Source organism: Rhodobacterales bacterium HKCCA1288 (genome assembly GCA_015693905.1).
Classification (GTDB): Bacteria; Pseudomonadota; Alphaproteobacteria; order Rhodobacterales; family Rhodobacteraceae; genus M30B80.
In genome coordinates, this window is the sequence record CP065161.1 from 739,018 (window position 1) to 795,241 (window position 56,224).

59 protein-coding genes, 1 tRNA gene and 1 pseudogene (2 of these 61 running past the window's edge) are annotated in these 56,224 nt (G+C 57.5%); 44 read left to right on the plus strand and 17 right to left on the minus strand.

Translation table 11 applies throughout. The annotated features are described in order from the left end of the window. On the minus strand, positions 1–186 hold the beginning of the coding sequence (locus I3V23_03620) for a DMT family transporter (protein QPI86082.1). 711 nt of this gene lie to the left of the window's left edge; the window shows 186 of its 897 coding nt (coding positions 1–186); its start codon is at positions 184–186; its stop codon lies off the left edge, out of view. Between the two features lie 104 nt (positions 187–290). Here I3V23_03620 and I3V23_03625 point away from each other — a divergent pair, with 104 nt between their 5' ends. The 4 genes from I3V23_03625 to I3V23_03640 all read left to right on the plus strand — a co-directional run bounded on the left by I3V23_03625 (position 291) and on the right by I3V23_03640 (position 3,464). After that, the gene (locus I3V23_03625) at positions 291–713 is read left to right on the plus strand and encodes a transcriptional repressor (GenBank protein ID QPI86083.1); all 423 of its coding nucleotides are present in this window, start codon (positions 291–293) and stop codon (positions 711–713) included. Positions 714–797: 84 nt separating this feature from the next. Then, positions 798–1,706 (plus strand): DMT family transporter, encoded by a 909-nt coding sequence (locus I3V23_03630; GenBank protein QPI86084.1) that lies wholly within the window; start codon positions 798–800, stop codon positions 1,704–1,706. A gap of 45 nt (positions 1,707–1,751) precedes the next feature. After that, entirely contained in the window at positions 1,752–3,026 is a 1,275-nt protein-coding gene (eno, locus tag I3V23_03635) for a phosphopyruvate hydratase (protein QPI86085.1), read from the plus strand. A gap of 6 nt (positions 3,027–3,032) precedes the next feature. Then, positions 3,033–3,464, plus strand: a complete 432-nt coding sequence (locus tag I3V23_03640) for a cupin domain-containing protein (protein ID QPI86672.1) — start codon at positions 3,033–3,035, stop codon at positions 3,462–3,464. On the opposite strand, the gene I3V23_03645 is transcribed toward I3V23_03640, so the two are convergent. Continuing rightward, a complete protein-coding gene (locus tag I3V23_03645) occupies positions 3,461–4,519 on the minus strand; it encodes an anhydro-N-acetylmuramic acid kinase (GenBank protein ID QPI86086.1) in 1,059 nt (352 codons plus the stop codon). The genes I3V23_03640 and I3V23_03645 overlap by 4 nt on opposite strands. A gap of 124 nt (positions 4,520–4,643) precedes the next feature. Between I3V23_03645 and I3V23_03650 the strand changes: the two genes are divergently transcribed. Together I3V23_03650 and I3V23_03655 are read left to right on the plus strand one after the other, a co-directional pair. Beyond that, positions 4,644–5,894 (plus strand): tyrosine--tRNA ligase, encoded by a 1,251-nt coding sequence (locus I3V23_03650; GenBank protein QPI86087.1) that lies wholly within the window; start codon positions 4,644–4,646, stop codon positions 5,892–5,894. A gap of 43 nt (positions 5,895–5,937) precedes the next feature. Beyond that, positions 5,938–6,843: a hypothetical protein gene (locus tag I3V23_03655; GenBank protein ID QPI86088.1), complete on the plus strand. Its 906-nt coding sequence runs from the start codon at positions 5,938–5,940 to the stop codon at positions 6,841–6,843. On the opposite strand, the gene I3V23_03660 is transcribed toward I3V23_03655, so the two are convergent. Both I3V23_03660 and I3V23_03665 read right to left on the minus strand, forming a co-directional pair. Continuing rightward, positions 6,787–7,524, minus strand: coding sequence for a GNAT family N-acetyltransferase (locus tag I3V23_03660; protein ID QPI86089.1), 738 nt, complete (start codon positions 7,522–7,524; stop codon positions 6,787–6,789). The genes I3V23_03655 and I3V23_03660 overlap by 57 nt on opposite strands. A gap of 28 nt (positions 7,525–7,552) precedes the next feature. After that, positions 7,553–8,047: an outer membrane protein assembly factor BamE gene (locus tag I3V23_03665; GenBank protein QPI86090.1), complete on the minus strand. Its 495-nt coding sequence runs from the start codon at positions 8,045–8,047 to the stop codon at positions 7,553–7,555. A 171-nt stretch (positions 8,048–8,218) separates the two neighbouring features. On the opposite strand from I3V23_03665, the gene I3V23_03670 reads away from it, so the two are divergent. The 8 genes and pseudogenes from I3V23_03670 to I3V23_03705 all read left to right on the plus strand — a co-directional run bounded on the left by I3V23_03670 (position 8,219) and on the right by I3V23_03705 (position 13,735). After that, entirely contained in the window at positions 8,219–8,869 is a 651-nt protein-coding gene (locus I3V23_03670) for a DUF177 domain-containing protein (GenBank protein QPI86091.1), read from the plus strand. 268 nt (positions 8,870–9,137) lie between these two features. Next, complete coding sequence (gene rpmF / locus I3V23_03675; GenBank protein ID QPI86092.1) at positions 9,138–9,344, plus strand: 50S ribosomal protein L32; 207 nt, start codon at positions 9,138–9,140, stop codon at positions 9,342–9,344. 39 nt (positions 9,345–9,383) lie between these two features. Next, positions 9,384–10,481, plus strand: a complete 1,098-nt coding sequence (plsX, locus tag I3V23_03680; GenBank protein ID QPI86093.1) for a phosphate acyltransferase PlsX — start codon at positions 9,384–9,386, stop codon at positions 10,479–10,481. Beyond that, positions 10,478–11,452, plus strand: a complete 975-nt coding sequence (locus I3V23_03685) for a ketoacyl-ACP synthase III (GenBank protein QPI86094.1) — start codon at positions 10,478–10,480, stop codon at positions 11,450–11,452. The genes plsX and I3V23_03685 overlap by 4 nt, the downstream gene beginning before the upstream one ends. A 118-nt stretch (positions 11,453–11,570) precedes the next feature. Next, on the plus strand, positions 11,571–11,876 hold the full coding sequence (gene ihfA, locus I3V23_03690) for an integration host factor subunit alpha (protein ID QPI86095.1): 306 nt from the start codon (positions 11,571–11,573) through the stop codon (positions 11,874–11,876). 12 nt (positions 11,877–11,888) lie between these two features. Continuing rightward, positions 11,889–12,164 (plus strand): annotated as a pseudogene (locus I3V23_03695) (MerR family transcriptional regulator). A 343-nt stretch (positions 12,165–12,507) separates the two neighbouring features. Further along, positions 12,508–12,584: transfer RNA gene (locus I3V23_03700), tRNA-Pro, on the plus strand. Between the two features lie 74 nt (positions 12,585–12,658). After that, positions 12,659–13,735, plus strand: a complete 1,077-nt coding sequence (locus tag I3V23_03705; protein QPI86096.1) for a 2'-deoxycytidine 5'-triphosphate deaminase — start codon at positions 12,659–12,661, stop codon at positions 13,733–13,735. Positions 13,736–13,738: 3 nt separating this feature from the next. Here I3V23_03705 and I3V23_03710 read toward each other — a convergent pair whose 3' ends face one another. Both I3V23_03710 and I3V23_03715 read right to left on the minus strand, forming a co-directional pair. Continuing rightward, entirely contained in the window at positions 13,739–14,500 is a 762-nt protein-coding gene (locus I3V23_03710; GenBank protein ID QPI86673.1) for a DUF3445 domain-containing protein, read from the minus strand. 59 nt (positions 14,501–14,559) lie between these two features. Beyond that, positions 14,560–15,039, minus strand: coding sequence for an Lrp/AsnC family transcriptional regulator (locus I3V23_03715; protein QPI86097.1), 480 nt, complete (start codon positions 15,037–15,039; stop codon positions 14,560–14,562). A gap of 138 nt (positions 15,040–15,177) precedes the next feature. Between I3V23_03715 and cobA the strand changes: the two genes are divergently transcribed. The 7 genes from cobA to I3V23_03750 all read left to right on the plus strand — a co-directional run bounded on the left by cobA (position 15,178) and on the right by I3V23_03750 (position 21,208). Continuing rightward, entirely contained in the window at positions 15,178–16,575 is a 1,398-nt protein-coding gene (cobA, locus tag I3V23_03720) for a uroporphyrinogen-III C-methyltransferase (protein ID QPI86098.1), read from the plus strand. After that, positions 16,572–16,874, plus strand: coding sequence for a DUF2849 domain-containing protein (locus I3V23_03725; protein QPI86099.1), 303 nt, complete (start codon positions 16,572–16,574; stop codon positions 16,872–16,874). The genes cobA and I3V23_03725 overlap by 4 nt, the downstream gene beginning before the upstream one ends. A 5-nt stretch (positions 16,875–16,879) precedes the next feature. Next, positions 16,880–18,538 (plus strand): nitrite/sulfite reductase, encoded by a 1,659-nt coding sequence (locus tag I3V23_03730; GenBank protein ID QPI86100.1) that lies wholly within the window; start codon positions 16,880–16,882, stop codon positions 18,536–18,538. Continuing rightward, the gene (locus I3V23_03735; protein ID QPI86101.1) at positions 18,525–19,265 is read left to right on the plus strand and encodes a phosphoadenylyl-sulfate reductase; all 741 of its coding nucleotides are present in this window, start codon (positions 18,525–18,527) and stop codon (positions 19,263–19,265) included. Before I3V23_03730 ends, I3V23_03735 begins: the two co-directional genes overlap by 14 nt. Positions 19,266–19,276: 11 nt before the next feature. After that, entirely contained in the window at positions 19,277–19,666 is a 390-nt protein-coding gene (locus I3V23_03740; protein QPI86102.1) for a DUF934 domain-containing protein, read from the plus strand. A gap of 66 nt (positions 19,667–19,732) precedes the next feature. Further along, on the plus strand, positions 19,733–20,572 hold the full coding sequence (locus tag I3V23_03745; protein QPI86103.1) for a ferredoxin--NADP reductase: 840 nt from the start codon (positions 19,733–19,735) through the stop codon (positions 20,570–20,572). 93 nt (positions 20,573–20,665) lie between these two features. Then, a complete protein-coding gene (locus I3V23_03750; GenBank protein ID QPI86674.1) occupies positions 20,666–21,208 on the plus strand; it encodes a translation initiation factor IF-3 in 543 nt (180 codons plus the stop codon). A gap of 85 nt (positions 21,209–21,293) precedes the next feature. Here I3V23_03750 and I3V23_03755 read toward each other — a convergent pair whose 3' ends face one another. The 7 genes from I3V23_03755 to I3V23_03785 form a co-directional block, all read right to left on the minus strand. Further along, positions 21,294–22,082 (minus strand): xanthine dehydrogenase family protein subunit M, encoded by a 789-nt coding sequence (locus I3V23_03755; GenBank protein QPI86104.1) that lies wholly within the window; start codon positions 22,080–22,082, stop codon positions 21,294–21,296. A gap of 87 nt (positions 22,083–22,169) precedes the next feature. After that, complete coding sequence (locus tag I3V23_03760; protein ID QPI86105.1) at positions 22,170–24,533, minus strand: xanthine dehydrogenase family protein molybdopterin-binding subunit; 2,364 nt, start codon at positions 24,531–24,533, stop codon at positions 22,170–22,172. Positions 24,534–24,636: 103 nt separating this feature from the next. Next, complete coding sequence (locus tag I3V23_03765; GenBank protein ID QPI86106.1) at positions 24,637–25,122, minus strand: (2Fe-2S)-binding protein; 486 nt, start codon at positions 25,120–25,122, stop codon at positions 24,637–24,639. A gap of 106 nt (positions 25,123–25,228) precedes the next feature. After that, on the minus strand, positions 25,229–26,236 hold the full coding sequence (locus tag I3V23_03770; GenBank protein ID QPI86107.1) for a molybdopterin-binding protein: 1,008 nt from the start codon (positions 26,234–26,236) through the stop codon (positions 25,229–25,231). Next, the gene (locus I3V23_03775; GenBank protein ID QPI86675.1) at positions 26,233–27,210 is read right to left on the minus strand and encodes an XdhC family protein; all 978 of its coding nucleotides are present in this window, start codon (positions 27,208–27,210) and stop codon (positions 26,233–26,235) included. The genes I3V23_03770 and I3V23_03775 overlap by 4 nt, the downstream gene beginning before the upstream one ends. A 21-nt stretch (positions 27,211–27,231) precedes the next feature. Then, on the minus strand, positions 27,232–28,500 hold the full coding sequence (locus tag I3V23_03780; GenBank protein QPI86108.1) for a VWA domain-containing protein: 1,269 nt from the start codon (positions 28,498–28,500) through the stop codon (positions 27,232–27,234). 6 nt (positions 28,501–28,506) lie between these two features. Then, a complete protein-coding gene (locus I3V23_03785; GenBank protein QPI86109.1) occupies positions 28,507–29,430 on the minus strand; it encodes a MoxR family ATPase in 924 nt (307 codons plus the stop codon). A gap of 169 nt (positions 29,431–29,599) precedes the next feature. Between I3V23_03785 and I3V23_03790 the strand changes: the two genes are divergently transcribed. The 10 genes from I3V23_03790 (at position 29,600) to I3V23_03835 (ending at position 40,453) form a co-directional block, all read left to right on the plus strand. Further along, positions 29,600–30,490, plus strand: coding sequence for a hypothetical protein (locus tag I3V23_03790; protein QPI86110.1), 891 nt, complete (start codon positions 29,600–29,602; stop codon positions 30,488–30,490). A gap of 48 nt (positions 30,491–30,538) precedes the next feature. Next, positions 30,539–31,585: a dihydroorotase gene (gene pyrC / locus I3V23_03795; protein ID QPI86111.1), complete on the plus strand. Its 1,047-nt coding sequence runs from the start codon at positions 30,539–30,541 to the stop codon at positions 31,583–31,585. 12 nt (positions 31,586–31,597) lie between these two features. Then, positions 31,598–32,278: an orotate phosphoribosyltransferase gene (locus tag I3V23_03800; protein QPI86112.1), complete on the plus strand. Its 681-nt coding sequence runs from the start codon at positions 31,598–31,600 to the stop codon at positions 32,276–32,278. A gap of 243 nt (positions 32,279–32,521) precedes the next feature. Continuing rightward, positions 32,522–34,048: a replicative DNA helicase gene (locus I3V23_03805; protein QPI86113.1), complete on the plus strand. Its 1,527-nt coding sequence runs from the start codon at positions 32,522–32,524 to the stop codon at positions 34,046–34,048. A 90-nt stretch (positions 34,049–34,138) separates the two neighbouring features. Then, positions 34,139–35,188, plus strand: a complete 1,050-nt coding sequence (gene alr, locus I3V23_03810) for an alanine racemase (GenBank protein ID QPI86114.1) — start codon at positions 34,139–34,141, stop codon at positions 35,186–35,188. Positions 35,189–35,190: 2 nt separating this feature from the next. Then, positions 35,191–35,979 carry an ABC transporter permease gene (locus I3V23_03815; protein ID QPI86115.1) on the plus strand — a complete coding sequence of 263 codons (789 nt, stop codon included), beginning with the start codon at positions 35,191–35,193 and terminating at the stop codon, positions 35,977–35,979. After that, complete coding sequence (locus tag I3V23_03820) at positions 35,976–36,722, plus strand: ABC transporter ATP-binding protein (protein QPI86116.1); 747 nt, start codon at positions 35,976–35,978, stop codon at positions 36,720–36,722. The genes I3V23_03815 and I3V23_03820 overlap by 4 nt, the downstream gene beginning before the upstream one ends. Positions 36,723–36,771: 49 nt before the next feature. After that, positions 36,772–38,139, plus strand: coding sequence for a DNA repair protein RadA (gene radA / locus I3V23_03825; protein QPI86117.1), 1,368 nt, complete (start codon positions 36,772–36,774; stop codon positions 38,137–38,139). 26 nt (positions 38,140–38,165) lie between these two features. Next, on the plus strand, positions 38,166–38,774 hold the full coding sequence (locus tag I3V23_03830) for a CvpA family protein (protein QPI86118.1): 609 nt from the start codon (positions 38,166–38,168) through the stop codon (positions 38,772–38,774). 173 nt (positions 38,775–38,947) lie between these two features. After that, positions 38,948–40,453: an amidophosphoribosyltransferase gene (locus I3V23_03835; GenBank protein ID QPI86119.1), complete on the plus strand. Its 1,506-nt coding sequence runs from the start codon at positions 38,948–38,950 to the stop codon at positions 40,451–40,453. Positions 40,454–40,523: 70 nt separating this feature from the next. Here I3V23_03835 and I3V23_03840 read toward each other — a convergent pair whose 3' ends face one another. Further along, positions 40,524–41,096, minus strand: coding sequence for a biotin transporter BioY (locus I3V23_03840; protein QPI86120.1), 573 nt, complete (start codon positions 41,094–41,096; stop codon positions 40,524–40,526). Between the two features lie 166 nt (positions 41,097–41,262). On the opposite strand from I3V23_03840, the gene I3V23_03845 reads away from it, so the two are divergent. Further along, a complete protein-coding gene (locus I3V23_03845) occupies positions 41,263–41,925 on the plus strand; it encodes an SDR family oxidoreductase (protein QPI86121.1) in 663 nt (220 codons plus the stop codon). A 14-nt stretch (positions 41,926–41,939) separates the two neighbouring features. On the opposite strand, the gene I3V23_03850 is transcribed toward I3V23_03845, so the two are convergent. Beyond that, the gene (locus tag I3V23_03850; protein QPI86122.1) at positions 41,940–42,443 is read right to left on the minus strand and encodes a cell division protein ZapA; all 504 of its coding nucleotides are present in this window, start codon (positions 42,441–42,443) and stop codon (positions 41,940–41,942) included. Beyond that, complete coding sequence (locus I3V23_03855) at positions 42,443–43,177, minus strand: hypothetical protein (GenBank protein ID QPI86123.1); 735 nt, start codon at positions 43,175–43,177, stop codon at positions 42,443–42,445. Before I3V23_03855 ends, I3V23_03850 begins: the two co-directional genes overlap by 1 nt. Positions 43,178–43,468: 291 nt before the next feature. Here I3V23_03855 and tkt point away from each other — a divergent pair, with 291 nt between their 5' ends. Next, positions 43,469–45,484, plus strand: coding sequence for a transketolase (gene tkt / locus I3V23_03860; protein ID QPI86124.1), 2,016 nt, complete (start codon positions 43,469–43,471; stop codon positions 45,482–45,484). Between the two features lie 41 nt (positions 45,485–45,525). Here tkt and I3V23_03865 read toward each other — a convergent pair whose 3' ends face one another. Further along, positions 45,526–46,470, minus strand: coding sequence for a DUF808 domain-containing protein (locus I3V23_03865; protein QPI86125.1), 945 nt, complete (start codon positions 46,468–46,470; stop codon positions 45,526–45,528). A 187-nt stretch (positions 46,471–46,657) separates the two neighbouring features. Between I3V23_03865 and gap (I3V23_03870) the strand changes: the two genes are divergently transcribed. The 11 genes from gap (I3V23_03870) to I3V23_03920 form a co-directional block, all read left to right on the plus strand. Further along, positions 46,658–47,662 carry a type I glyceraldehyde-3-phosphate dehydrogenase gene (gap, locus tag I3V23_03870; GenBank protein QPI86126.1) on the plus strand — a complete coding sequence of 335 codons (1,005 nt, stop codon included), beginning with the start codon at positions 46,658–46,660 and terminating at the stop codon, positions 47,660–47,662. Positions 47,663–47,897: 235 nt separating this feature from the next. Beyond that, the gene (locus tag I3V23_03875) at positions 47,898–48,164 is read left to right on the plus strand and encodes a PepSY domain-containing protein (GenBank protein QPI86127.1); all 267 of its coding nucleotides are present in this window, start codon (positions 47,898–47,900) and stop codon (positions 48,162–48,164) included. 86 nt (positions 48,165–48,250) lie between these two features. Beyond that, positions 48,251–48,796: a cytochrome b/b6 domain-containing protein gene (locus I3V23_03880; protein ID QPI86128.1), complete on the plus strand. Its 546-nt coding sequence runs from the start codon at positions 48,251–48,253 to the stop codon at positions 48,794–48,796. A gap of 11 nt (positions 48,797–48,807) precedes the next feature. Beyond that, entirely contained in the window at positions 48,808–49,296 is a 489-nt protein-coding gene (locus I3V23_03885) for a helix-turn-helix transcriptional regulator (GenBank protein ID QPI86129.1), read from the plus strand. Positions 49,297–49,596: 300 nt separating this feature from the next. Continuing rightward, positions 49,597–50,598, plus strand: a complete 1,002-nt coding sequence (gene gap / locus I3V23_03890) for a type I glyceraldehyde-3-phosphate dehydrogenase (protein QPI86130.1) — start codon at positions 49,597–49,599, stop codon at positions 50,596–50,598. Positions 50,599–50,709: 111 nt separating this feature from the next. Beyond that, positions 50,710–51,888, plus strand: a complete 1,179-nt coding sequence (locus I3V23_03895) for a phosphoglycerate kinase (GenBank protein QPI86131.1) — start codon at positions 50,710–50,712, stop codon at positions 51,886–51,888. A 147-nt stretch (positions 51,889–52,035) separates the two neighbouring features. Then, positions 52,036–52,335, plus strand: coding sequence for a septum formation initiator family protein (locus I3V23_03900; GenBank protein ID QPI86132.1), 300 nt, complete (start codon positions 52,036–52,038; stop codon positions 52,333–52,335). 99 nt (positions 52,336–52,434) lie between these two features. Next, entirely contained in the window at positions 52,435–53,565 is a 1,131-nt protein-coding gene (locus tag I3V23_03905) for an S-(hydroxymethyl)glutathione dehydrogenase/class III alcohol dehydrogenase (GenBank protein ID QPI86133.1), read from the plus strand. Further along, the gene (gene fghA, locus I3V23_03910; GenBank protein ID QPI86134.1) at positions 53,565–54,389 is read left to right on the plus strand and encodes an S-formylglutathione hydrolase; all 825 of its coding nucleotides are present in this window, start codon (positions 53,565–53,567) and stop codon (positions 54,387–54,389) included. The genes I3V23_03905 and fghA overlap by 1 nt, the downstream gene beginning before the upstream one ends. 120 nt (positions 54,390–54,509) lie before the next feature. Further along, positions 54,510–55,529 carry a pyruvate dehydrogenase (acetyl-transferring) E1 component subunit alpha gene (gene pdhA / locus I3V23_03915; protein QPI86135.1) on the plus strand — a complete coding sequence of 340 codons (1,020 nt, stop codon included), beginning with the start codon at positions 54,510–54,512 and terminating at the stop codon, positions 55,527–55,529. A gap of 21 nt (positions 55,530–55,550) precedes the next feature. Further along, on the plus strand, positions 55,551–56,224 hold the 5' end (the start) of the coding sequence (locus I3V23_03920) for a pyruvate dehydrogenase complex E1 component subunit beta (protein QPI86136.1). It continues 691 nt past the right edge of the window; 674 of the gene's 1,365 nt are visible here — the first part of the coding sequence; the start codon lies at positions 55,551–55,553; its stop codon lies beyond the right edge, outside the window.

Consider the following 56,224-nt stretch of genomic DNA (forward strand, 5'->3'; position numbering starts at 1 on the left):
GCGCATCCACAGCAGCAGCAAAAATGCGGCCCCCACAGATCGGATGCCTGCAAAAAACACGGGCTGAATCCCCTCATTCGTGACCCTGACCACGACCTGATTAAAAGCCAGAAGAATCGCAAACAGGATCATGCCCACAGTGCCGAATTGATCCATCTGCGCTTTGCGCTGTGGTTGATGCTCCATCACCCTGCCTATGTGTTTTGATATGCCATGACCCAAGCGGTCTTTTCGGGCGATGTCAAATCCCTTACAGAAGAAAAGGCAGAGGTGGAAAAAGGGCCAAATTGGTGACTGAGACGATCGAAATGAGATGCAATACGCAAGGGCTGCGCATGACGGAACAGCGCCGCGTCATTGCGCAGGTTCTAGACGCATCCGCCGATCACCCCGATGTCGAAGAACTTTACTCTCGGGCCTCCGCCGTTGATCCACGCATTTCCTTGGCCACGGTCTATCGCACCGTTAAATTATTCGAAGAAGCAGGCATCCTAGAAAAGGTAGAATTCGGCGATGGCCGCGCACGCTATGAGGATGCAGAGCGCGAACATCACGATCATCTCATTGATGTGACAACGGGCGATGTCATCGAATTCATCGATCCCGAGATCGAAGCCTTGCAAGAAAAAATCGCGGCTAAGTTGGGCTATAGGCTTCAGGGGCATAAGCTTGAGCTATACGGCGTGCCGATTACAGCGCCCAAGAAAAAATAGTCAGACCCGCCACAGGGCTAGCATCGCGCCACGGCACAGGCTAAGCCACGGGCAAGGCTATTTTGCACGGAAGCGACCCCCAGAATGGAAAATATACGCGGCATCGCCTTGATGACGGCAGCGATGTTTGGCTTTGCGATTGAGGATGCGCTGGTCAAAACCCTCAGCGTGACCATGCCTGTCGGACAAATTTTGATCCTTTTGGGCTTAGGGGGCGCGCTGATCTTTGGCGGGATCGCGTGGGCGCAAGGCACCAAATTGATCACCCGTGACTTGCTTGACCCGCTGATGCTGACCCGCAATTTGGGCGAGATGTTTGGCACGATGGCCTTCGTCTCTGCCCTCGCACTTTCGCCCATGTCTCTTGTCGCGGCCATTGTGCAGGCTATGCCCTTGATGGTGACGATGGGCGCGGCCCTGTTTTTAGGCGCGCCTGTTGGGTGGCGGCGGTGGAGTGCGATCATCATCGGCTTTATCGGGGTTCTCATCATCATCCGCCCTGGCACAGCCGAATTTGATATCGGCGCGGTTTTGGCGCTTTTTGGGGTCACGGGCCTGACGGCACGCGATTTGGCAACCCGTGTGATGCCCGCAAAATACAGCTCGATGCAGCTGTCTTGTTACGGTTTTTTTGCGGTCGTGCCCGCAGGCCTGTTACTCTGGGCCTTTTCAGAGGGGGCCTTTGCCCCGCAAAGCCCCGAGGTGATCCGCCTTGCTGCCGCCCTGCTTGCAGGGGTGATGGGCTATTACGCGCTGACCCTCTCCATGCGTATGGGGGATATCTCGGTCATTACACCGTTTCGCTACTCGCGACTCTTATTCGCCCTGATCTTGGGCGCGATTGTTTTTGGCGAGCGGCCCGATGCCTATATGCTGACAGGGTCGGCCATCGTGATCGCGGCGGGGCTTTACACGTTGATCCGCGAAGCGCGGCTTGCGCGTGCCGCACAACAGGCGCAATCGACCCTTTCTTCTGATCCCACATCGCGCTAAAGCATCGCGCAAATCTTTTTTCTTTCTTCACAGACAGGCCAAGCCATGACCACCATCATTGATATTCACGCCCGCGAAATTCTCGACAGCCGTGGCAACCCCACTGTTGAGGTGGATGTAATCCTCGAAGATGGCACCTTGGGCCGCGCGGCTGTGCCTTCGGGTGCATCCACAGGCGCCTATGAGGCGGTTGAGATGCGCGATGGCGATAAAGCGCGCTATATGGGCAAAGGTGTTCAAAAGGCGGTCGCGGGCGTCAATGGCGAATTGGCCGACACGTTGGTTGGGTTTGACGCCACCGAACAGGCCGCAATTGATGCAGTGATGATCGAAATGGACGGCACCGAGAATAAGGGCCGTCTGGGCGCGAACGCGATTTTGGGCGTCTCGATGGCCGTTGCCAAAGCCGCCGCCGAGGCCACAGGCCAACCGCTTTATCGCTATATCGGCGGCACGCAGGCGCGCGTTCTGCCTGTGCCGATGATGAACATCATCAATGGCGGTGAGCACGCAGATAACCCAATCGACATTCAAGAATTTATGGTTATGCCTGTTGCAGCCCCCACATTGTCTGAGGCTGTGCGGTGGGGGTCGGAAATTTTCCACACCCTGAAAAAAGAACTATCCGCCGCGGGTCTGGCAACGGGTGTTGGCGATGAGGGCGGCTTTGCCCCTGCGCTTTCGTCAAGCCGCGCGGCGCTTGATTTCATCATGCAGTCGATTGAAAAAGCAGGCTTCAAGCCTGGCTCTGATGTGATGTTGGCGCTTGATTGCGCGGCGACCGAATATTTCAAAGGCGGCAAATATGAGCTGACAGGCGAAGGCCTCAGCCTGACCCCTTCGGAAAATGTGGCCTATCTCAAGGCGCTTTGCGCTGATTACCCAATCTTGTCCATCGAGGATGGCATGTCCGAAGATGATTGGGCAGGTTGGAAAGAATTGACAGATGCGATTGGCGACAAGGTGCAATTGGTGGGTGATGATCTCTTTGTTACCAACCCTGCCCGTTTGGCCGAAGGTATCGAAAAAGGCTGCGCCAATGCGTTGCTGGTGAAAGTGAACCAGATCGGCACATTGACCGAAACCTTGGACGCGGTCGAACTGGCGCATCGCAACCGCATGGCCTGCGTGATGAGCCACCGCTCGGGCGAGACCGAGGATGCCACGATTGCCGATTTGGCCGTGGCCACCAATTGCGGCCAGATCAAAACAGGCAGCCTCGCGCGGTCAGATCGTTTGGCGAAATACAACCAATTGATCCGCATCGAGGAAGAATTGGGCGATGTCGCGCGCTATGCGGGCACATCCATCCTACGCTAAGGCATGATGACAGCCGCCGAGATTATCGCCCATCTGGGCCTGATGCCCCATCCTGAGGGTGGGCATTATCGGCAGACATGGGTCGGCGGCGGTGGGGGCGACCGCCCTGCAGGGTCTTGCATTTATTTCCTTTTGGCCGCAGGCGAGGTCAGCCATTGGCACCATGTCGATGCGACAGAGATTTGGCATTACCACGCGGGCGCGGAATTGATCCTGTCGCTCAGCGCGACCGATCAGGGGCCTGCGCGCGATCATATTCTTGGGCCAGACCTGACCCGCGCAGCGCCGCAGATCATCGTGCCAGAGGGGCATTGGCAATCGGCGCGCAGCACGGGGGATTACACGCTGGTGTCTTGCACTGTCAGCCCTGCCTTTTCTTTTGACGGCTTTACCCTTGCGCCCGCAGGGTTTGATATCCCGCGCGCCGCTGGTGGCTAAGGGCGGCTGATTTGCCCGCCCCCTATGGCCGCCGCCACGCCCGTGGTTGCAGGTGCAGAGGTGGGCAGCCCTGCCTGCACCCGCGCCGCAAGATAGGCAAAGGCCTGCGCCTCGAGGAAATCCCCATCAAAGCCCGCCACCTCAACCGCCACGACCTCTAGGCCCGTTAACGCGGCGAGGCGCGCCATAAGATGGCCATTCTTACGCCCGCCACCACAGACCAAAATCTGGGCAACAGGCTTGGGCAGATGTGCGAGACCTTCGGCGACAGCGCGCGCGCTGACCTCGGCCAAACTGGCCAGACCATCGGCCAAGGGCATCGTTTGCGCCTCGGTCAGAACCTGCGCAAACGTATCGCGATCAAGGGATTTTGGGGGCATTTTCAAGAAATATCCCTGCGCCATGACGCGTGCGACAAAGGCCTCGTTCACGCGGCCCGATGCGGCCAAGCCGCCGTCATTGTCATAGACCTGCCCTGTCCCTGACATCAGATCATCCATCGGCGCATTGGCAGGCCCCGTGTCAAAGGCCAAAAGCGCCCCTTCCTGTTCTGGGCGGTCATGGCTTGGATCAACATAGGTGATATTCCCCACGCCCCCCAAATTGAGAAAGGCCAAGGGCGCCGTGGCGCCCCTCTGTTTGGCAAGGGCAAAATGATAAAACGGGGCCAAAGGCGCGCCCTGCCCCCCCATCCGCATATCATTGCTGCGGAAATCCCAAATCACGGGGCAGTCAAAGGCCCGCGCCAAAACCGCGCCATCGCCCAATTGATGCGTGCGTCCCTGATCAGGATCATGCGCCAAGGTTTGTCCATGAAACCCTATAAGATCAAAGGGGGCGTTCAACGCCTGCAACGCCTCGATATGGGCGCGGTGAATGACCTCTTGGGCCTCTGCAAGGCCCGCATCATCGGGCCACTTGCCAAGGCAGCCCCGCAGCACGGCACGTTCCTGTGCGCTATAGGGGCGGAAGGCCGTTTGACCAAAACCAAGCACATGCACGCCATCGGTGTCCAAAATGGCAGCATCCACCCCATCTAGCGATGTGCCAGACATCAATCCCCCCACGCGTAGCCTTGGGTTGGCTTGACCCTTTCCCTTCATCCCCGCCCCCGTTATAGATCACCGCGCAGAGCATAAAACCGCTGCGCCTCGCTTGCCAAGAATGGATCACACCGCAATGACCTACCAGCCCAAATCCGACTTCCTTCAGATCATCCGTGCGCGCGGTTTTCTTGCGGATTGCACTGATCTGCAAGAGCTAGACGAAAAGCTGCGCGCGGGCGTGACCCCTGCCTATATCGGATATGATGCAACAGCAAAATCCCTGCATGTGGGTCATTTGCTGAATATTATGTTGCTGCGTTGGTATCAGAAAACGGGGCATAAGCCGATCACATTGATGGGCGGCGGCACCACAAAGGTTGGTGATCCCTCCTTCCGATCTGATGAACGCCCGCTTTTGGATGCGGCGGCGATTGATAACAATATCGCGGGCATGAGCCGCGTTTTCGCGCGTTATCTCAGCTATGATGACAGCCCGACAGGCGCGTTGATGCTGAACAATGCCGAATGGTTGGACGGGCTGAATTATCTGGAATTTTTGCGCGATATTGGGCGGCATTTTTCGGTCAATCGCATGTTGTCGTTTGAATCGGTCAAATCGCGTCTGGATCGCGAACAAAGCCTGAGCTTCCTCGAATTCAATTACATGATCCTTCAGGCCTATGATTTTCTTGAACTGAACCGCCGTTATGGCTGTGCGCTGCAGATGGGTGGGTCGGATCAATGGGGCAATATCATCAATGGTATCGACCTAACCCGCCGTGTTTTGGATCACGAGATTTTTGGCCTGACCACCCCGCTTTTGACCACATCAGATGGCAAGAAGATGGGCAAATCCCAAGGTGGCGCGATCTGGCTGGATGGCGAGATGCTGTCGCCTTACGAATTCTGGCAATTCTGGCGCAACACCACCGATGCGGATGTGGGGCGCTTCCTGAAACTTTACACCGAATTGCCGCTTGAAGAGTGCGAGCGGCTTGGCGCGCTTGCAGGTTCCGAAATCAACGAAGCTAAAATCGTTCTTGCCAATGAGGTGACAAGTCTGTTGCACGGGCGCGATGCCGCCGCCGCCGCAGAGGCCACCGCGCGCGAGGTGTTTGAAAAAGGGGGTATGGGCGATGACCTGCCCCGTCTCACGCTCAGCGCCGATGACATTGGCGAGGGCGTGTCGATTGTGCAGCTGATCACGCGTTCAGGCTTGGCAGGGTCGGGCAAAGAGGCCAAGCGCCTGATCGCAGAAGGCGGCGCACGGATGAATGACGCGGCCATCACCGATGCAGGCCTGATGATCACAGCCAGTGATCTGGCCACGCCCTTGAAACTGAGCGCAGGGAAAAAGCGCCACGCTTTGGTGGAATTGGGCTGATCCGTTAATCTTGGATTTACCTTGATCGGGCAGTCTTGCGGCTATGTTGCACAGCCTGCCCGATCTTGAGGATGCCCTACCCATTGCCACAGCGGGCTTTACCCAATCTGCGGGGTTTGAGCAGGCATTGCGCGCGCTCGGGCAGTCAGTTGCGCGCATTGACGGGCAGCTTTTCATAACGCGCCGATTTCCAATCCTAGGCCCCGTTGGCTATTGCGCAAAACCTGCTCATATTCCTGCCTCCATTCTTTCAGGCGCATCCCCGCGGGGCATGGCACATGTGCTCATCAACGCGGCCACCCCTGCCCAAGGGGCGGCCTTGGCCCGTGCGGGGTTTCTGCGCCTTGCCAAACCGCGCCACAGCTTGAGCGTGCCGCTGACACAAAACACCGCCGAGATGGTCGCGCGCCTGCATCCCAAATGGCGGGCCGCGCGCAAAACCGCGTTGCAGCGTGGCGCTGTGGCCCGCATTCGGCCCTTTTATACGCCGCGCGATGGGTGGCTTTTGGCCGCCGAAACTGCACAGCGCAAAAGAAACCACTATGACGGGATCGCGCTGGCCCTTTTGGCCGAAATTGGCCGCAGCAAGACCCAAAAACTGCTTTATATCTGCGAGGGGGTGTCGCGGCAGGCCGCGTTGCTATTCTCACTTTCAGGGCATGAAGCGGCCTATCACATTGGATGGCGCAGCGCCGATTGCCCCTATGGCAGCCACCAGATGCTGCTCTTTGCGGCCATGGAATACGCCGCCAAGCGGGCGCAGCATTTTGATCTGGGGCTGAGTGAGGCGGATAGCCCTGGGCTTGCGCGGTTCAAACGGGGAACGGGGGCAACACTTTTGCCGCTTGGGGGCACATGGGCGCTCAGCCGCGCTTTGGCCCCTTTGCACCGCTTAGCGCGCCAGACGCAACAGCCGCGCGCGGGCGGGCGGAACGGCGGCAATCTCTAGCCCTGTGAACACATGCAGCGTATTCAAATCTTGATCAATCACGGCATGATCGCTGACCCACCCCCCCAACATCAAATAACTGCGCAAAAGCGGCGGCAGCGTTGCCATTGCCCGTTTCAGATCGGGTTTGCGCCGCAGCTTTGCCGCGAATGGAAACACATGGGACGACTTGATCTGAGGCCGCCATTTGGCGGGTGCGATATGGCGATCACGCAACAGCGCAAAGGCATCATGATAGGGCAGCGCATCCGTGCCGCGAAAAGACGAGCAACCAAAGAGCAGCTTGACCCCGATCTCATCCACATAGGCGGTCAATGCCCCCCATGCGAGACGTAAGATGTCCGGGTCATGCACCTCTGGCGCAAGACAAAAGCGCCCCATCTCAACCATTGGCCCGTCAAAATCGGACAGGGGCGATAAATCGTAAAACTGCGCCGAATAACTGGTCTGCAAGGCTGCCCCATCGGGCAGGCACATCAGGCGAAAGCAGGCGACCAATTCCCCCGCTTCCTGCGTTTCAATGAGGATATGGTCACAAAGCGCATCATAAGGATCTGCATCTAGACCCGCCCCATCTGCCCCACCGCGAAAAGCGCGGTGCCGCAGGGTTTGCGCGGCGGTCACATCGGCGGCGGTTTGGGCCATGCGCAGCCGATATTTCCCCGCCACCTTCTCGCGCATGATGCACCTATGTTACGCAGACAAAGGATTAATTGTTGGCGTTGACCAACTCACCCACATTGATGCGGCCAAAATTACCCATAACCTGACGGAAAATCGACACCTCACGGATCGAGCTTTCCGTAACGCGGCGCGAAATATCGACAATCTGACCATCGGCAAGCGTGTAGGTTTCCACATTCGACACGGTGCCGTTATCGGCAAAGGACACGGCCACGATATCGCGGCTTACAATCTCGGGCGCCCGCCATGCATAGCTGCGCACACGATATTGCGAATAGAACCATGTGGTTTCGCCAATCACGCCCTCACCAGCAGGGCGGCCAAGGGTTTGCCCGAGGCTGTCGCGGGTATCTTGACCGATGGTGATGGCATCCAATTCTTCTTGCGGCGGGATAAAGCCGTGGTCACGGAAACTTTCGGTGCAGCCAGACAAAGCCAATCCAAAGGCCACTGCAATCACCGCTGCACGCACCCGCTTGCGCCCCATGCGTGCCTGCGTGCTGATCCGAAGTTCTGCCATGCCCATCTTCCTCACCCTAGCGCCAGCTTCCCTTCTGCGCTTGGGCGCAAACATTCAGGCATGGCGTCTGTCTTCATTTGGGCTTAACTTACAGCGACCAACAGAGCAAGCATTGCAATCGCGCGACCCTCATTTTCGAGGGGAAATTGATCAGAAACTTGAGGGGAGATCATGTCAAACGCCAGCCTACGCCCTGATCTTTTGGCTTTGGCCGAACTGCGCCGCGCAGGCGGCAAAACATTTGCCTTGACCCCCGATGCGGATGCGTTGCGCGAGATTGCAGATGGTCTAGAGCTGCGTGCGCTGCGCAAACTGCGCTTTACAGGCAAAATTATGCCCGAAGGCAAAAGCGATTGGCGCCTTGAGGGGCAACTGGGCGCCACTGTGACACAGGCCTGCAGCGTCAGTTTGGCGGATGTGGTGACGCGGATCGATACCGATGTGTTGCGCCGCTATATCGCCGATTTCACGGCGCCCGAGGCCGAAGAGGCCGAGATGCCCGAAGATGACAGCATCGAGCCATTGCCCGCAAAAATTGACCTATATGCCGTGATGACCGAAGCCTTGGCATTGGCCCTGCCCGATTATCCGCGCGCACCAGATGCCGCAACCGAGGATGACGCCGCCGATTTGGTGCATATTTACAGCGCAAGCCCCCCCAATGCGGGCCCAGTTGAGGCAGAGGATGAGCCCCCCCAAACCGCAAACCCACTTTCTGCTTTGCAAGAATTACGGGATAAATTGGCGCAATCCCCCGCAGACAGCAGCAGTGCGGGCGCAAGCAAAAACACAGGCAGCCCCGCCAAAAACAGCGATAAATAACCGCAAACAAACGCAAACGCGCGGAATTTACCCAAAGGTCTATTAGGGCTTGCATAGGTGCAGAATCTTTGTATGTTCCCGCCCTCATTCGCCAATTGGATTTTATCCCAATTTTGCGCGCGTTTTTCGGGCAAATCACCCCATGAGCCGCGCATCACAGGTTGCCCTTTGGTGAAAAAAATGTGACAGAGATTTGAAACGTGACGATGGGCTGCCCCTGTTTGGTCAATCTTGACCGCGAAGCCCCTAACAAAACCGAGGTTGAGACATGGCTGTCCCCCAGAACCGAGTGACCCGCTCGCGCCGCAACCAACGCCGTTCGCATGACGCGTTGACCGCTGGCAATCCAAATGAATGCCCCAGCTGTGGTGAGCTGAAGCGCCCCCACCACGTCTGCCCGTCTTGCGGCAGCTATAATGACCGCGAGGTTATTGCCCAAGCAGACGAGATTGATCTCGATGATGACGCGGCCTAAGGGCCGCGCGTTTTTCCGAGGCAAGCGGATTTAAAAGTCATGACAGAGACATCCGTTCTGACTGGGCGTCAAGTTCCTGGAACGGTGCTATCGATTGATGCAATGGGGGGCGATCTAGGCCCCTCTGCTGTTGTGTCTGGCATGGCCAAAGCTGCACGTAAGAACCCTGATTTGCGGTTCATCGTGCATGGCGATGGCAAAACCCTGAACAAGCTGATTGCCAAACGCGGTGACCTAAAGGGGCGCTGCGACATTCGTCATTGTGACGATGTGGTCACGATGGATGCCAAACCCTCGCAGGTGGTGCGCCACGCCAAAGGCAGCTCGATGTGGAGCGCGGTTCAGGCCGTGGAAAACGGCGAGGCGCGGGCCGCTGTGTCTTGTGGCAACACGGGCGCGCTGATGGCGCTGTCGATGTTGCGGTTGCGCAAAATCCCAGGGGTGAACCGTCCCGCGATTGGTGTTTTGTGGCCTTCGCGCAACCCATCTGGCTTTAACGTCATGTTGGATGTGGGTGCTGATATCCGGGCCGATGCGCAAGATTTGTTGCATTTCGCCCTGATGGGCAGCGCCTATGCGCGCAGCGGCTTAGACCAATCCCGCCCCCGTGTCGGAATCCTGAATGTAGGCACCGAGGAACATAAAGGCCGCACCGAATTACACGATGCCTATGACCTTGTCGCCCGCGCCGCACCTGCGGCAGATTTTGAATTCGTGGGCTTTGTCGAGGGGGGGGATATCCCCTCTGATAAGGTCGATGTGATCGTCTGTGACGGATTCACAGGCAATGCCGCGCTCAAAACGGGCGAAGGCACCGCGCGTCTTATCCGCGAATTTCTGCGCGAGGCATTTGAATATTCAATATTGTCGCGCTTGGCTGCGGTGATGGCCTATAGCTCGCTCAAGAGGTTGCAAAAACGTATAGACCCCCGCCGCGTCAATGGTGGTGTGTTCTTGGGCCTGAATGGCACAGTGGTCAAAAGCCACGGCTCGGCAGATGGAACAGGGGTTGCAGCCGCAATCAAATTGGCGGCACGATTGGCCGCAGCGGATTTTGCAGATCAGTTGACCAAACGGATCGCCGAGGCGGAAACCGCAGCAGATCAGATCGTCCATGGGGAAGGGAAACAGGCATGACACTTCGCGCGGTCGCAACTGGAATTGGCCATTACCTGCCTGAGCGGGTTGTGCCCAATTCGGAGTTCGAAGCGCAAATCGACACTTCGGATGAGTGGATTCGCGCCCGCACAGGGATTGAACGGCGCCATTTCGCCGCCGAGGGCGAGACGACCAGCCAAATGGCAATCAAGGCCTGTGAGGCCGCCTTGGCGGATGCGGGCCTGTCTGCGGTCGATGTTGATGGCGTCATCGTTGCCACCTCAACCCCAGATCTCACATTTCCCTCTACCGCCACGATGGTGCAGCATGGGCTTGGGATGACGCAGGGCTTTGCTTTTGATGTGCAGGCCGTCTGCGCGGGGTTTATCTATGCGCTGTCCACCGCCAATGCCTATATCCTCTCTGGTCAGGCCAAGCGGATTTTGGTGATTGGTGCGGAAACCTTTAGCCGCATTTTGGATTGGGAAGATCGCGGAACTTGCGTTTTGTTTGGGGATGGCGCAGGCGCCGTTCTGTTATGCGCCGAAGAAAGCGCAGGCGCGGCCACAGATCGGGGCGTTTTGGCCGTTGATCTGCATTCAGATGGTCAATTTCGGGATCTGCTTTATGTCGATGGCGGTGTCTCGCAGACACAAACCACGGGCCATCTGCGGATGGAAGGGCGCGAAGTGTTCCGCCATGCGGTCGAAAAACTAGCCGAAACCGCCCATGCCGCACTCGCGCGTTCGGGCAATGCGGCCCAAGATGTGGACTGGATCGTGCCGCATCAGGCCAATTTGCGCATCATCACCCGCACCGCCCAAAAAATGGGGGTCGATATGGATCGGGTGATTGTGACCGTGCAAGATCACGGCAACACGTCAGCCGCCTCTATCCCCTTGGCTTTGTCGGTCGGGGTCGCGCGCGGCCAGATCAAAAAAGGTGACCTATTGGTTACCGAAGCGATTGGCGGTGGCTTGGCTTGGGGTGCGGTGGTTTTGCGCTGGTAAGGCGCTAAAATCTTGCCCTTACGTCACGGCGATTGACTCGCGCCGCAGCTTTGCTCATTCTGTGGCGGTGCTAAAACAACCCTTATACCGCTGCGCCAATGTCGGGAGGACATGAGCAATGAGCAATAAGACACTGACGCGGATGGATTTATCCGAAGCCGTGTTTCGTGAAGTGGGTTTGTCGCGCAATGAAAGCAGCGACCTTGTTGAGCGTGTAATTGAGTTGATGTCAGACGCATTGGTCGATGGGGGACAGGTTAAAATCTCGTCTTTCGGCACATTTAGCGTGCGCGCCAAATCTGAACGCATTGGTCGCAACCCGAAAACGGGCGAAGAAGTGCCCATTACGCCCCGCCGTGTCCTCAGTTTTCGCCCCTCGCATCTGATGAAAGAGCGGGTCGCAGACGGCAATAAGAAACGCTAAGAGGCGGGCAGGATGGCCAAATCCCCCGATGCCTTTCGCACCATTCGCGAAGTCGCCGATTGGCTTGGTGTCGCGGCCCATGTGTTGCGGTTTTGGGAAAGCAAATTCACCCAGATCAAACCTGTGAAACGCGCAGGCGGGCGGCGTTATTATCGCCCTGCCGATATGCGCCTGATCGGCGGGATCAAGGTGTTGCTGCATGATGAAGGGATGACCATTCGGGGCGTTCAGCGCCTTTTGCGCGAAGACGGGGTTGCGGCAGTCGCTGCGCGCTCGCCTGAGCTTGACCCCGATATGATGGTGGCCGAGGCGCAACCTGCCCCAAGCATTGCAGAGGTGGCGCGTGAAGCGGCCAATGAAAATACGCCAAGCCCCACGCCGCACCCTGCCCCCGCTCAGCCTGTGATGCAAGGAACCCCCCTGCCCATCGCTGATGGTTTGGCCGCGCTAAAGGCGCGCAAGACTGTGCTGAAATCATTGCCAGAGGCGCAATCCGCCCCGATCCTTGCACGGCTGCGCAAACTACAGGCGGGGCTCATGGCTGCGGCGCATGGGTAAAGCCTGCGCTTTGTCGAAATTCCTGCGCCCTAGCCCTTGCGCCACGCCATAAAATCGGTAGAAGAGCCCCATTCGGGCTATAGCGCAGCCTGGTAGCGCGTCCGTCTGGGGGACGGAAGGTCGCAGGTTCAAGTCCTGCTAGCCCGACCAGATTTTTGAAAACCGCTCTTGCCCTTTGCGGCGGGGCGGTTTTTTCTTGGGTAAAGGTCAAGGGAGGGTTCGCAATGGCGACAGATCAGACACGTGGCGTGCTGCCAGATCATCGGATTGAGGCGATGATCGCAGAAGGTCAGATCACGCTCACTGCCCCACCTGCGGAAACCCAAGTGCAACCCGCAAGTCTTGACCTGCGCCTTGGCCCCGTGGCCTATCGGGTGCGCGCCTCGTTTCTTGCAGGCAAGGGTGCGCGTGTCGCAGATCGGCTGGCCGAATTTGAGATGCATAAAATCGACATCAGCGCAGGCGCCGTGTTGGAGAAGGGCTGCGTTTATGTTGTGCCCCTGATGGAGGGCTTAAACCTGCCCCAAGATATCAGCGCCGTTGCCAATGCCAAAAGCTCAACCGGGCGTCTTGACCTTTTGACGCGCACGATCACCGATAGCGGCACAGAATTTGACCGCATCGCACATGGCTATAACGGGCCGCTTTATGCCGAAATTTGCCCGCGCAGTTTCTCGGTTCTGGTGCGGGCGGGCGCGCGGCTTAATCAAATCCGCTTTCGCCAAGGGCAAGCGGTTCTCAGCGATGATGAATTGCGCAAACGCCACGCAGAAAGCCAGCTTGTCTCAGACGAGACAGCTGTGATTGACGAAGGATTGGGGTTCTCCGTTGACCTCAAGCGCGAGAATAGCACCCTTGTCGGCTATCGCGCCAAACCTCATACGGGCGTGATTGATCTTGATCGTATCGGGGCCTATGACGCGCGCGATTTTTGGGAAGAAATCCATACGGATCAGGGCCGTATCATCCTTGACCCCGGTGCGTTTTATATTCTGGTGAGCCGCGAGGAAGTCTCAATACCGCCCGATTGCGCAGCGGAAATGTCGCCCTATCTGGCGATGGTTGGAGAATTCCGCGTTCATTATGCAGGCTTCTTTGACCCAGGTTTTGGTCACGGCCAACCTGCGCGCGGGGTTCTTGAGGTGCGCTGCCACGAAGCCCCCTTTGTGCTCGAACATGGGCAGGTGGTTGGCCGCTTAGTTTATGAACGGATGGAAAGCCTCCCCAGCACGCTCTATGGCCGTGAGATTGCCTCAAACTATCAGGGCCAAGGGCTAAAACTGTCCAAGCATTTCAAATAGGCGTCAGACAGAGCGCCCTGCGTAATGCACAGGGTGAGCTGCCAAACCTTCGACCTGTTCAGGGCTTAATTGCCCAAAGGGCAAAACCCATGTGTGGATCGAAAACACCATCGTCCCTGTAAGGGGCAGACGCAGAATAACCTGCCGCTCTGAGCGCAAAAATTCTGGTCGCCGTTCAGGGGTTTTGCGTGGCTGAGCCTCTGAGGCAGGCTGAAACAGGGCGGGGTTTTGATAAAAAAGCGCATTCTGCCGCCACAGCGGGTGATCCACCCGCACCATATCAAACAGGCGCTGCACGCGCTTGGCCATAACATCATCGTATTTTTCAACGGGAATATGGATCGCGCTCAAAGGGCGCCCAATCTTTTCAGCCAATGTCCAACTGGCGGGGAAACACAAAACCGCCGCACTGAGCAGATGCTCGCCCTGCGGGGCATCATGGGTGAGGATGCACAAATCTTCCTGAACAAGACGGGCAGCGGCGATCAACGGGTGATCGGCATCAAGATCAATCGCCACCCCATCTGGTCGGGTGATCACGCGGCCTTGACGCAGAAAGCCATCAGGCAGATGCGCGACCACCAGATCGCGCAATTCGGCACAGGCGGCTTCTGCGCCTGTTTGGCATTCAAACACCCGCGCACGATGCGACGCCAATAAATGATCGCGCAAGGCCATTTGTTCGGCATATCGCTCGTCACGGATCAGCCAATCCGACATCGGCACAGGTTGCACCCCTGGCAGGCGGCGGGTCGCCTCGGCCATCCAAGGCGCGCTTGGCAAATGGTCGTGCAAAATAGGGTCGGATAAGATCCTGTCTGAGATCATTTCACCTCGGCCAATCCCAACGGCAACATGGAGGTGGATTTGATCTCCTCCATCGAAAGCAATGCGGTGACGTTGTAGATTTTCACCTCTGAAATCAAGGCCTGATAAAAGGCGTCATAGGCGCGTGCATTGCGCACCCGAACCTTCAAAATATAGTCAATCTCCCCTGCAAGGCGATGCGCCTCCAACACTTCGGGGCGAGATTTGAGGCTGCGCAAAAACGCCTTTTGCCATTCGGCATCATGTTCAGACGTGCGGATCAAAACGAAAAAACACGCCTCAAGGCCTAACGCATCGGCATCCAATTCCACAGTATGCCGTCCAATAATCCCCGCCTCTTTCATGCGGCGAATCCGCGTCCAAACCGGCGTCTTGGACGAGCCAACACGGCGCGCGATTTCATCTAAAGACAGGCTTGCATCCTCTTGCAGCACCGCAAGGATTTTTCGATCGGTCTCGTCTATTTGAACAGCCATCCGCAAAGCCTTTCATCCACAGAACAGCGAGGGGTTATGCGGCATTAATACCGAACATATGTCCCTATCTGCAAGGGGTATCTGCCAATTTTCAGGAAATTGTTCTATTTATTACGAAGTGAACGCGGAGTTTTGACCATGCAGCATTTTCCGATCTTCCTTAATCTCGCGGGACGGCGTGTAATCGTGTCGGGCGGCGGCGAATGCGCCTTGGCCAAGCTGCGCTTGCTGCTTAAGACCGAAGCCCGCATTTGGGTTTTTGCAGCTGACCCTGCCCCTGCGGTTTTGGATTTGGCCGCCACGGGCAAGATCACCTTGATCAAGCGTGCGCTTGCGGCGGGGGATGCGTTTTGTGCCGCCCTCTTTTACGCCGCGAATGATGATGATGCCGAGGATGCGCGCGTCATTCGTTTGGCCCGCGCGGATGGGGCATTGGTGAATTGGGTCGACAATCTCGAAGCATCCGAATTCATCACCCCCGCTATCGTTGATCGTGACCCCGTGACCATTGCCATCGGCACCGAGGGCGCGGCGCCCGTTTTGGCGCGGCGGATCAAGCGGGACTTGGAGGAGAGGTTAAGCCCTGCCCTTGGGATTTTTGCCCGTTTGGCGAAGTCCTTTCGCCCTCAGGTCGAGGCCTTGCCCGAAGGGGCCGCGCGGCGCGGGTTTTGGGCACGCTATTATGATCAACTCGCGCCACGGATCTTTGCAGCCGAGGGTGAAGCAGGTCTTGAGAGTGCGCTTGAAACCCTGCTGACGGAAAGCCTGACCGCCACCCCCCCTATGGGCGAGGTGCTTTTGGTCGGTGCAGGCCCAGGCGACCCCGAACTTCTTACACTCAAGGCGCGCAAAGCCCTTGATGAGGCCGAGGTGGTGATCCACGACCGCCTGATCTCGCCTCAAATCCTAGAGCTTGCGCGGCGCGAGGCGGTGCTGATTGATGCAGGAAAAACGGGCTTTGGCCCTGCGATGAAGCAAGAAGATATTTCTGCCCTTATGGTGGAACATGCGCGCGCCGGCGCAAAGGTGGTGCGCCTTAAGGCGGGCGATCCGTGCGTCTATGGCCGCTTGGATGATGAGATTGATGCGCTTTCTGATGCTGATATCCCATGGTCGATCATTCCAGGTATCACGGCGGCAAGCGCCGCCTCCGCGCAAATCGGGCAAAGCCTGACGAAACGGGGGCGCAATTCTGCGCTGCGATTTCTCACGGGCCATGATGTGGCAGGGTTTGCCGAACATGATTGGCGCGGCCTTGCGCGCAGTGGCGAGGTGGCGGCGATCTATATGGGCAAGCGTGGTGCGCGCTTTATCCAAGGGCGGCTTTTGATGCATGGCGCACGCCCCGACACACCCGTCACTGTGGTCGAACATGCAAGCCGCGCCGACACCCATGTCATTGATACCGATCTTGCACATCTTGCCCACGCCATTGAGGCCCAAGGCAAAGGTGCGCCTGCGGTGATCCTATATGGGCTTGCGCCGCGCGCCGCGCGCACGGCCCTCAACACTCTCAAAGCGGAGATTGCGTTATGAGCCGTGATTATTCCAAAATCCTGACCGCGAATGACCTGCGCCTTGGCGATGTCGTCTATTGGGCGGCCGACAAAAGATGGGCGCGGGACATCACGGATGCGGTGGTCTTTTCTGACAGCGCCACGGCCGAGGCTGCGCTTGCCGCAGCCTTCGCGCAAAGCGATCTGGTGGTTGGCCCCTATTTGGTCGATGCCATTACAACCGAAACAGGGCCCGCGCCTGCGCATTTTCGCGAGGCATTTCGGATGCGCGGCCCCTCAAACTATCCCCATGGCAAACAAGAACAAGCGCAAGGGTAAGGCAGATGTATCGCTACACTGAATTTGACGAAAATTTCCTGCGCGCCCGCAACGCGCAATTCCGCGCGCAAGTGGCCCGCCGCCTGTCTGGCGAATTAACCGAGGATGAGTTTAAACCTCTGCGCTTGATGAACGGGCTATATCTGCAGCTTCACGCCTATATGCTGCGCGTAGCAATCCCCTATGGCACGCTCAATTCAGCACAGATGCGCGCCTTGGCGCAGGTCGCGCGGCAATGGGACAAGGGCTATGGCCATTTCACCACGCGCCAAAACATCCAATTCAACTGGCCAAAATTAGAGGATGTGCCCGATATTCTGGACGCTTTGGCCGAAGTTGGCCTTCACGCCATCCAAACTTCGGGGAACACCGTGCGCAATGTCACCGCAGACCATTTTGCAGGGGCTGCTGCAGATGAGATTGCAGACCCCCGCCCCGTGGCGGAATTAATCCGCCAATGGTCAACCGATCATCCCGAATTTCAATTCCTACCGCGCAAGTTCAAAATTGCCGTAACAGGCAGCCCCAATGACCGTGCCGTCACCGCCGCCCATGATATCGGTCTGCGCATTGTCGCGCGCGAAGGCGAGATTGGCTATCAGGTCTTGGTCGGGGGCGGCTTGGGCCGCACGCCTATGATCGGCAAGGTTTTGGCAGAGTTTCTGCCCGAGGCTGATCTTCTGCCCTATATCGAGGCAATTGTGGCGGTTTATAACCTGATCGGGCGGCGAGATAATAAATATAAGGCCCGCATCAAGATCACCCTACACGAGACAGGCTTGGACGAAATCAAACGCCTTGTCGAAGAGGAATTCATCCCGCGCCGCGCGGCATTCAAAGGGGTTGATCAACGCCTCTTGGCAGAAATTCGCGGCCATTTTGCCCCCCCTGAGTTTATTAAAGGCGACAACGGCGCCCCAACCCTAAGCCCCGCTTTGCGCGCCTTTATCGACAGCAACGTAACGGCACACCGCCATGCAGATTACGCGATTGTGACGGTTTCGATGAAATCTCATGGCGCGACACCCGGTGATGCCACCACCGCGCAAATGGAGGTCTTGGCCGATCTTGCCGAAACCTATGGGCATGACGAGCTGCGCATCAGCCACGAGCAAAACGTGATCCTGCCCCATATCCCCCGCGCAGCGCTGCCTGATCTCTATCAGCGGCTGAAGGCTGTGGGTTTGGCCACGGCCAATATCGGGAAGATCTCGGATATTATCGCCTGCCCTGGCATGGATTACTGCGCCTTGGCCACGGCGCGCTCTATTCCTATTGCGCAGGAAATCGCCACGCATTTTCGCGATATCGGCCTAGAGGAGGAAATTGGCGCGCTGAAAATCAAAATCTCAGGCTGCATCAATGCCTGCGGGCATCACCATGTGGGCCATATCGGGATTTTGGGCTTGGATCGTGCAGGGGTCGAAAATTACCAAATCACCCTTGGGGGTGATCACACCGAGGCCGCCGCAATCGGCGAGCGCGCAGGCCCCGGTTTTTCTGCCGATGCGCTGATCCCCGCGCTTGAGCGTCTATTGCGCGCCTATTTGACCTTGCGCGATGGGGTGGATGAACCCTTCATCACGACCTATCGCCGCTTAGGGCTCGGCCCCTTTAAGGCCGCGCTTTACCCGCAGGAGGGCGCGCAAGATGTTGCAGCCTAGCCCCTTTGGCACAGTCGCCGAACGGGTGGCTATGCTGAACCGCCGCTATGACAAACATGGTGCCACAGCCGTGCTTGAGCATGCGTTGCGGGACGCAGATTGCGGGCGCGTGGCCTTGGTATCCTCCTTCGGGGCGGAGTCTGTGGTGTTGTTGCACATGGTGTCTGTGATTGATCGCACGACACCCGTTTTGTTCATCGACACCGAAATGCTCTTTCCCGAAACCTTAACCTATCAAAACGAATTGGCAGATCATCTGGGCCTTGAGGATGTGCGCCGCATTCATGCAAGCCGCACGATGATTGCGGCAAGCGACCCGCAGGGCGATTTGCATAAAACCAACCCCGATGCCTGCTGCGCCAAGCGCAAGACCGAACCGCTTGAACACGCCTTGGCCCCGTTTGACGCATGGATCACGGGGCGCAAACGCTTTCAGGCGCAAAGCCGCGCAGCGTTGGACTTCTTCGAGAATGAGGGCGAGATCAGGATCAAAATCAACCCACTGGCCCATTGGGCGCGCGAGGATGTGCAGGACTATATCACTAATAACCGCCTGCCCCGTCATCCGCTTGTGGCGCAGGGCTATCCGTCTATTGGCTGCGCCCCCTGCACGAGCCCCGTTGCCGCAGGCGAAGACCCGCGCGCAGGCCGTTGGCGCGGGCAAGACAAAGAGGAATGCGGCATCCATTTTGTGGATGGCAAAATCATCCGCCGCAACGTGGCGTGAAAGGATATATCATGAACACCACCCCCCATATTGTGGTCACCGATCAGGGCTTTACCCCAGAGGCGGCGCGGCCCGCAGAGATGGTTGAACTCAGCGATCCCGCCGCGTTTGACGCGGCCCTCCAGACACCGCAAGGCCATAGCGCGATCTGCATTCCCTTTGGCAGCTTTTCCGATGGCCGTGGCTTCACATGGGCCAAACGCCTGCGCATGGCGGGGTTCTCAGGGCGCTTGCGCGCTGCGGGTCATGTCATTGCGGATCAATACGCTATGGCGCGGCGCGCAGGGTTTGACGAGGTGGAAATCAGCCCTGATCTGGCCCGCAGACAACCGCAAGAGGCATGGGTGTTTCGGGCCGATTGGCGCGCGCATGATTACCAAAATCGCCTACGCGGCGAATAGCGCCTTTCCCTGACATAAATCAAAGTTTACAACTGCGGGCATATGCTAGGGCTGTGCCCATTCCGAATGATAGGCCAAAGTGACGTGACAGACGCAACATCGACCCTCCCCAAAGCCACCCCCACCCTGCCCGATGCGCAGCGCGTGACCTTTGTGAAACATTGGACGGATCGGCTGTTTTCCTTCCGCGTAACGCGGCCTGCAAGCCTGCGCTTTCGGTCGGGCGAATTTGTTATGATCGGATTGATGAGCGATAACGGCAAACCGCTATTGCGCGCCTATTCCATTGCCTCCCCCTCCTGGGATGAAGAATTGGAATTCTATTCTATCAAGGTGCAAGACGGCCCCCTGACCTCAAAGCTGCAACATATCCAAGTGGGTGATGAAATCATCCTGCGCCCCAAACCTGTGGGGACATTGGTGCATGATGCGCTGTTGCCTGGAAAGCGGATTTGGTTCTTTGCCACGGGCACGGGCTTTGCCCCTTTCGCAAGCCTCCTGCGCGAGCCGCAAACCTATGAAGATTATGACGAGGTCATCATCACCCATACCTGCCGCGAAGTGGCAGAATTGGATTATGGCCGCACCCTGATCGAAGAGATCAGGCAAGATGAGCTGTTGCGCGAATTGATCGGTGACGGGTTCGCGGATAAAATCCGATACTACCCCACCACCACCCGCGAACCGAGCCCCAAGATGGGCCGCATCACCGATTTGATGCGGGCAGGCACTGTGTTCGAAGATTTGGGTGTTCCGCCCCTCAGCCCCGAATGCGACCGCGCCATGGTCTGTGGCAACCTCGCCTTCAATCTTGAGATCAAAGATATGCTTGAGGGCTATGGTTTGGTCGAAGGGGCCAATTCCAACCCACAGCATTACGTTGTGGAAAAGGCCTTTCTTGACTGATTGCAGCAGCCAAGAACGTGCCCCCTTGAAAGCCCTTTGGTGGGCCTGTAGGTTAATGCATCATCACTGTAAAACCACAGAAGGACAAAACCCATAGCCCGCAGACCCCACAACGCGCCGCCCAGCCGTGACACTGGCCCGCGCGTCAACGACCGTATCCGCTGCCCCGAAGTTCGCCTGATTGGCGCAGAGGGCGAGAATATTGGGGTGGTCACCCCAGAACGCGCAATGGAATTGGCAGATGAGGCAGGATTGGATTTGGTGGAAATCTCCCCAAATGCTGAACCGCCCGTTTGTAAAATCATGGATTTCGGCAAGTTCAAATATGAACAGCAGAAACGTGAAGCCGAAGCCCGCAAAAAGCAAAAGGTGATCGAGGTCAAAGAGGTCAAAATGCGGCCTGGCACCGATGATCACGATTTCGACCGCAAGGTGCGCGATGCCATCAAATTCCTTGAGAATGGGGATAAGGTGAAGGTAACGCTGCGCTTCCGTGGCCGCGAAATGGCGCACCAACAATTGGGCCGTGAATTGCTAGAACGTGTAGCCGAAAAGATTGAAGGCGTGGGTAAGATCGAGAATATGCCCAAGCTGGAAGGTCGCCAAATGGTAATGATGATCGGCCCCGCAAAATAATCTGGACGAGGGCATGGGCCTCAGGCCCATGGCACGAAAAAAGCCCCGCTTTCGCGGGGCTTTCTTTTTTTGGATTGTGCTGACCTTAAGCTGCCGCGACAGCCCGCGCGGTCAACACTTTGACCAAATGAGCGCGATAGGCGCCTGTGCCGTGCAGATCAGAGATCATCCCATCCGCCGAAGGGGCCGCTACGCCGTCAAGCGCCGCTGCGGTGAAATCCTTGGACAGTGCCGCTTCGGCCTCCGTCCAACGGAACACGCCCTCGCCTGACGCGCCCGTGACCGCCACGCGCACACCATCTGCGAATTTCGCAACAAACACCCCGACAAGCGCAAAGCGCGAGGCGGGCTGCACGAATTTTTGATAATTCGCCTTTTGCGGCACGGGGAATTTCACCTCGGTGATAATCTCGCCTTCTTCAAGGGCCGTGGTGAACATGCCTTGAAAGAAATCATCCGCAGCGATTTCGCGGCTGTTGGTTTTCACAACGGCCCCTGAGCCTAGCACCGCAGACGGGTAGCAGGCAGAGGGGTCGTTATTGGCAAGGCTGCCGCCAATTGTGCCACGGTTACGCACGGCGGGATCCCCGATATGGCCTGCAAGATCAGACAGCGCCGGATAAGATTTGGCCACCTCGCGTGCGACCTCTGCATGGGTTGTTGCCGCGCCGATGCAAATCTGGCCTGCATCATTGGTGCAAATGCCCTTCATCTCTTGAATGCCTGTGAGGCTGACCAAGGTTTCAGGCATGGCAAGCCGCGCTTTCATCGTGGGGATGAGGGTCTGCCCGCCACTGAGCGCCTGACCGCCTACGCCAATGGCCGCAACCGCGTCTTTGATGCTGCTTGGGCGGGTAAAGTCGAAATTATACATATCCCGTTTCCTCTGGTTCCAAGGGGCATGGCCCCTCTTTGACGTTTATGGTGCGCGGGTCAGAGCACCGGCCCGCGCGTGTTTTCTTTAGCCCTGCATTGCTTGCCAGACGCGGTGCGGTGACAGGGGCATATCAATATGCGTCACGGCATGACCGCCGCGGTTCAACGCATCGACAACCGCATTCACCACCGCAGGGGGCGAGCCGATTGCCCCCGCCTCGCCGCAGCCTTTCACGCCCAACGGGTTATGGGTGCAAGGGGTCTGACAGGAATGATCGACCTTGTAGAAGGGCAGATCATCGGCGCGTGGCATCGCATAATCCATATAGCTCGCCGACAAGATTTGCCCGTTCTCGTCATAGCTGACCCCTTCAAGCAGGGCCTGACCAATCCCTTGACCGATCCCGCCATGTACTTGGCCATCCACGATCATCGGGTTGACGATGTTGCCAAAGTCATCGGCGGCTGCAAAGGCCATGATCTCGACCTTGCCCGTATCAGGATCAACCTCCACCTCACAGGCATAAGCGCCCGCAGGATAGGTGAAGTTGGACGGATCATAAAAGGCTGTCTCCTCAAGACCGGGTTCGATCTCATCCAGCGGATAGTTATGCGGCACATAGGCGGCCAAGGTTACATCGCCCCAAGCCACCGATTTATCCGTGCCTGCCACTGAGAATTGACCATCTTTCAATTCGATATCGGCCTCAGACGCCTCCATCAAATGAGCCGCGATTTTCTTGGCCTTAGCGATGATCTTTTCCGTTGCGCGCACCATGGCAGAGCCGCCCACCGCCAAAGAGCGCGAGCCATAAGTGCCCATGCCCATTGGCGTGTTGGCTGTATCGCCATGCACGATTTCAACCATGTTTTCATCAATACCAATCATATCGGCCACAACTTGGGCAAAGGATGTCTCATGACCCTGCCCATGGCTGTGGCTGCCTGTCATGACAACAAGCCCGCCGGTGGCATTCACGCGCACAGTGGCCGATTCATAGAGGCCCGCGCGCGCGCCCAACTGACCGACCAATTGCGAAGGCGCAATACCACACGCCTCGATATAGGAGTTGATCCCAAGACCACGCAGCTTGCCGCGCTTTTTCGCTTCGGCAGCACGGGCATCAAACCCTTTGCGGTCGATCATCTCCATCAGCTTGTCCATGGTGGCGTTATAATCGCCCGTGTCATATTGCACGGCGACAGGCGTCTGATAGGGGAATTCGGTGACGAAATTCTGCCGCCGCAATTCCACAGGATCCACGCCCAATTCGCGCGCCGCTTTGTCAATCACGCGCTCAAGCTGGAAGGTGGCCTCAGGCCGCCCCGCCCCGCGATAGGCGTCCACAGGCACGGTATTGGTAAAGACCGCCTTCACATTCACATAGATCAGCGGGGTTTTGTAATTGCCCGCCATCAATGTGCCATGCAGCCACGTTGGAACCGAGGGCGCGAAGGTGGACAGATACGCGCCCATATTCGCATAGGTTTCAGTGCGAATGGCGGTAAAGTTATTGTCCTTATCCAAGGCAAGTTCGATTTTGGTCACATGGTCACGGCCATGCGCGTCAGACATAAACGCCTCAGACCGCGAAGATGTCCATTTCACGGGCCGTTTAATCGCTTTGGCCGCGAAGGTGCAGAAGGCCTCTTCTGCGTAATGGAAAATCTTTGAGCCAAACCCACCCCCCACATCGGGGGCAATCACGCGCAGCTTATGCTCAGGGATGCCAAGCACGAATGCGCCCATCAAAAGGCGGATCACATGGGGGTTTTGCGAGGTGGTATAGAGGGTCGATTCATCGGTGCCCTTATTATAATCACCCACCGCAACGCGCGGCTCCATTGCATTGGGGGCAAGGCGTTGGTTCACAAGTTCCAGCGTAGTGACATGCGCCGCGTTCTTGATCGCCTCATCCACCGCTGCGCGGTTGTCTTCGACAAAGCCCCAATCATAGCAAAGATTGTCGGCCAAATCGTCATGCACTTTCGGCGCGCCCGCAGCGACCGCCTTTTTCATGTCGATGACGGCAGGCAATTCTTCGATATCAACCTCGATGGCCTCGGCCGCATCGCGCGCGGCGCTCAGGCTTTCGGCCACAACGGCGGCAATCGGGTCACCCACATGGCGCACTTTCCCTTGGGCAAGGATTGGGTGCGCGGGCTCCTTCATTGGGTTGCCCTCGCGGTCGGTCACCTGCCAGCCGCAGGGGATGGTGCCCACCCCTTCAAAATCTGCGCCGGTAAAGATCCGCACCACGCCTGGCATTGCAGAAGCCGCTTTGGTGTCGATGGATTTAATCCGACCATGCGCCACATCCGAGCGCAGGAAATAGACATAAGCCTGTCCATTGAGATTGATATCATCGGTGTAGCGACCGCCACCCGTCAGAAATCTAAGGTCTTCGCGCCGCTTTGACGCGGCCCCGATGCCACTATCTTTTGGCATGGTCATTCCTCCCTTGGGTTCTGTCACGCCCACCTGACGATGAGGCAGGCCAGTTTGTTTTGATTACCTACCCTCGGGCCTCCTCCGCCCGAAGGGGTGGCGTTTATTCTGCAGCCATCGCCGCGACATCTTGGCCCGAGGCCGCAAGGATCGCTTTGACGATGTTATGATAGCCCGTGCAGCGGCAGATATTGCCTTCAAGATAGGCGCGCACTTCGCCTTCGGTGGGCTTTGGGTTTTCTTTCAGCAAGGCAGCTGCCGTCATCACCATACCAGGTGTGCAGAACCCGCATTGCAGGCCATGATGCTCTTTGAAGGCTGCTTGGATCACCGAAAGCGAGCCATCAGGATTGGCCATGCCTTCGATTGTGGTCACCTCTGCGCCCGCGACATCCATCGCCAGAACCGAGCATGATTTCATAGATTTGCCGTCCACATGAACGGTGCAAGCCCCGCATTGGCTTGTATCACAGCCCACATGGGTGCCTGTCAGACCAAGTTTTTCGCGCAGCACCTCAACAAGAAGTGTGCGGCCTTCAACCTCGGCTGACATTTCCTTTCCATTTACTGATAGTTTGACCGTCGTCATTCGATCCTCCCTGAACGTTTGCTGTTATCCAAACATGGATTTTGCCAATGGCAAAACAAAAAAATGCATTCGCGCCAATTTGCCCCCTCAAACCCGCGTGAGGGGGCTATCGTCTGCGTCCATCACGGGGCTGTGGCCGCGTGGGAATTTCCTTTAACAAGCCCCCAACCCCCATCGCGCCAATTTCTTCGGCGCTTGGCGGATGGCCACAGATAACCCGCTCCAACACCCAATCTGCCCCATTCAAGGCGGGACTGCGCGCGCAACCGGGCAAGCCTATGACAGGGATGTCTGCCAATGCGCCCAAAACCAAAAGATTGCCTGGATCAACGGGCATTCCAAACCGCGTCACCTGCCCCCCCGCGCCCCGCAGCGCAGCAGGCATCACATCATCAATGTCAGATGTGGCAGAGGCGGTGAGAATTAAGATCAGGCTTGACTTTGCCTGCGCAATCTCAACCTCAAGTGCGGCTTTGTCATGCGGGCAGATGTGGGTGTCTTTGAGGTCAACATGCAACGCAGCCAGACGCGCCTCAACCGCAGCGATAGATTTCGCCTCAAGCGCGGCCGCCTTTTGCCCCTCATGGCTCGTGAGGATCAGGGTGGCCGAAGAGATCTGCGGCGCGATATGGGCCAAGGCCCCACCACGGGCCGCCTCTTCCGCGGCTAAGAGCGCGGCCTCTGGCACGGCATAGGGAATGATCTTGATTGTGGCGACCATCATCCCCTTTGAGACACGCTGCCATGGCGGCAGGGTGGCAACCGTGATGCGGGGATCAATCGCATTCACCGCCGCGATTTTTGCGGCATCCACCGACACAATGCCCGCGCCGCGACTGCGCAGATTGACCCGCCCTGTAAAGGCGGCTTCAATTTCAAGGTCTGCATCGGCACCGCATAACGCATGCGCCAATCGCGCGGCGGCGGTGTTTTCATCGACATCGCCCGTCTCCATCGCGGCCACTGTCACCTCGGCCACGCCCGCGGCCTGCAGCGCCGCGATATGATCTGCCCCAAGGCGCGTGCCCTTACGGATCACCCCCCCTTCAACGGGCACGGAATGGGCCAAGATCGCGCCCATCCCTTCGGTTATCGGACGCGGCCCAAACCTCATGATTTGCGCAACCTTTCAGTGATTTGCGCCATGATCGAAATTGCAATCTCTGCAGGGCCCATCGCCCCAATATTCAAACCAACAGGGGCATGGATGCGCGCAATAGCCTCGGCACCAAAGCCTGCCTCGGTCAGGCGATCCACCCGTTTTGCATGGGTGCGCGTTGAACCCAAGCAGCCCAGATAAAACACATCGGCCCGCAGCGCGGCCATGATTGCGGGATCATCAAGCTTGGGATCATGGGTCAAGGTCACAACGGCGGTGCGGGCATCAAGCCCGATGTCATCCAAGGCCTCATCTGGCCAAGCATCAAGCAGTCGCACCGCCTCAAAGCGGGCGGTCGAACCAAAGGCCGGGCGCGGATCAACCAGCGTCACATCATACCCTGCCATTTGCGCCATTGGGATCAGGCTTTGCGCAATATGCACCGCCCCCACAACAACCATGCGCAACGGCGGGTTGTGGATTGCAATATAGCGCAAGCCCTCCGCATCAAGGCCCGATTTATCCTTGGCGAAGGCCTCGCTCAGATCGGGCGCTTCTGCGCGTTCTACGACATGCGGCGGGGCTGCGCCCGTGACATCGCTGATCAAGGCCACCGCATGGCGCGCCGCACGCGCCGCAACGAGATGCTGCAAGATGGCCTCGGGCAAGGCTCCGCCAATGGGCTGCAGCAGAATTTTAATCCGCCCCCCACAGGCCAAGCCCACAGCAAAGGCTGCATCATCAGAAACCCCAAATTCCAATAGCTTGGGCGCGGTTGCATGGGTGGCAAGCATATCCTGCGCCTCAAGAACCACAGCCCCTTCGACACAGCCCCCCGATACGGAGCCTTGCATCTCGCCATCGCCTGCAACCACCAATTGGCTGCCCACACGGCGCGGCGCGCTGCCCCATGTCTCCACCACAGAGGCCAAGACCGCACCGCGACCCGCGCGATGCCATTCAAGCGCCAATTCGGGCATATTTTCCATCATGACCCCTCCCATTCCACTTTAGCTTGCCGCATCGGATAGCATCCGCGCAAGCCGTGCTTTTTCGTTGAAATCCCCGCGCGCATTCAGCGCCTCGGCCAAGCCCTGCAACGCCGCGATATTGTGCCCCGCACGGAACATATCAACATGGGGCAAAATGGCACGAATACCTGCGGCCTTTGGCGCAAACCCCTCCCAACGCAAAAGCGGGTTAATCCAGATCAGCCGCTTAGATGACAAGCTAAGACGCTGCATCGCACTCGATAACAGTTCGGGATCATCCCGATCCAGACCATCGGTGATCAAAAGAACAATCGCGCCCTGCCCCATAACACGGCGCGACCAATCGCGGTTAAAGCGGTCGATGCAATACCCAATGCGCGTGCCGCCTTCCCAATCTTGCGCCTCCGCCCCCGCAGCGGCCAGCGCCGCATCCACATCGCGCCCACGCAAGTGGCGGGTGATATTGGTAAGTCGCGTTCCAAAGGTGAACCCATGGACCTTTGACCAACCCGCCCCTTTCGCGTTTGAGAGCGCGTGCAGAAAATGCAAAACCGCACGGCTATAGGCTGACATCGACCCAGAGATATCGCAAAGACAAATCAAGGCCGGCATCCTTTCGCGCCGCGCCTTGCGCGCGAAGCCTTGCATCTCGCCACCATGGCGCATGGCTTGGCGCAGGCTTCTGCGCCAATCGGGCTTGGTGCCATTGGCATCTGCCGCATATCGGCGGGTCAGGAGCGGTGGCACAGGCAGGCTCAACCGCGCCAAAATACGCCGCGCCTCGGCCATTTCAGCCACGGACATTTGTTCGAAATCAAGGCTGCGCAAGCGTTCTTCACGGCTCATCGTCAGGCTTGCGTCAATTTCGATTTCCGTGTCCTGCGGGCGATCCTCGCCTTTTATATCGGGGGCCTCAGGCGTGATCCCGTCCAGCAAACTTTCTGCCGCGCGTTTTTCGGCAGGTTTGGCTTGGCGCTCCTCCGCCACGCCGCGAATAGCGGGCAGCATCAAGGACATCATATGTTCCATATAACGCGGATCCCGCCAATAGAGGCGGAAGATCTGCGCAAAAATTGGCAAATGCTCGGGGCGCGTACAAAAACAAGCACGCAAAGCATAGAAAAACGTATCCCGATCCGTAAAACCGACACTGGCCAAGGCGCGCGCCGCATCCATCACACGCCCTGACCCCGCAGGCAGACCCGCGACGCGCAAGGCGCGCGCAAAATGCGCAAGGTTGCGCAAAAGCTGCGGATTGTCGGGCAGATCAAGCGGGGCGTATTCCATAGCGCCCTAGCCCAAATCGGCGCGGATTTCGTCCAAGATACGCTTGGCCTCAGACCCTTGCAGCCGCGCGATATCGTCTTGATATTTCAAAATCGCGCCAAGCGTATCTGCAATCACCTCAGGCGATAATTCGATCACATCAAGCGCAAGCAGACATTTCGCCCAATCAATCGTTTCTGCGACACCTGGCTTTTTGAATAGATCTTCGCTGCGCAGGCGCTGCACGAAAGCCACGACCTCGCGCGAGAGTGTCTCTGCCGCCTGTGGCACACGGGCGTGCAAAATCTCCATCTCGCGGGTGATGTCGGGATAGTCGACCCAATGATAGAGGCACCGCCTTTTGAGCGCGTCATGCACCTCGCGGGTGCGGTTTGATGTCAAGATGACGATGGGCGGCTCTGGGGCTTTGATCTGGCCAAGCTCGGGGATTGTGACCTGAAAATCTGACAGCGCCTCAAGGAGGAACGCCTCAAAAGGTTCATCTGTTCGGTCAATCTCATCAATCAACAAAACAGGCGCCCCTGCGGGATCAGGGCACATGGCCTGCAACAAAGGCCGTTCGATCAAATAATCTTGCGAGAACAAGTCAGCGGTCAGGCTTGCGCGATCTGCGCCGCCCGCAGCCTCGCTTGCGCGGATGGCGACCATCTGCGCGGCAAAATTCCATTCATAGACCGCAGAGGCCGCATCAAGCCCCTCATAGCATTGCAAGCGGATCAGGCGGCGGCCCAACATCGCGGCAATAGATTTGGCAATCTCGGTTTTCCCCGTGCCTGCCTCGCCTTCTAGAAACAAAGGCCGCCCAAGGCTGAGGGCAAGATAGGCAACCGTGCCCAATGATTTGCCGCAGATATAGCCTTCGGCGCTCAACCCTGCGCGCAATGCGTCAATGGATGGGGGAATTGCCGTTTGGTTTGGTGTCCCGCTCATGCTGCCTCCCTCAATGTGTTGCCCCTATCAAGGCGAGAGAATAGCGCGCGGTCAAGCCCGTGCAAATTCCCTTTGTTCCGTCCTTCTCAGCTGCTAGGATCGCAACAGGGTTACGACAAAAAAGGAGCGGCAGCGGGCGCGAAAGTGGCCCCCTTGCAACGCATATTTCATGAATGAATTGATCCCAAGCACTGGCCAGCCTCGCCCAGGCGAGGGCCAGACCGCGAATGCAGCACAAGTCTGGCGCGCGAAAATGGCGCAGCTTGGCAAGGATTATGGCAGTTTTACACAGCTTGGGCGCAAGCATTTCGCGCTCTTCGTTGAAAGTGGTATGGATTTGGTTGTGACCTTCGACAACGCAGCGCGATTGGCGGCGATGGGGACAAAAGGCCTGCCCTTGGGCACAGAATTGGCACAGCAACATGGGTTTTCCACCCTGACATTCATGTCCGCAGGGCAAACATGGTTCCGCGATTCTGATCTTTTTGCCTATATCGACAGATTGGTGGATGAGGGTTTTTTTGACAGTTTCAAACGCGTTGTCTTTTGCGGCCTTGGGCCTGTTGGCGGCTATGCGGCCGCGGCCTTGTCGATTGCAGCGCCACAGCCCGAGTTGATCCTGACCTCCCCCGTGGCCAGCCTTGCGCCCAAAGATGCGCCGTTTGAGACGCGGTTTTCACGGGCCAAGCGGTTGGATTTTTCGACCCGATTTGGCTTTGCCCCCGAGATGAGTGCGCATGCCAAAGCGCTCTATCTGATTTTTGACCCTGCAACCACGATGTCCGCCGCTCATGCCGCGCTTTATCGTGGCGCGCATGTGACGAAAATATCTTTGCCCCGCCACAGCCCGCTGATCGAACGATTGGCAATGGCCGATGGCGGATTGGGGGATCTTGTTTTGGCCCTTGAGGCAGACAATCCCACCGCCCGCTTGCGCCAAATTTTTCGGGATCGCGCCCGCGCGGATGAAACCTATTTGGTCAATCTCGCGGCACAGGCCAAGGCGCGCAATCACCCAAAACTCGCCGCACGGGCCGCAGGCTATACGCCCACCAGATAGCGCGCTTACCCCTTGGCAAGGCTGCGGGAATTCTGTAGCGCAAGGAACATGACACACAGCCTGACCCTTCGCCGCCCCGATGATTGGCATTTGCACCTGCGCGATGGTGCAATGCTGCGCGCCGTATTGCCCGAAACCGCGCGCCATTTTGGTCGCGCCATCATCATGCCCAACCTTGTGCCGCCCGTGGTCACAGGGGACGATGCCCGCGCCTATCGCGACCGTATTTTGGCGGCCCTGCCCGAAGGCATGACCTTCACCCCTTTGATGACATTATATCTGACCGAAGGCACTGATCCCAACGATCTGGCCGCCGCGCATGCGGCGGGACTGATCACGGCGGTGAAGCTTTATCCTGCAGGGGCGACCACAAATTCCGCCTCAGGCGTGCGCGACATCGCCAATGTGCGCGCCGTTTTGGAAAAGATGGCGGAGATTGGCCTGCCTTTGTGCATCCATGGCGAGGTCACGCGCCATGATGTCGATATTTTCGACCGCGAAAAAGTGTTTCTAGACACGGTTCTTGACCCGCTGCGCCGTGATATTCCTGAGCTCAAAGTGACGCTTGAACATGTCACCACAAGCGATGGGATCGACTATGTGCGGGAGGCAAGTGGCGATATTGCGGCCACCCTCACAACGCATCACCTGATGATCAACCGCAATCATATCTTGGTGGGTGGGATCAAGCCGCATTACTACTGCCTGCCCGTGGCCAAACGCGCGACCCATCAAGAGGCGCTGCGCAAAGCCGCCATTTCGGGAAATCCGCGCTTCTTCCTTGGCACGGACAGCGCCCCCCATACCGACCCCAATAAAGAAAGCGCCTGTGGCTGTGCGGGATGTTTCACCGCAGCCAACACCATGGCCTGCCTCGCCCATGTATTCGAGGAAGAAGGCGCGCTTGATAAACTTGAGGGCTTCGCCTCGCTCTTTGGCCCAGCGCGCTATGGTTTGGCCCCGAATGACACTATGATCACCTTGGTCAAGGAAGACACCCCTGTGACCTATCCCGCGAAAATCGAGACAGAAGATGGGCCTGTCACTGTCTTTGACCCAGGCCATCCGCTGTTTTGGCGGGTTCTCGACCAATAAAGGAGCCATGCCATGATCCCGGCAAGCTATCCCGATCAGGCGCAGATTGCGAAAATGTCAGCACGGATGTTGCTGGATATTGGCGCGGTGCATTTCAACGCGGACGAGCCCTATACCCATGCATCGGGCAAACGTGCGCCCACCTATATTGACTGTCGGCGGATTATTTCCTTCCCGCGCGTGCGCGCCACATTGATGGATTTCCTGACCTGCACAGTCATGCGCAATGCGGGGCTTGAGGCCTTTAACAATATCGCAGGCGGCGAGACGGCAGGCATTCCTTTTGCCGCCTTCGTGGCCGAGCGTATGGCCCTCCCCATGAGCTATGTGCGCAAAAAGCCCAAAGGTTATGGCAAAAACGCCCGTATCGAGGGGGCAATGGATGCGGGTGACCGCGTGCTATTGGTGGAAGATTTGACCACGGATGGTGGCTCAAAACTGAGCTTTGTCGATGCAATCCGCGAGACAGGCGCAAGCTGTGCGCACACGGCGGTTGTGTTCTATTACGGCATTTTCGAGGACACGATCCCGCGGTTGCGGGAGCACGGGGTTGAATTGCATTGGCTCTGCACTTGGGCCGATGTGATTGCCGAGGCACGCGCAGGCAACGACTTTGACGCGAACACGCTTGAGCAGGTCGAACATTTCCTGCGTGACCCCGAAGGGTGGCGCGCCGCGCGGGGATTCGCCTAAGCCCCAAGGCACAGGCCCTAAAACGGCCCAGAATTCACGCGGCCTCATTAGCCCGATCCATCAAGCAAAGCAGAGGCCCGAAAAAAATTTCTGCCGCCTTGCCCTATGTGGTAGGGTTTGCAAAGGGGGCACCCATATCTTGGGGTGATTGTCGGGGGTCAACATATCCACAGGATATCCAGATTGACGCTGCGGCATACGCAGCATACCGCAGATAGGGTGTGATTTGTCGGGGGAGTAATCATGAGCGAGATCGCCAATCTCAATGCCAAAGCATTGCGCAAATCAGGCGATGGTGACCCCGACACGGACGCAAGCGCCCTCTCCCCTCTGCCGCATAACATCGAAGCCGAACAGCAATTACTGGGCGCGATTTTGGCGTCAAATGACGTCATTGATCGCCTGCAAGACCTGATTGAACCTGCGCATTTCTATGACCCCGTGCATGGCGCGATTTTCGAGGTTGCGCGGGCGCGCATCCTCAAGGGGCAGCAAACAGACGCGACAACCCTGAAAAACTTTATGGCCGAACACGAAGGTCTGCGCGCCCTTGGGGGGGCCGAATACCTGTTGAAATTGCAGCTTTCGGCCATCGCCACATCGGCCGCGCGCGATTACGCCCAGCTGATCCATGATCTGGCTGTGCGCCGCAATCTGATTGATTTGGGAAAATCCATTTCAGATCGCGCGCAATCGATGCGCGAAGATGTCTCGCCCGATGAGCAGATCGTGCAGGCTGAATCCGATTTGTTCCAACTCGCCTCAACGGGCAGCACATCCCGCGGGTTTCAATCATTCTTGCGCGCGCTGCATGATGCGGTGGAAATGGCCAATGCAGCCTATAATCGGTCGGGCGGTTTGGCGGGCCTTTCCACGGGCTTGGCTGATCTGGATAAGATGTTGGGCGGTTTGCACCATTCTGACCTTTTGATCCTTGCGGGGCGCCCCTCGATGGGAAAAACCTCGCTTGCCACCAATATCGCCTTTAACGTGGCCCGTGCCTTTAAGCGGGGTCTTAAGGATGATGGCACAGAGGGCACGATTGATGGCGGTGTGGTGGGTTTTTTCAGCCTCGAGATGTCTGCCGCGCAATTGGCGCAGCGGGTTCTGTCAGAGGCGGCCGAGGTGCCATCGGAACTGATCCGCAAAGGCGATTTGAACGAGCAAGAATTCCAACGCTATCTGATCGCAGCGCAGGATTTGCAGAATTGCCCCTTGTATATTGACGACACCCCCGCGCTGCCGATTGCTCAGGTCGCCGCCCGCGCGCGCCGCCTCAAGCGCAGCCCGCAGGGGTTGGATTTGTTGATCATCGACTATTTGCAATTGTTGCGGGGCAATGGCCGCAACGAAAACCGCGTGAACGAAATTTCGGAAATCACCCAAGGGCTCAAGGCGATTGCGAAGGAATTGGATATCCCTGTGATCGCGCTGTCGCAGCTGTCCCGCCAGGTCGAAAACCGCGATGATAAACGCCCCCAATTGTCAGACCTTCGGGAATCTGGATCAATCGAGCAAGATGCCGATGTGGTCATGTTCGTCTATCGCGGCGAATATTACAAAGAGCGCGAAAAACCAGGCGAAGAAAATCTTGAGGCCATGGCAAAATGGCAGCAGGACATGGACGCGCTTCATGGCAAGGCCGAGGTGATCATCGGCAAGCAGCGTCACGGGCCGGTTGGCACGGTTGAGCTAAGCTTTGAGGGGCGCTTCACCAAATTTGGCAATCTCGTCAAACCATGGCAGCAAGGCGCGGACGGGTTCAACTAAGGCGCGCATTCGTGCCATGATCTGTTGGAATTTCGGACAAAACCCGCCTTGCCCCTTGACGGGTTCCGATGAAAACGGGACAGAAGGCGCATGGCATCTGGAAAGCTTCATATTGATCTGGGCGCGATTGTCGCCAATTGGCACGCCCTTGACGGCTTGACCAACGCGAAAACGGCCGCGGTGGTGAAGGCAGACAGCTATGGCTTGGGCGCAGGGCGCGTGGCCCCTGCCTTGGCCCGCGCAGGCGCTGACACATTCTTTGTTGCAATTGCCGAAGAAGGCGCGGCACTGCGCGCCGCCCTCACGGAGGCGGGTTTCCCGCACGCCCGCATTTTCGTCTTTTCGGGTCATATGGCGGGTGATGACGCGCTGTTGCGGGATCACAATTTGATCCCCCTTTTGAATTCCGCCGCTCAATTCCGCCGCCACCGCGATGCGGGCGACCTGCCCTATGGAATTCAACTTGATACAGGCATGAACCGCCTCGGCATGGAGGCGGCTGATTGGGCCGCCTTGCGCGATGAGGCCGAGCGCGGGCCCTGCCAGTTGATCATGAGCCATCTGGCCTGCGCTGATGAGCCTGATCACCCAGAAAATCCCGCGCAATTGGCAAATTTCCGCGCCATGACCGATGGCACGCATCACCCCCGTTCGCTCTCTGCCACGGGTGGCGTTCTTTTGGGCGAGGCTTATCATTTTGATCTCACCCGCCCTGGAATCGGGCTTTATGGGGGGCTGCCCTTTGCGGATGCGACCCCCGTGGTGCGTCTCTCCCTGCCCGTCATCCAAGTGCGGCCAGTCGAGTTGGGCGAGTTTGTGGGCTATGGCGCAGGCTATCGCCCCAACAGCCCCCGCCAGATCGCAACCGTGGCTGCAGGATATGCCGATGGGTTGATCCGCGCGATGACGGGCAAAGCCGCAGTCTATGCAGGTGACACGCCCTGCCCGCTTGCGGGGCGCGTGTCGATGGATTTGATGGGGGTGGATGTCAGCGGGCTTGGGGCAGATGTGCCAGATCACCTAGACATTCTCTGCCCCGCACAAGGCGTGGATCAACTGGCGGATCATGCGGGCACGATCGGCTATGAAATCCTCACCTCGCTTGGCGCGCGCTATCAGCGTCACTATCAAGGGGGTTAGGGATGGCTGCACTCATTCTTGCACCGCTTGCCACGATTGGCCGCTCGGTGATGGGGCTGTTGGCAGGTGTAGGGCGCGTCAGCATCTATGCAGGCGCGACTGTCTCGCACCTGTTTCGCCCGCCATTTTACCCGCGCGAGTTCCTGATCCAACTGATGCAAATTGGGTTTTTATCTCTGCCCGTGGTCGGCCTGACCGCCCTGTTTACGGGCGGGGCCTTGGCGCTGCAAATCTATTCGGGGGGCGCGCGATTTAACGCCGAGGCGGTTGTGCCCTCGATTGTGGCCATTGGCATGGTGCGCGAACTTGGGCCTGTTTTGGGTGGCCTCATGGTTGCGGGCCGCGTGGCGGCTGCGATTGCCGCCGAGATTGGCACGATGAAAGTGACCGAACAGATTGATGCGTTGGTCACGCTTTCGACCAACCCGCTCAAATATCTGACCCTACCCCGGGTTTTGGCCGCGACCCTGTCCTTGCCGCTTTTGGTGGCGGTTGGGGACAGTATCGGGATTTTCGGCGGCTATTTGGTGGGCACAACGCGGCTTGGGTTCAACGCGGCCAATTACATTCAGAACACCGTTGATTTTCTCGAAGCTTGGGATGTCATCTCGGGCATGATCAAGGGGGCGGTGTTTGGCTTTATTGTGGCCATGATGGGTTGCTATCACGGGATGAATTCAGGCAAAGGGGCCGCGGGTGTGGGCCGCGCCACAACCAATGCGGTGGTCTCGGCCTCTATCCTTATTTTGGCGTCAAACTACATTCTGACAGAGGTGTTTTTCAGCGCATGATTACCCTGTCCGATGTCCATAAATCCTTTGGCCCCAAGCAGGTCTTGCGCGGCGTGAACCTTGAGGTTCCCAAAGGCGAAAGCATGGTCATTATTGGCGGCTCTGGCACAGGCAAATCGGTTTTGCTGAAATCGGTTTTGGGTCTTGTGCGCCATGACAGTGGGATGATCCTGCTTGACGGCGAGGATGTCACCCGCGCCGCGCGTGACCCGTTTTTGGCCCGCTTTGGGATGCTGTTCCAAGGTGCGGCTCTGTTTGACAGTCTGCCCGTATGGCAGAACGTGGCCTTTCGTCTGATGCGCGGCCATCTTAAGCGGCCAAAATCAGAGGCGCGCGAGATCGCGATTGAAAAATTGCGCCGTGTGGGGCTGAAGCCCGATGTCGCTGACCTTTACCCGTCTGAATTGTCAGGGGGCATGCAAAAGCGCGTAGGCCTCGCCCGCGCCATTGCAGCGGAGCCTGAAATTATCTTTTTTGACGAGCCAACCACAGGGCTTGATCCGATCATGTCGGGCGTGATCAATGATTTAATCCGCGAAATCGTGGTTGAGATGGGCGCAACCGCCATGACCATCACCCATGATATGTCCTCGGTGCGCGCGATTGCCGATAAAATCGCCATGCTGCATGACGGGGTGATCCAATGGACTGGCCCCGTTGCGGATATGGACAGCGCCGATGACCCCTATTTGCGCCAGTTTATCACTGGCTCCGCCGATGGCCCGATTGAGGCGGTGCGCTAAGGCGCAGCATACTCTGGCCAAAGCGCGCGACCCGCGCTAATCCTGTGCCATGGCAAAACCTATAACCCAATTCATCTGCGGCCAATGCGGCACGGTTCATAAAAAATGGATCGGGCGTTGCGATGGCTGTGGCGAGTGGAACACGATTGTTGAGGAGGCCCCGCTTTCGGCAGGCCCCGCCAAATCGGGCTTGGGTGCAGGCAAGGGGCGCAAAATGGCGCTGATGGATTTGGCCAGCCAAGAGGCCCCGCCACCGCGCCACCCTTCAGGCTTGGCGGAATTGGATCGTGTTCTTGGTGGTGGGCTTGTGCCTGCCTCTGCGCTGCTTTTGGGGGGGGATCCGGGTATCGGGAAATCAACCCTAGTGCTGCAGGCTGCGGCCAGTTTCGCGGCCAAGGGCCTGTCGGTTGTTTATGTCTCGGGCGAGGAAGCCAGCGCACAGGTGCGCATGCGCGCGCAACGTCTGGGGCTGGGCGCAGCCCCGATGGCCTTGGCAGCAGAAACCAATTTGCGCGATATTCTGACCACTTTGGACGAAACCCGCCCCGATTTAGTGATTATCGATTCCATCCAAACCATGTGGCTTGACACAGTCGACAGCGCGCCTGGATCTGTCAGCCAAGTGCGCGCCGCAGCACATGAATTGGTTACCTTCGCCAAACGGCGTGGGGTCAGCGTGATCTTGGTGGGCCATGTCACCAAAGATGGCCAAATTGCGGGGCCGCGCGTGGTCGAACATATGGTCGATTGCGTGCTATATTTTGAGGGCGAACGCGGTCATCAATTCCGCATTCTGCGCTCGGTCAAAAACCGCTTTGGCCCTGCGGGTGAGATTGGTGTTTTTGAAATGACCGGTGCGGGCCTTTCCGAGGTTGCAAACCCGTCTGCTCTGTTTCTCTCAGAGAATGAAGCCGCCTCACCTGGATCGGCGGTCTTTGCAGGCATTGAGGGCACAAGACCCGTCTTGGTCGAAATCCAAGCCTTGGTCGCCCCCTCCCCGCTTGGTCAACCCCGCCGCGCGGTTGTGGGCTGGGACAGCGCACGGCTTGCCATGATTTTGGCGGTGCTTGAGGCCCGTGTGGGGATCGCTTTTGCGGGGCTTGATGTTTATCTCAACATCGCAGGCGGGTTGCGGATCACTGAACCTGCGGCGGATCTGGCGGTTGCTGCCGCCTTGCTGAGCGCGCGCGAGGATGCGGCGCTGCCACAAGGGTCGGTGATTTTTGGCGAATTAAGCCTATCTGGCGCGCTTCGGCCCGTGGCACAGGCGGAAAACAGGTTGAAAGAAGCGCAAAAACTTGGTTTCTCGACTGTGATCGCGCCAGAGGGCTGCAATTTTGGCTCGGTCGGGGGTGTTAAGCTGATGCAAATGGCGGATATGACGCGATTTGTGGGCGATATATTCGGCGCGGGCTAGCGCCAAAATAAGTGAGGGAGCGGGCGATGGATGGGTTCACGATGATTGACGGCATTGCAGGCGGGGTGATTTTCATCTCGGCCATCTTGGCCTATTCGCGCGGTTTTGTGCGCGAGGTCATGTCCATCTTGGGCTGGATCGCCGCCGCCATCGTGGCCTATTGGGCCGCGCCAGAAGTGCGCCCACTGATCTCGGAAATTCCCTATATCGGGCCATATGTCGATGACAGCTGCGAATTGGGCATGATCTTGGGCTTTTCGGCAGCCTTTGCTGTGACACTGATTGTTGTCTCGCTCTTCTCACCGCTGTTTTCCTCATTCATCCAGAAAACCAAGCTAGGCGGGTTTGACGCGGGTGCGGGTCTTTTCTTTGGCGTGCTGCGCGGTGTTGCCTTGGTGGCGGTGGCCTTGGTCGCCTATGACCGACTGGCAGGAAGCGATCCTGCGGCGGCAGTTGTGAACAGCCAAACCGCACAAATCTTTGCCTCGCTGACCACGCAAATCGACAGCGAAATCCCAAGCGATGCGCCGGGTTGGTTGATCGGTCGCTATGAGGGGCTGACCGCAGGATGCGTGGCCCCTGCCGCAGGCGACACGCAAAGCGCGCGCGCACTCCTATCCGTGCCCGCCGCGTAACTGCGTGCCCGCGCCGCGTTGCGGTAAAATTATACGTGAATTTCGAGCGCAAATTGTGACGCATTCATGACAGCTAATAGGTGACAGCGCCGCGCCTTTGTCCTAGGTAAGGCGTGCAACCGACTCGCCCATTTCCGTAGCTTTCGGCTATGACCGCAGGCAGGAGCCCGCCGATGCCCAGCAATTTTGCGTCCCCGCGCACCGCACAATTCCCCGCCCATCCCTTTGATCCCCTCTCTGATGATAAGCTGCGTGAAGAATGCGGCGTCTTTGGTGTGATCGGTGTGGCGGATGCCGCGAATTTTGTGGCCCTTGGCCTGCACGCGCTGCAACATCGCGGCCAAGAGGCGGGCGGGATCGTCAGCTATGACCCTGTCGAAGGGTTCAACTCGGCCCGCCGTTTCGGATATGTGCGCGATAATTTCACCAATGCCAGTGTGATGGACACGCTGCCCGGTGCGCTTGCCATCGGCCATGTGCGTTATTCCACGGCAGGCAATAAGGGCAACACGGCAATTCGTGATGTGCAGCCCTTTTTTGGCGAATTCGCCATGGGTGGGGCGGCGATTGCGCATAATGGGAATATCGTCAACGCCGATGAACTGCGCCGCGAATTGATTGAACGCGGGTCCATCTTCCAGTCCTCATCGGACAGTGAGTGCATCATTCACCTGATGGCGCGCAGCTATCAGAAAAATATCCCCGAGCGCATGAAAGACGCGCTGCGCCGCGTAGAGGGCGCGTTTTCGGTTGTGGCCATGACACGCACAAAATTGATGGGTGTGCGCGACCCACTTGGGGTGCGCCCCTTGGTATTGGGCAAAATCGGCGATGGTTACGCGCTTTCCTCCGAAACCTGTGCGCTTGATATCATCGGCGCCGAATTCGTGCGCGAGATCAAGCCCGGTGAGATGGTCGTCATCACCGCGCAGGGCATCGAAAGCTATATGCCCTTCGAGCAGCGTAAATCGCGCTTTTGCATTTTCGAACATGTCTATTTCTCGCGCCCCGACAGTATTTTGGGCGGGCGGTCAGTATATGAAACCCGCCGCCAGATTGGCGTGGAATTGGCGCGCGAAGCCCCTGTTGAGGCAGATCTCGTCTGCCCCGTGCCCGATAGTGGCACGCCTGCGGCCATCGGGTTTGCCCATGAAAGCGGCATCCCGTTTGGCATGGGGATCATCCGCAACCAGTATATGGGCCGCACTTTTATCGAACCCACCGAACAGATCCGCAATATGGGTGTGCGTCTTAAGCTGAACATCAACCGCGCCTTGATTGAAGGCAAGCGGGTGATCTTGGTAGATGACAGCGTTGTGCGCGGCACCACCTCGCAAAAGATCAAAGAAATGATTTTGGACGCAGGCGCGGCCGAGGTGCATTTCCGCATCGCCTCTCCGCCGACAGCATGGCCTTGTTTTTACGGGGTGGACACGCCACAGCGCGACAAGCTTCTTGCGGCGACAATGAGCGCCGAAGAAATGCGCGCCCATCTGGGTGTGGACAGCCTGCGCTTTATCTCGCTTGATGGGCTCTATCGTGCCGTGGGTGAGGCCAAGGGCCGTGACCCCAAAAACCCCACCTATTGCGATGCCTGTTTCTCAGGCGAATATCCTGTGCGCCCCACAGATCAAATCGCCAAAGGTTTTGCCATGAATGAACCCGCCGCTGCTGAATAAACGGCACCATGGCACAAAAGAAAAAGGCCGCTCCGAGGAGCGGCCTTTTTCTTTTGATCTTTACTGCAGATCAGCGGATCGCTTTGCGCAAGTTAAACGCCCCCGCCACAATCAAAGCTGCCAAAAGCGCCTTGACCATATCACCCGCGATGAAGGGCGCCATCCAGCCAGAGAGCAAGGTTGAAGGCTCAACCCCCATGACCAAGGCAGGCCATGCAAGGCCGGGGACATAAAGCGCGGCCGAAGCAACCAGTGCCGCAGCAAAACCAAGGATTGGCTTACGCGCCATGCCACGATCCGCAGCCAGACCCGCGATATAAGCCATCACAACAAAGCCCAGAAGGAAACCACCGGTAGGCCCGAACATATAGGCCAAACCTGCACCGCCATTGGCGAACACAGGCAGCCCCATCGCGCCCTCAACCAAATAGGCCACAAGTGCCGCAACGCCCAAACGCGCGCCCAAGGCGAAAGCAACGGTCAGGATTGCTAAGGTTTGCAGCGTCATTGGAACGGGGAACATCGGCACCGAGATTTGCGCCGCAATCGCAATCACAAGCGAGCCCGCCAAGACCAATGCCGCTTTTTGCGCAAGGCTTGTGGGGGTGGTCAGGGATTTGGTTAGAAAGTCAGAACGGCTCATAAATCGGGCTCCTCAAAGGTTCTGGGGAATTCGCGTTTAAGCTGTTTTCCGCTTGCAGCACGGCAAAGTCAAGCAAAGAGCACGCAAATTACCCACAGCCACCGCAAATCAGGCGCGGCAAAAAACCCTGCTTGCCAAATCGCTGCTTTCATCCCATGTGGGAGGCATGGAAAAGATTTTGTCAGGTAAAATCGCCCTCGTCACAGGGGCATCGCGCGGAATTGGGGCAGCCTCGGCGGAATGGTTGGCCGCTCGCGGCGCTCATGTCGTTGCCGTTGCCCGCACCACGGGCGCTTTGGAAGAATTGGATGACCGCATCCAAGCCAAAGGCGGGCAAGCCACGCTTGCCCCCATGGATATTACCACGGATGCTGCAATGGCGCATTTGTGCCGTTCAATTTTTGATCGGTGGGGGCGCGCCGATATTTGGGTGCATGCGGCCTTTCACGCAACCGCGCTGACCCCTGCCCAGCATATCACGGAAAAAGACCTTGATCGGGCCATCGGCACCAATATCCGCGCAGTATCGCGTTTGATCACCATGATCGCGCCATTGATTGAGCCGTCTGACGACCCGCATGCCGTATTCTTTGACGATACATGGGACGCGAAATTCGCAGGCACCTATGGTATGAGCAAGGCCGCCACCCGCGCCTTGGTGCAAAACTGGCAATCCGAGACGGCAAAGCACGGGCCGAATGTGCATCTGTTACACCCAAATCCCATGCCAACCGCGTTGCGCGCACGGTTTTATCCTGGTGAAGATCGGGAGGGGTTGGCAAAGCCCAGTGACGAAGCCGAACGGCTGTTGCAACCGATCTTCGGCTAAAAGCCGAAGGTCAGCTAATCTTTATCGTCATCTTCTTCGTCCTCGACCGCAGCCGCTTTGGCCTTCGGGGCCACAGGCATGGGACGGGGCGCTTCAACCTCAGGCATTTCTTCGATACGATCTGCCAAGGCCTCGGCGCGGGCGGCAAGCTCGGCCAACCCATCCACCACTTGCGCAGGGATGACCGCCACCTCTGCCGGCGGTTTCGCTGCTTCAAGATCTGCGATTTTCATCTGCGATTTGCGCAAAAGATCCTCAGCCTTGGCCAGCGTCTCTTCCATCGCCTTGATTTTGGTTTGCGCGGCCTCAAGCTCATCGGTTTTGGCAAGGGTTTTATCGGCCAAAAGCAGACCCGCCATCAGCAACATCCGTTCCGCAGACAACCGACCGATCTGACCCGAGACCACAGAGGCCTCGGTGTCCAACATTTTCGCCGCCGCTTTGAGAAGGGGTTCCTCGCCCTCTTGGCAGGCGACTGGGAAATTACGGCCACCGATGGTAATCGTTACATCAGGCATTACGCGCCCCCTTCTTCGGTCACGGTATCAATCTCGGCCAAAATCTGCGCCAGTTCTTGGGCATCGGCGGCGCGCTGCGCCTTGAGCGCACGAATTTCCGCCAAAAGACCAGATTGCAGCAATTCGCGATCAAAATTCCCTTCCGGCGCCTCGCGCAACTCTTCCAAGGTCTCTTGCAGCCTTGCGATTGTTGCGCGCAATTCGCCCAATGTGCTGTTCGTCATCTGAGCGCCCCGATCCTCGAGCGCATCGCGCGCGGCATCACGCTCATCGCGGGCCTCGTTGCGTTCTTCGCGCAAGCGCGCGGCGCGCATCCGCAGGATTTGCACCTCACTCTCGCCCGTGGCTTCGGGTATTGGGGCGGCATCAGATGCGGGCTCGGCTTGGGTGGTAGATTGGGCAAGGTTAGATTTCAGCTGCTCAACCTCGGCACGGGCGGCTGCCAATTCGGCCTTGAGCGCATCCCGCGCGGCCTCGGCCTCAGCGGCCCGCAATTCGGCCCCATCTGTGCTGCCCTGCGCCTGAGCCTCCATCGCTTTAAGCCGTGCCGCCAGATCCAATCGCGTGCGCTGCTCTAGCGCCAATTCCTCGCGCAGATCGGACAGCTCATCCGAGGACGCAGTGCCGTTTGCGGGGGCGCGGGCCTTTCCCATCGCCGCATCAATTCGCGCAAGCGCAGCTGACAGGCGCGCCTCAAGCTGATCGACTTTTTCAATGGCCAAAGGATCGCTCATTTTGCCTCCCCCAATTGCGGGCGTTTGGATCGCCTCATGAAACATTTACGCGGCAGTCGTATCACGCAGACCATGTCAGATCGTGCGGGCCGAATCTGACCCCCTGCGACACATTATGATCCAATTTCGGGAGTTTGGCAGGATTTCTTGATCTAAGGCAACCCTTGCGTCTTTAGCGACCAACAGGACTTGGGCGTGGGCTTCGGGCTTGAACTTTGGTCACGCCCTGCTAAACCCGTGCGCGTTAACGCTCGCACAAGCACTCCCGCAGCCCTCTTCTAGGACATTGATATGGATCTTTCTGCACTTGCCGCCCGCAATCCTGACCATTGGCGCCGCGCCGCCTGTATCCGCACGCTTGCCCTTGACGGGGTGGCCGCCGCGAATTCGGGCCATTCTGGCATGCCGATGGGGATGGCGGATGTTGCGACCGTGCTGTTTGACAAGCACCTCTCTTTTGACGCATCGGCCCCGAACTGGCCAAATCGTGACCGCTTTATTCTGTCGGCGGGCCATGGCTCGATGCTGATCTATGCGCTGCTGTATCTCACGGGTTACAAGCAGATGACATTGGAGCAGATCAAGAATTTCCGTCAGCTGGGCGCCATCACAGCGGGCCATCCTGAATTTGGCCATGTCGAAGGGGTTGAAACGACCACAGGCCCCTTGGGGCAAGGGATTTCCAACGCGGTTGGCTTTGCCATGGCCGAGGAACATCTGCGCGCCACATGGGGCGCAAAGATTATGGATCACTACACCTATTGCATCGCGGGCGATGGCTGCCTGATGGAGGGCATCAGCCAAGAGGCGATCGGTCTTGCAGGGCGTCATGAACTCAGCCGCCTGATTGTGCTTTGGGATGACAATAACATTACCATCGATGGCACGGTTGATATGGCCTGCCGTGTGGATCAGCGCGCGCGCTTTGCCGCCGCAGGGTGGGATGTGTTTGACTGTGACGGCCATGATGCGGCCGATATCGACCGCGCGATCACGGCAGCCAAGGCAAGCCCGCGCCCCGCAATGGTGGCATGCAAAACCCATATCGCAATCGGCTCTGCCGCGCAGGACACCCCCAAGGGCCACGGCGCATTGACCGACCCAAAAGTCGTGGCTGATACCAAGGCCGCCTATGGCTGGACGCATGGGGCCTTTGAAATCCCTGCCGATCTCAAAAACTGGTGGGAAGCTGTCGGCGCAAAAGGCGCCACTGCGCGCGCCGAATGGGAGGCCCGTCTTGCGGCCCTGCCCGCCGCCAAACGGGCCGAGTTTACCCGCGCCTTTGCAGGCGAGGTTCCCGCGAAATTGGGCAATGCGCTGCGCCGCTATAAAAAATCCCTCGCGGATGAGGCGCCCAAAGTGGCGACCCGCAAGGCCAGTGAAATGGCCCTTGCCGTGATCAATCCGATCATGAAAGAGACCTTGGGCGGCTCTGCAGATTTGACTGGGTCGAACAATACCAAAACGGGCGATATGGGGATTTTCAGCCCTGAAAACCGCAAAGGGCGCTATGTCCATTACGGCATCCGCGAGCATGGCATGGCGGCAGCGATGAACGGCATGGCGCTACATGGGGGCGTGCGCCCCTATGGCGGGACATTCTTTACCTTTACCGATTACGCGCGCCCCTCGATGCGACTTTCCGCTTTGATGGGGATTAACGTGGTCTATGTAATGACCCATGACAGCATCGGCGTTGGCGAGGATGGCCCAACCCACCAACCTGTTGAGCATCTCGCCATGATGCGGGCCACGCCAAATTGCCTTGTGATGCGCCCTGCCGATGCGGTGGAAACCGCCGAATGTTGGGAGATTGCGCTGTCGCAACCAAACCGCCCCAGCGTTTTGGCCCTGACCCGTCAAAACCTGCCCACGTTGCGCAGAAAACATGTCTCGCGCAATTTGGCCGCCCAAGGGGCCTATGTTTTGGCCGAGGCCGAAGGCAAGCGTCAGGTGATCTTGATGGCAACAGGGTCGGAAGTCGAAATCGCCATGGCGGCCCGCGACAAGTTGCAGGCCGAAGGTATCGGAACACGGGTTGTCTCGGTGCCGTCTATGGAACTCTTTGCCGAGCAAGACGAAGCCTATCGCAAGCGCGTTCTACCTGCAGGGCCCGTGCGCATTGCAGTTGAGGCCGCTGTGCGTCAGCCTTGGGATCGCTGGTTGTTGGGCGAGCGTGGTCGTGAGGCCAAGGCGGGCTTTGTTGGCATGAACAGTTTTGGCGCTTCTGCACCTGCTGAAGTTCTCTACGAGCATTTCGGCATCACCGCAGAGGCGGTCGTGGCCGAGGCCAAAGCGCGCCTTTAGGCACAGAACCTAAGATGCACAATCGGGCGTGTGGGGGCCTCCTACACGCCCTTTTTCATTGGGAAAAGTGGCAGGATCACCGCAACGACCGGGATCAAACAGGCCCCAACACCCAAGCCCAAAATACCTGACCCGAGGGCGAACACCGCCCATTCCACCAATCCGTGGGCCGAGGCCACAGCATCCGCTGCGGCAAGGCTGAGGTGATGCAGCATCTCCTCTGGGGCGGGCCAACCCAGTTGCGCGGCCCCGTGCAGAAGGATCGCGCCCCCCACCCACAGCATCGCCGCTGTGCCAATTCGGGTGAGCCACAACAGGAAGCTGGGCATCGCGACCACGATCCCCCGCCCCAGACGTTGTAAGGCGGGCGCGCGGTCGGGATGCGCCAAATGCAACCCCACATCATCGGCCTTCACAATGAGGGCGACCGACCCATAGACCAAAGCGGTGATGCCAATCGCCACAAATGCAAGCGCGAAACCCGCATAAATCAGGCTTGGCGCCTCAAGCGCCGAAAGCGCGATGGTCATGATTTCAGCGGAAAGGATGAAATCTGTTTTGATCGCACCTTTAACACGCGCCTCTTCTAAATGAGCGGGGTCGCTTGCCGCAGGATCGCGCGTCTCAGAATGCGGACGAAAGGCATGAAGGATTTTTTCCGCCCCCTCGTAACACAAATAAGCCCCTCCCATCATCAACAGCGGCGGAATCGCCCAAGGGGCGAATTGCGACAACAGAAGCGCCACAGGCAAAAGGATCACCAATTTATTGACAATCGAGCCGCGCGCAATCTTCCAAACAATCGGCAATTCACGCTCTGGCGAAAACCCTGTGAGATATTTGGGGGTGACGGCCGCGTCATCAATCACCGCGCCTGCGGCCTTTGCCCCTGCTTTGGCTGCTTGTGCCGCGATATCGTCCACGGACGCCGCCGCAACCTTGGTCAAAGCCGCGACATCATCCAACAGCGCCAATAATCCGCTCATTCACCCCATTCCTTTTGCAGCCAACAGCCGCCTCTAGCATAGCGGCACGGCATGTTCGCGCAACCGTTCGCGCTAACATCGGATGTTTTCGCTAACATTATGAAAATTCGTCATTTTTTCCTTGGGGATCGGGCGCGGCTTTTGTATGCGGTCAAGCAAGAGCGCAAATCGGATCGGAGACAGGATCATGACCATCACCCTTGGCATCAATGGATTTGGCCGCATCGGGCGGTGCACCCTTGCCCATATCGCAGAGGCTGCACGCAACGATGTGCAAGTGGTCAAAATCAACGCGACTGGCCCGCTTGAGACAAATGCGCATCTTCTGAAATATGACAGCGTGCATGGCCGTTTTGGCGGTGAGGTGCGCCTGACCGAGGACACAATGGATTTGGGCCAAGGCCCGATTAAAGTCTTTTCCACCTACGACCCACAAGAGCTGGATTGGGAAGGCTGCGATGTCGTTCTCGAATGCACCGGCAAGTTCAACAATCGTGACGCGGCAGCGGTGCATTTGACCCGCGGCGCAAAGCGGGTTTTGGTCTCCGCCCCCGCGAAACAAGCCGATAAAACCATCGTCTATGGCGTGAACCACCGCGATCTGCGCGAAGATCATCATGTGGTCTCGAACGGGTCTTGCACCACGAATTGCTTGGCCCCTTTGGCAAAAGTGCTGAATGACGCGATTGGTATTGAACGCGGGATCATGACCACGATCCACAGCTACACAGGCGATCAGCCCACACTAGACCGCCGCCACTCCGATCTTTACCGCGCGCGTGCCGCTGCGATGGCGATGATCCCCACATCGACTGGTGCCGCAAAAGCGCTGAAAGAAGTTCTGCCTGAACTCGAAGGTCGGTTGGATGGTACGGCCATGCGGGTTCCGACACCGAATGTCTCTTGCGTTGATCTGACCTTTGAGGCGGGGCGCGATACATCGGTGGAGGAGGTCAACCAAATCATGCGCGATGCGGCCGAGGGCCATATGCGCAGCGTCTTGGCCTATGATCCAGAACCCAAGGTTTCGATTGATTTCAATCACACCACGCATAGCTCGATTTTTGCGCCAGACCAGACAAAGGTCATCGGTGGGCGCACGGTTCGGGTTTTGGCATGGTATGACAATGAATGGGGATTTTCGGCGCGTATGGCGGATGTCTCTGCTGCCATGGGGCGTCTGATCGCCTGACCCCCTGTCCTAAGGGACGACCTTTTGCAAAACCCAGCCATGATGCATGGCTGGGTTTTTGCTTTTTCACCCCCTGAACGGCCTAAACCCTAGTTATAATGACCCCAACCACAGATCGAACTCTGCCATCTATAACCCGCGTCCAATGGTGATTGGGGCAATTTCCTCTCAAATCCTTTCTCACGAGGCCGCCACAAACAGGTGGGCCGTTCACCACAGCAGAAAGGAAATCCACATGTCTTTTATCAAAACATCGACCTTTGTCGCAGCACTGGCCCTGACCACCGCCCTGCCTTTGGCGGCACAGGCCTCTGGCTACGAGCGTCTGACTGAAGAGCAGCGCGCAAACATCACCGCCGCCATGACCGAACAGGGCTATGAGACCCGCAAGATCGACATGGAAGATGGCATGATCGAAGTTTACGCCCTCAAGGATGGCGAACGCTTTGAGCTGTATCTCAATGACAATCTGGAAATCATCCGCGTGTCCCGCGGCGATTAATCCCGACCCTGTCCGCGCGCGCGTTTTGCAGCCCCCTCCCCAGTGTCTGCAAAACGCGCCTCTGCCCCCATCGCTGAGGATATGACATGTCACATACGAAAAGTTACAAAATCTGGGATCCGCTGATCCGCCTATTTCATTGGAGCCTTGTGATTGGCTTTGCATCGAATGCGCTGATCACTGACCCCGAAAGCAACCTGCACGAATATATCGGCTATGCGATTGCAGGGCTGATTGCCTTTCGCCTGATTTGGGGGCTGATTGGCACGAAATATGCGCGGTTTTCTTCCTTCATGCCATCGCGCGGGTCAATCAACACCCAGCTAGACGACATCATCACCGCGCGCCGCAGCACCCATTTGGGGCATTCGCCGCTTGGGGCCTTGATGATCTTTAATCTCATCGCAACCATTATCGGCATCGCGATCACAGGCTATATGATGACCACCGTGACCTTTTGGGGCATCGGATGGGTGGAAGAAACACATGAAATTCTCGTGACTTGGGCGGAACTTTCTATCGTTCTGCACATCGCTGCCGTATTGTGGGAGTCGCGCCGCACGGGTGTAAATCTTGCCCGCGCCATGGTGACAGGCATCAAAGCCATCCCCGAGACAGTCAAAATCAAATAGGGACGCGATCCATGCAGAAGCAGCCCATTTTCCTCGGCCTTTTAATTTTGGGGCAGGTGGCCTCTATCCTGTTTTTCATGACGGATGTGATCACCGATGCGCAGAGTTTGGGGCGCTTCTGGTATCTAGATCAACATTTCCGGGTGGAATTGATCGCGGCTTTGCTGCTGACCGCAGCGGTCGCGATTGAAACCCGATATCTGAGCCATTTGGTGGCCCATGCGCGGCGAATGGAGAAACAACTGTCCACCGCCGCTATGGCCTTTCATGATGTGGTGGACGCCCATTTCAACGAATGGGGGCTGACCACATCTGAAAAGGATGTCGCGCATTTCATGGTCAAGGGCTGCTCTATTGCAGAAATCTCTGATTTGCGCGGCACAGCCGAGGGCACAGTCAAAAGTCACATGAACGCAATCTACCGCAAAGCAGGCGTCACCAATCGCGGCGAGCTTTTAAGCCTGCTGATCGAAGATTTAATGCAAGCCGAACGCCCGTAATCTTTGGGCACGCGCGGCGTCACCACCATCTTCCCCCCGGCCAGAAATTTGTTTAGACTTAATTTTTATGACAAATATGATTGCAATCTGGCTGGGTGTTTTAATCCTTTGCATCATCGCAGTGGATTTTCTTTTTCTAGATGCGGCAGGCCTCGTTTTTCTTGGCAAAGATTTGATCCATATCCTCGATAAAATGGCGTTCTGGCGATATAGATCCCCTTTCCTTTTCGCGGCTAAGGGACTATACCACCCGCAACTGTTACCGCTAACAATGCCATGCTTGGCGCACTGGAGGGGATTATGGCTGTTAAAGTTGCCATTAATGGGTTTGGTCGGATTGGACGCAACGTGCTGCGCGCGATCATCGAGTCGGGCCGCACCGATATTGAGGTGGTCGCAATCAATGATCTGGGGCCCGTTGAAACCAACGCGCATCTTTTGCGTTTTGACAGCGTGCATGGCCGCTTTCCCGCCGAAGTGAAAACAACCGAGACGACCATTGACGTGGGTCGTGGCCCAATTGAGGTCACCGCCATTCGCAACCCCGCTGAATTGCCATGGGGCCATATTGATATCGTCTTGGAATGCACGGGCATTTTCACCGACCGCGACAAGGCCGCCGTGCATCTTGAAAACGGGGCTTCCCGTGTCTTGGTTTCGGCCCCCTCAAAAGGGGCGGATAAGACCATCGTTTACGGGGTAAACCACGGCACGTTGACAAAGGACGACATCATCGTCTCCAACGCCTCTTGCACCACGAACTGCCTCAGCCCTGTGGCCTTCGCGATCCACAATGCCATCGGCATTTCGCGCGGCTTTATGACAACGATCCACAGCTACACAGGCGATCAGCCCACCTTGGACACGATGCACAAAGACCTCTATCGCGCCCGCGCCGCCGCGATGAGCATGATCCCCACCTCAACAGGGGCCGCGCGCGCCGTTGGTTTGGTTTTGCCCGAATTGAATGGCAAACTGGACGGGGTCGCAATCCGCGTGCCGACACCGAATGTCTCGGTTGTTGACCTGACCTTTGAGGCGGCCCGCGCCACATCAGTTGAAGAAATCAACGAGGCGGTGATCAAGGCGGCCAATGGCCCGCTTAAGGGAATTTTGGGCGTAACGGATCAGCCCAATGTTTCGATGGATTTCAACCATGATCCCCGCTCCTCGATCTTCCATTTGGATCAGACCAAGGTGATGGATGGCAATATGTGCCGCGTTCTAAGTTGGTATGATAATGAATGGGGTTTCTCAAACCGCATGGCCGATACGGCCGTAGCGATGGGAAAACTGATCTAAAGATAAAAAGGCGCGGAACACCGCGCCTTTTTGTTTGCCAAAAAATTGACCTTTGCGCTGGAAAAGTCTAGCGCAAAGAAGTCTATATTTCCCAAATATTGGAGGCCGCAAATGGGCTGGAACACCTTGGATGATTTCGATCTTGCGGGCAAAACGGTGCTGACCCGTGTCGACATCAACGTGCCCATGGAAAATGGCCGCGTCACAGATGCGACACGGATTGAGAAGATCATCCCCACGATCCGCGACATCCGTGCGAAAGGTGGCCGCACGGTTCTTTTGGCCCATTTTGGCCGCCCAAAAGGTCGCCCCGTTCCAGAAATGAGCCTTGCGCAATTGACGCCTGCCCTTGAGGCCGCGCTGGGGCATGAGGTGATTTTCATCGAAACCCCAAGCCGCGCCGCGATTGAGGCAACCCCCACAGATGCTGTGATCTTGGTTGAGAACACTCGCTTTTCCCCGATGGAGGAGGCAAACGATCCGCAAATGGCGCAATTCCTTGCAGGGCTTGGTGACATTTACTGCAATGACGCTTTTTCAGCGGCACATCGGGCTCATGCCTCGACCGAAGGTGTCGCGCATTTGCTGCCCTCTTGCGCAGGCCGTCTGATGGCTGCGGAATTGGCCGCATTGGAAGCCGCGCTTGGCACCCCTGCCCGCCCTGTTATGGCCGTTGTTGGCGGGGCAAAAGTCTCGACCAAGCTGGATCTTCTGCACAATCTGGTGGGTAAGGTGGATCGCCTCGCAATCGGGGGCGGCATGGCCAATACGTTTTTGGCGGCACAAGGCCATGATGTCGGCGCATCTTTGTGCGAACATGATCTGGCGCAAACGGCGCGCGACATTTTGGATCACGCAAAAACCACGGGTTGCGCCATCATTTTGCCAAGCGATGTGGTCATCGCCCGCGAATTCAAATCGGGTGCTGCGCATGAGGTGGTTGCAAGCACGGCCGTGCCCAAGGATGCAATGATTTTGGATGCAGGCCCGAACAGTGTGGCAGCCATTATTGCCCAGATTGAAACTTCAAAAACCTTGATCTGGAACGGCCCGCTTGGCGCCTTTGAACTTAGCCCCTTTGACGCGGCCACGAACGCGGCCGCACAAGCGGCAGCGCAAGCCACCCAAGCAGGCCATCTGATTTCTGTCGCAGGTGGCGGGGATACGGTCGCGGCCCTCAATAAATCGGGCGCGGCAGAGCATTTCACCTACATCTCAACCGCAGGCGGTGCCTTCCTTGAATGGATGGAGGGTAAAACCCTCCCAGGTGTTGCGGCGCTGGGGGCCTGACCCCCTAAATTTAGTGCTATAAATATCTGACTCTAAATATAAAAAAAATCGAATCAGGGGGATTCCCTTTTCGATTGGGATATGCGAATCTGCCCGCACGATATCGGCACAAATTCAAAGAATGCCGAATTGATGAGGCAGTAACGCATGTCGAAGACACGCAAACTTTCCCTTGCGGGGGCAGTTCTTCAAATCACGCTGATTTTGGTCGGTGGGTATTTTGGGCTTGCCGCGATCCAAGGGGACTCGGGCCTGTTTGAGCGCATCCAAATCGAAGCGGAAGCCGATGAGCTGCGTGTCGAATTGGCGGCGTTGCAGGCCGAAACAGCCCATCTTGAGACGCTGACACGGCGCATGTCGGACACGTTCCTCGACCTTGACCTTCTGGATGAGCAAGCCCGCGAAATCCTCGGCTATCTGCGCGCGGATGAGATCGTCCTGCGTTAAGGTGCAAAAAACCCCTTCAACCGCCGCATTCCGCCTTGCCCCCATGGGATGGGCTTCTTAACACTATGGCGAGATCGGATGAAAACAGGGGAGATCACCATGCGCACCAAAGCAGCCGTAGCCCTAAAAGCGGGCGAACCATTGACCGTGATGGAGGTCGAATTGGACGGCCCGAAGGCGGGCGAGGTCTTGGTGGAAATCAAAGCCACAGGCATTTGCCATACGGATGAATTTACCCGCTCGGGCGCCGACCCTGAGGGGATTTTCCCTGCTATTCTTGGCCATGAAGGTGCAGGCATTGTGGTTGAGGTGGGCGAAGGCGTGACCACCCTGAAACCTGGTGATCATGTGATCCCCCTCTACACGCCTGAATGTCGGCAATGCGCATCCTGCCGCTCAGGCAAGACCAACCTTTGCACCGCCATTCGCAACACCCAAGGTCAGGGGCTGATGCCTGATGGCACAACACGGTTTAAGATGCTCGATGGCACGCCGATTTATCACTATATGGGCTGCTCAACCTTCGCCAATCACACAGTGCTGCCCGAGATCGCATTGGCCAAAGTGCGCGATGACGCGCCGTTTGACAAAATCTGCTACATTGGCTGCGGCGTGACCACGGGTATTGGCGCGGTGATCAACACCGCAGGGGTCGAGATCGGATCAACAGCCGCCGTGTTTGGCCTTGGCGGCATCGGCTTGAACGTCATTCAAGGCCTGCGCATGGCAGGTGCAGATATGATCATCGGCGTTGATCTCAATGATGGCAAGGAGGAGATGGCGCGCAAATTCGGCATGACCCATTTCATCAACCCATCAAAGATCGAAGGCAGCGTTGTGCAGGAAATTGTAAACCTCACCAAGCGCGGCGATGACCAGATCGGTGGCGTGGATTATTCCTTTGACGCCACAGGCAATGTCAAAGTGATGCGCGATGCGTTAGAATGCAGCCACCGTGGGTGGGGTGTTTCCGTCATCATCGGCGTTGCCCCCGCAGGGGCCGAGATCAGCACGCGGCCCTTCCAACTTGTGACAGGACGCGTCTGGAAAGGCACGGCCTTTGGCGGCGCGAAAGGGCGCAGCGATGTGCCAAAATTTGTCGATTGGTATATGGATGGTAAGATCGAAATTGATCCGATGATCACCCATAAATTGACACTTGATCAAATCAATGAGGGGTTTGATCTCATGCATGAGGGCAAATCCATCCGCGCGGTGGTGGAATTCTGATGCAGGTAATCAGCGAAAATCGTGCATTTGGCGGCAAGCAAATTGTCGCCAAGCACCTGTCAGATGCGTGCAACTGCGAAATGACCTTTGCCGTTTATCTGCCACCACAGGCCGAAGACGGGCCTGTGCCCGTGTTGTATTACCTGTCAGGTCTGACCTGCACACATGAGAATGCCATGACCAAAGCGGGCGCCCAAGCATGGGCGGCAGAGTATGGCATTGCCGTAGTCTTTCCCGACACCAGCCCGCGTGGCGAAGGCGTTGCCAATGACGAGGCCTATGATCTGGGCCAAGGTGCAGGGTTCTATGTCAATGCGACCGAAGCCCCTTGGGCCGCACATTTTAAGATGTGGGATTACATCGCAGAAGAATTGCCTGCCTTGATTGATGCGGAATTTCCCATTGACGGCACCCGCGCGGGCATCACGGGCCATTCAATGGGCGGGCATGGGGCGCTAACCCTTGCCATGACCTATCCTGAACGATTCAAAAGCCTTTCTGCCCTTGCACCAATCGCCAACCCCACCCAATCAGATTGGGGGAAAAAGCAGCTTGCCGCCTATTTGGGGCCAGACCAGGGCCATTGGGCCGCGCATGATGCAAGTCTTTTGATGGCTACACGGGGCTATCCGAGTGACATCTTGATTGACCAAGGCGGCGCAGATCAATTCCTTGAGCTGCTGCGCCCTGCCAGTTTGGTCCATGCCATGACAGAGCGCGCGCAACCTCATGTGATGCGGATGCATGAGGGCTATGATCACAGCTATTTCTTTATTGCGTCTGTAATCGAAGACCACATTCGTTGGCACGCTGAACGGCTGTAAAAATAGCAGAAATTTGCGCAAAAACCCTTGGGCCGAATTCCCCCTACCCTTTCCCCTGACTTTTGTGATAAAGAATAGTTCAACGTTAAACTATTCTTTCGAATGGGAGGGCCCAAGGATATGGCCGCGAAACGACCGACCCCCGCATCGAGCGGAAAAACCAAAGCGAAATCAAATGTTTCGCCTGATGAATTGAAAAAATTCTATCGCGAAATGTTGCTGATCCGCAGATTCGAAGAAAAAGCAGGTCAGCTTTACGGCATGGGTTTGATCGGTGGTTTTTGCCATCTCTATATTGGGCAAGAGGCGGTTGTTGTCGGCCTTGAGGCTGCGGCCAGCGAAGGTGACAAACGGATCACCTCCTATCGCGACCACGGGCACATGTTGGCCTGCGGGATGGACGCCAAGGGTGTTATGGCCGAATTGACGGGCCGCATCGGGGGCTATTCCAAGGGCAAAGGCGGCTCGATGCATATGTTCTCGAAAGAGAAACATTTCTACGGCGGCCACGGCATCGTGGGCGCGCAGGTGCCGTTGGGTGCAGGTTTGGCCTTCTCGGACAAATATCGCGGCAGTGATCGCGTCACCTTCACCTATTTCGGCGATGGTGCAGCCAACCAAGGTCAGGTCTACGAGACCTATAACATGGCCGAGCTGTGGTCGCTGCCCGTTGTTTTCGTGATCGAGAACAACCAATACGCGATGGGCACCTCGGTGCAGCGTTCAACAAAATCCCCAAGCCTATGGGAGCGCGGCGCGGCCTATGGGATCGCGGGCGAAGAGGTTGACGGGATGGATGTTCTGGCGGTCAAAGATGCGGGGCAACGCGCCGTTGCCTACTGCCGCGCGGGCAAAGGCCCTTACATTCTTGAGGTCAAAACCTATCGCTATCGCGGACATTCGATGTCTGACCCCGCAAAATATCGCACCCGCGAAGAAGTGCAGGAAATGCGCGAAAAGCGCGATGCGATTGAACATGTCCGCCAATTGTTGCTGACGGGCGGTCACGCCTCTGAGGACGACCTCAAGGCGATTGATAAAGAAATCAAAGACATCGTGAATGAGGCCGCCGAATTCTCCAAAGAAAGCCCTGAGCCTCCTTTGGATGAATTGTGGACAGATATTTACGCGGACGCGTGAGCGGAAGGAGAGGATAAACCAATGGCAACCGAAATTTTGATGCCCGCCCTTTCGCCAACGATGGAAGAAGGCACTTTGGCCAAATGGCTGGTTAAGGAAGGCGACACCGTGCAAGCGGGTGATATTCTCGCAGAGATTGAAACCGACAAGGCCACAATGGAATTCGAGGCGGTCGATGAAGGCGTGATCGGCAAGATCCTTGTGGCTGAAGGCACCGAAGGGGTGAAGGTCAACACCGCCATCGCCATCATCGGCGAAGCGGACGAAGATATGAGCGCGACCCCTACGGCAGCCTCCCCCGCCCCTGCGGCCCCCGTTGCAGAAGCGGCACCTGCCGCGCCTGCGGCCGCGGCCCCTGCGGCACCCGTAGCAGATCAAAGCCCCGATTGGCCCGAAGGCACGCCGATGAAAACGCAAACCGTGCGCGAAGCGTTGCGCGATGCCATGGCCGAAGAAATGCGCGGCAATGACAACGTGTTCTTGATGGGCGAAGAGGTCGGTGAATATCAAGGTGCCTATAAGATCAGCCAAGGTTTGTTGGATGAGTTCGGCGCAAAACGCGTGATCGACACCCCCATCACTGAGCATGGCTTTGCAGGGATCGCGGTTGGTGCGGCCTTTGGCGGGCTGAACCCCATCGTGGAGTTCATGACCTTTAACTTTGCCATGCAGGCGATTGACCAGATCATCAACTC

What these genes read in the sequence shown, in the direction of transcription:
- I3V23_03630 (QPI86084.1), top strand. Translation starts at nt 798, where the DNA reads ATGGAAAATATACGCGGCATCGCCTTGATGACGGCAGCGATGTTTGGC.
- eno (QPI86085.1), top strand. Translation starts at nt 1,752, where the DNA reads ATGACCACCATCATTGATATTCACGCCCGCGAAATTCTCGACAGCCGT.
- I3V23_03640 (QPI86672.1), top strand. Translation starts at nt 3,033, where the DNA reads ATGACAGCCGCCGAGATTATCGCCCATCTGGGCCTGATGCCCCATCCT.
- I3V23_03645 (QPI86086.1), bottom strand. Translation starts at nt 4,519, where the DNA reads ATGTCTGGCACATCGCTAGATGGGGTGGATGCTGCCATTTTGGACACC.
- I3V23_03650 (QPI86087.1), top strand. Translation starts at nt 4,644, where the DNA reads ATGACCTACCAGCCCAAATCCGACTTCCTTCAGATCATCCGTGCGCGC.
- I3V23_03655 (QPI86088.1), top strand. Translation starts at nt 5,938, where the DNA reads ATGTTGCACAGCCTGCCCGATCTTGAGGATGCCCTACCCATTGCCACA.
- I3V23_03660 (QPI86089.1), bottom strand. Translation starts at nt 7,524, where the DNA reads ATGCGCGAGAAGGTGGCGGGGAAATATCGGCTGCGCATGGCCCAAACC.
- I3V23_03665 (QPI86090.1), bottom strand. Translation starts at nt 8,047, where the DNA reads ATGGCAGAACTTCGGATCAGCACGCAGGCACGCATGGGGCGCAAGCGG.
- I3V23_03670 (QPI86091.1), top strand. Translation starts at nt 8,219, where the DNA reads ATGTCAAACGCCAGCCTACGCCCTGATCTTTTGGCTTTGGCCGAACTG.
- rpmF (QPI86092.1), top strand. Translation starts at nt 9,138, where the DNA reads ATGGCTGTCCCCCAGAACCGAGTGACCCGCTCGCGCCGCAACCAACGC.
- plsX (QPI86093.1), top strand. Translation starts at nt 9,384, where the DNA reads ATGACAGAGACATCCGTTCTGACTGGGCGTCAAGTTCCTGGAACGGTG.
- I3V23_03685 (QPI86094.1), top strand. Translation starts at nt 10,478, where the DNA reads ATGACACTTCGCGCGGTCGCAACTGGAATTGGCCATTACCTGCCTGAG.
- ihfA (QPI86095.1), top strand. Translation starts at nt 11,571, where the DNA reads ATGAGCAATAAGACACTGACGCGGATGGATTTATCCGAAGCCGTGTTT.
- I3V23_03705 (QPI86096.1), top strand. Translation starts at nt 12,659, where the DNA reads ATGGCGACAGATCAGACACGTGGCGTGCTGCCAGATCATCGGATTGAG.
- I3V23_03710 (QPI86673.1), bottom strand. Translation starts at nt 14,500, where the DNA reads ATGGCCGAGGCGACCCGCCGCCTGCCAGGGGTGCAACCTGTGCCGATG.
- I3V23_03715 (QPI86097.1), bottom strand. Translation starts at nt 15,039, where the DNA reads ATGGCTGTTCAAATAGACGAGACCGATCGAAAAATCCTTGCGGTGCTG.
- cobA (QPI86098.1), top strand. Translation starts at nt 15,178, where the DNA reads ATGCAGCATTTTCCGATCTTCCTTAATCTCGCGGGACGGCGTGTAATC.
- I3V23_03725 (QPI86099.1), top strand. Translation starts at nt 16,572, where the DNA reads ATGAGCCGTGATTATTCCAAAATCCTGACCGCGAATGACCTGCGCCTT.
- I3V23_03730 (QPI86100.1), top strand. Translation starts at nt 16,880, where the DNA reads ATGTATCGCTACACTGAATTTGACGAAAATTTCCTGCGCGCCCGCAAC.
- I3V23_03735 (QPI86101.1), top strand. Translation starts at nt 18,525, where the DNA reads ATGTTGCAGCCTAGCCCCTTTGGCACAGTCGCCGAACGGGTGGCTATG.
- I3V23_03740 (QPI86102.1), top strand. Translation starts at nt 19,277, where the DNA reads ATGAACACCACCCCCCATATTGTGGTCACCGATCAGGGCTTTACCCCA.
- I3V23_03745 (QPI86103.1), top strand. Translation starts at nt 19,733, where the DNA reads ATGATAGGCCAAAGTGACGTGACAGACGCAACATCGACCCTCCCCAAA.
- I3V23_03755 (QPI86104.1), bottom strand. Translation starts at nt 22,082, where the DNA reads ATGTATAATTTCGACTTTACCCGCCCAAGCAGCATCAAAGACGCGGTT.
- I3V23_03760 (QPI86105.1), bottom strand. Translation starts at nt 24,533, where the DNA reads ATGCCAAAAGATAGTGGCATCGGGGCCGCGTCAAAGCGGCGCGAAGAC.
- I3V23_03765 (QPI86106.1), bottom strand. Translation starts at nt 25,122, where the DNA reads ATGACGACGGTCAAACTATCAGTAAATGGAAAGGAAATGTCAGCCGAG.
- I3V23_03770 (QPI86107.1), bottom strand. Translation starts at nt 26,236, where the DNA reads ATGAGGTTTGGGCCGCGTCCGATAACCGAAGGGATGGGCGCGATCTTG.
- I3V23_03775 (QPI86675.1), bottom strand. Translation starts at nt 27,210, where the DNA reads ATGGAAAATATGCCCGAATTGGCGCTTGAATGGCATCGCGCGGGTCGC.
- I3V23_03780 (QPI86108.1), bottom strand. Translation starts at nt 28,500, where the DNA reads ATGGAATACGCCCCGCTTGATCTGCCCGACAATCCGCAGCTTTTGCGC.
- I3V23_03785 (QPI86109.1), bottom strand. Translation starts at nt 29,430, where the DNA reads ATGAGCGGGACACCAAACCAAACGGCAATTCCCCCATCCATTGACGCA.
- I3V23_03790 (QPI86110.1), top strand. Translation starts at nt 29,600, where the DNA reads ATGAATGAATTGATCCCAAGCACTGGCCAGCCTCGCCCAGGCGAGGGC.
- pyrC (QPI86111.1), top strand. Translation starts at nt 30,539, where the DNA reads ATGACACACAGCCTGACCCTTCGCCGCCCCGATGATTGGCATTTGCAC.
- I3V23_03800 (QPI86112.1), top strand. Translation starts at nt 31,598, where the DNA reads ATGATCCCGGCAAGCTATCCCGATCAGGCGCAGATTGCGAAAATGTCA.
- I3V23_03805 (QPI86113.1), top strand. Translation starts at nt 32,522, where the DNA reads ATGAGCGAGATCGCCAATCTCAATGCCAAAGCATTGCGCAAATCAGGC.
- alr (QPI86114.1), top strand. Translation starts at nt 34,139, where the DNA reads ATGGCATCTGGAAAGCTTCATATTGATCTGGGCGCGATTGTCGCCAAT.
- I3V23_03815 (QPI86115.1), top strand. Translation starts at nt 35,191, where the DNA reads ATGGCTGCACTCATTCTTGCACCGCTTGCCACGATTGGCCGCTCGGTG.
- I3V23_03820 (QPI86116.1), top strand. Translation starts at nt 35,976, where the DNA reads ATGATTACCCTGTCCGATGTCCATAAATCCTTTGGCCCCAAGCAGGTC.
- radA (QPI86117.1), top strand. Translation starts at nt 36,772, where the DNA reads ATGGCAAAACCTATAACCCAATTCATCTGCGGCCAATGCGGCACGGTT.
- I3V23_03830 (QPI86118.1), top strand. Translation starts at nt 38,166, where the DNA reads ATGGATGGGTTCACGATGATTGACGGCATTGCAGGCGGGGTGATTTTC.
- I3V23_03835 (QPI86119.1), top strand. Translation starts at nt 38,948, where the DNA reads ATGCCCAGCAATTTTGCGTCCCCGCGCACCGCACAATTCCCCGCCCAT.
- I3V23_03840 (QPI86120.1), bottom strand. Translation starts at nt 41,096, where the DNA reads ATGAGCCGTTCTGACTTTCTAACCAAATCCCTGACCACCCCCACAAGC.
- I3V23_03845 (QPI86121.1), top strand. Translation starts at nt 41,263, where the DNA reads ATGGAAAAGATTTTGTCAGGTAAAATCGCCCTCGTCACAGGGGCATCG.
- I3V23_03850 (QPI86122.1), bottom strand. Translation starts at nt 42,443, where the DNA reads ATGCCTGATGTAACGATTACCATCGGTGGCCGTAATTTCCCAGTCGCC.
- I3V23_03855 (QPI86123.1), bottom strand. Translation starts at nt 43,177, where the DNA reads ATGAGCGATCCTTTGGCCATTGAAAAAGTCGATCAGCTTGAGGCGCGC.
- tkt (QPI86124.1), top strand. Translation starts at nt 43,469, where the DNA reads ATGGATCTTTCTGCACTTGCCGCCCGCAATCCTGACCATTGGCGCCGC.
- I3V23_03865 (QPI86125.1), bottom strand. Translation starts at nt 46,470, where the DNA reads ATGAGCGGATTATTGGCGCTGTTGGATGATGTCGCGGCTTTGACCAAG.
- gap (QPI86126.1), top strand. Translation starts at nt 46,658, where the DNA reads ATGACCATCACCCTTGGCATCAATGGATTTGGCCGCATCGGGCGGTGC.
- I3V23_03875 (QPI86127.1), top strand. Translation starts at nt 47,898, where the DNA reads ATGTCTTTTATCAAAACATCGACCTTTGTCGCAGCACTGGCCCTGACC.
- I3V23_03880 (QPI86128.1), top strand. Translation starts at nt 48,251, where the DNA reads ATGTCACATACGAAAAGTTACAAAATCTGGGATCCGCTGATCCGCCTA.
- I3V23_03885 (QPI86129.1), top strand. Translation starts at nt 48,808, where the DNA reads ATGCAGAAGCAGCCCATTTTCCTCGGCCTTTTAATTTTGGGGCAGGTG.
- gap (QPI86130.1), top strand. Translation starts at nt 49,597, where the DNA reads ATGGCTGTTAAAGTTGCCATTAATGGGTTTGGTCGGATTGGACGCAAC.
- I3V23_03895 (QPI86131.1), top strand. Translation starts at nt 50,710, where the DNA reads ATGGGCTGGAACACCTTGGATGATTTCGATCTTGCGGGCAAAACGGTG.
- I3V23_03900 (QPI86132.1), top strand. Translation starts at nt 52,036, where the DNA reads ATGTCGAAGACACGCAAACTTTCCCTTGCGGGGGCAGTTCTTCAAATC.
- I3V23_03905 (QPI86133.1), top strand. Translation starts at nt 52,435, where the DNA reads ATGCGCACCAAAGCAGCCGTAGCCCTAAAAGCGGGCGAACCATTGACC.
- fghA (QPI86134.1), top strand. Translation starts at nt 53,565, where the DNA reads ATGCAGGTAATCAGCGAAAATCGTGCATTTGGCGGCAAGCAAATTGTC.
- pdhA (QPI86135.1), top strand. Translation starts at nt 54,510, where the DNA reads ATGGCCGCGAAACGACCGACCCCCGCATCGAGCGGAAAAACCAAAGCG.